General features: G+C 69.6%; 43 protein-coding genes (1 of these 43 running past the window's edge). 10 read left to right on the top strand and 33 right to left on the bottom strand.

Annotation, left to right across the window (positions count from 1 at the left end; all coding sequences use genetic code 11):
* Positions 1–1022 carry the 5' portion of an ATP-binding protein gene (locus ABGB10_RS26705; RefSeq protein WP_347663725.1) on the bottom strand. 493 nt of this gene lie to the left of the window's left edge, so the window shows 1022 of its 1515 coding nt (coding positions 1–1022); its start codon is at positions 1020–1022; its stop codon lies beyond the left edge, outside the window.
* Positions 1023–1065: 43 nt separating this feature from the next.
* Positions 1066–3051, bottom strand: a complete 1986-nt coding sequence (locus ABGB10_RS26700; RefSeq protein WP_347663724.1) for an AIPR family protein — start codon at positions 3049–3051, stop codon at positions 1066–1068.
* A gap of 398 nt (positions 3052–3449) precedes the next feature.
* Here ABGB10_RS26700 and dcm point away from each other — a divergent pair, with 398 nt between their 5' ends.
* On the top strand, positions 3450–5408 hold the full coding sequence (dcm, locus tag ABGB10_RS26695) for a DNA (cytosine-5-)-methyltransferase (protein ID WP_347663723.1): 1959 nt from the start codon (positions 3450–3452) through the stop codon (positions 5406–5408).
* Here the strand turns inward: dcm and ABGB10_RS26690 are convergent.
* Together ABGB10_RS26690 and ABGB10_RS26685 are read right to left on the bottom strand one after the other, a co-directional pair.
* Entirely contained in the window at positions 5398–6714 is a 1317-nt protein-coding gene (locus tag ABGB10_RS26690; protein WP_347663722.1) for an ATP-binding protein, read from the bottom strand. The two genes, dcm and ABGB10_RS26690, sit on opposite strands and share 11 nt — an antisense overlap.
* A 379-nt stretch (positions 6715–7093) precedes the next feature.
* Positions 7094–7627, bottom strand: a complete 534-nt coding sequence (locus ABGB10_RS26685) for a very short patch repair endonuclease (RefSeq protein WP_347663721.1) — start codon at positions 7625–7627, stop codon at positions 7094–7096.
* Between the two features lie 956 nt (positions 7628–8583).
* On the opposite strand from ABGB10_RS26685, the gene ABGB10_RS26680 reads away from it, so the two are divergent.
* From ABGB10_RS26680 to ABGB10_RS26660, 5 genes are all read left to right on the top strand, one after another.
* Positions 8584–10215, top strand: coding sequence for an Hsp70 family protein (locus ABGB10_RS26680; RefSeq protein ID WP_347663719.1), 1632 nt, complete (start codon positions 8584–8586; stop codon positions 10213–10215).
* 1 nt (position 10216) lies between these two features.
* Entirely contained in the window at positions 10217–12316 is a 2100-nt protein-coding gene (locus ABGB10_RS26675; RefSeq protein WP_347663717.1) for a hypothetical protein, read from the top strand.
* A 241-nt stretch (positions 12317–12557) separates the two neighbouring features.
* The gene (locus ABGB10_RS26670) at positions 12558–13193 is read left to right on the top strand and encodes a hypothetical protein (protein WP_347663716.1); all 636 of its coding nucleotides are present in this window, start codon (positions 12558–12560) and stop codon (positions 13191–13193) included.
* Positions 13194–13994: 801 nt separating this feature from the next.
* Positions 13995–17039 carry a BTAD domain-containing putative transcriptional regulator gene (locus tag ABGB10_RS26665; RefSeq protein ID WP_347663715.1) on the top strand — a complete coding sequence of 1015 codons (3045 nt, stop codon included), beginning with the start codon at positions 13995–13997 and terminating at the stop codon, positions 17037–17039.
* Positions 17036–17905: a DUF2637 domain-containing protein gene (locus ABGB10_RS26660; protein ID WP_347663714.1), complete on the top strand. Its 870-nt coding sequence runs from the start codon at positions 17036–17038 to the stop codon at positions 17903–17905. The genes ABGB10_RS26665 and ABGB10_RS26660 overlap by 4 nt, the downstream gene beginning before the upstream one ends.
* A 172-nt stretch (positions 17906–18077) precedes the next feature.
* Here ABGB10_RS26660 and ABGB10_RS26655 read toward each other — a convergent pair whose 3' ends face one another.
* Complete coding sequence (locus ABGB10_RS26655) at positions 18078–18815, bottom strand: hypothetical protein (RefSeq protein WP_347663713.1); 738 nt, start codon at positions 18813–18815, stop codon at positions 18078–18080.
* A gap of 909 nt (positions 18816–19724) precedes the next feature.
* The gene (locus ABGB10_RS26650) at positions 19725–20126 is read right to left on the bottom strand and encodes a DUF4262 domain-containing protein (RefSeq protein WP_347663712.1); all 402 of its coding nucleotides are present in this window, start codon (positions 20124–20126) and stop codon (positions 19725–19727) included.
* A gap of 185 nt (positions 20127–20311) precedes the next feature.
* Here ABGB10_RS26650 and ABGB10_RS26645 point away from each other — a divergent pair, with 185 nt between their 5' ends.
* On the top strand, positions 20312–22375 hold the full coding sequence (locus ABGB10_RS26645) for an ATP-binding protein (RefSeq protein WP_347663711.1): 2064 nt from the start codon (positions 20312–20314) through the stop codon (positions 22373–22375).
* Between the two features lie 261 nt (positions 22376–22636).
* On the opposite strand, the gene ABGB10_RS26640 is transcribed toward ABGB10_RS26645, so the two are convergent.
* The 26 genes from ABGB10_RS26640 to ABGB10_RS26515 form a co-directional block, all read right to left on the bottom strand.
* Entirely contained in the window at positions 22637–24274 is a 1638-nt protein-coding gene (locus tag ABGB10_RS26640) for a VWA domain-containing protein (RefSeq protein WP_347663710.1), read from the bottom strand.
* A gap of 37 nt (positions 24275–24311) precedes the next feature.
* On the bottom strand, positions 24312–25478 hold the full coding sequence (locus ABGB10_RS26635; RefSeq protein WP_347663708.1) for an AAA family ATPase: 1167 nt from the start codon (positions 25476–25478) through the stop codon (positions 24312–24314).
* Between the two features lie 350 nt (positions 25479–25828).
* Positions 25829–26311, bottom strand: a complete 483-nt coding sequence (locus ABGB10_RS26630; protein WP_347663707.1) for a hypothetical protein — start codon at positions 26309–26311, stop codon at positions 25829–25831.
* 63 nt (positions 26312–26374) lie between these two features.
* Positions 26375–27514 carry a DUF4314 domain-containing protein gene (locus tag ABGB10_RS26625; protein ID WP_347663705.1) on the bottom strand — a complete coding sequence of 380 codons (1140 nt, stop codon included), beginning with the start codon at positions 27512–27514 and terminating at the stop codon, positions 26375–26377.
* A 77-nt stretch (positions 27515–27591) separates the two neighbouring features.
* Positions 27592–28263: a hypothetical protein gene (locus ABGB10_RS26620; protein WP_347663704.1), complete on the bottom strand. Its 672-nt coding sequence runs from the start codon at positions 28261–28263 to the stop codon at positions 27592–27594.
* 100 nt (positions 28264–28363) lie between these two features.
* Positions 28364–29446, bottom strand: a complete 1083-nt coding sequence (locus tag ABGB10_RS26615) for a peptidoglycan DD-metalloendopeptidase family protein (RefSeq protein ID WP_347663703.1) — start codon at positions 29444–29446, stop codon at positions 28364–28366.
* Positions 29447–29553: 107 nt separating this feature from the next.
* The gene (locus ABGB10_RS26610) at positions 29554–30591 is read right to left on the bottom strand and encodes a hypothetical protein (RefSeq protein WP_347663702.1); all 1038 of its coding nucleotides are present in this window, start codon (positions 30589–30591) and stop codon (positions 29554–29556) included.
* A gap of 21 nt (positions 30592–30612) precedes the next feature.
* Complete coding sequence (locus tag ABGB10_RS26605) at positions 30613–31050, bottom strand: hypothetical protein (protein WP_347663701.1); 438 nt, start codon at positions 31048–31050, stop codon at positions 30613–30615.
* A gap of 287 nt (positions 31051–31337) precedes the next feature.
* Positions 31338–31985: a hypothetical protein gene (locus ABGB10_RS26600; RefSeq protein WP_139131522.1), complete on the bottom strand. Its 648-nt coding sequence runs from the start codon at positions 31983–31985 to the stop codon at positions 31338–31340.
* Positions 31986–32229: 244 nt separating this feature from the next.
* On the bottom strand, positions 32230–32877 hold the full coding sequence (locus ABGB10_RS26595; protein WP_347663700.1) for a GGDEF domain-containing protein: 648 nt from the start codon (positions 32875–32877) through the stop codon (positions 32230–32232).
* 94 nt (positions 32878–32971) lie between these two features.
* A complete protein-coding gene (locus ABGB10_RS26590) occupies positions 32972–33973 on the bottom strand; it encodes a MarR family transcriptional regulator (protein WP_347663699.1) in 1002 nt (333 codons plus the stop codon).
* A 179-nt stretch (positions 33974–34152) separates the two neighbouring features.
* The gene (locus tag ABGB10_RS26585; RefSeq protein WP_347663698.1) at positions 34153–34503 is read right to left on the bottom strand and encodes an Lsr2 family protein; all 351 of its coding nucleotides are present in this window, start codon (positions 34501–34503) and stop codon (positions 34153–34155) included.
* Positions 34504–34549: 46 nt separating this feature from the next.
* Positions 34550–35686: an FAD-dependent monooxygenase gene (locus ABGB10_RS26580; RefSeq protein ID WP_347663697.1), complete on the bottom strand. Its 1137-nt coding sequence runs from the start codon at positions 35684–35686 to the stop codon at positions 34550–34552.
* A gap of 256 nt (positions 35687–35942) precedes the next feature.
* Positions 35943–36260, bottom strand: coding sequence for a hypothetical protein (locus ABGB10_RS26575; protein ID WP_347663696.1), 318 nt, complete (start codon positions 36258–36260; stop codon positions 35943–35945).
* A complete protein-coding gene (locus tag ABGB10_RS26570; protein WP_347663695.1) occupies positions 36257–37105 on the bottom strand; it encodes a hypothetical protein in 849 nt (282 codons plus the stop codon). The genes ABGB10_RS26575 and ABGB10_RS26570 overlap by 4 nt, the downstream gene beginning before the upstream one ends.
* Before the next feature lie 424 nt (positions 37106–37529).
* Entirely contained in the window at positions 37530–38345 is an 816-nt protein-coding gene (locus ABGB10_RS26565; RefSeq protein ID WP_347663693.1) for a hypothetical protein, read from the bottom strand.
* A 459-nt stretch (positions 38346–38804) separates the two neighbouring features.
* Complete coding sequence (locus tag ABGB10_RS26560) at positions 38805–41243, bottom strand: right-handed parallel beta-helix repeat-containing protein (RefSeq protein WP_347663692.1); 2439 nt, start codon at positions 41241–41243, stop codon at positions 38805–38807.
* Between the two features lie 239 nt (positions 41244–41482).
* Positions 41483–42409, bottom strand: a complete 927-nt coding sequence (locus ABGB10_RS26555) for a CU044_5270 family protein (protein ID WP_347663787.1) — start codon at positions 42407–42409, stop codon at positions 41483–41485.
* Between the two features lie 11 nt (positions 42410–42420).
* A complete protein-coding gene (locus ABGB10_RS26550) occupies positions 42421–43020 on the bottom strand; it encodes an RNA polymerase sigma factor (protein ID WP_347663691.1) in 600 nt (199 codons plus the stop codon).
* Between the two features lie 693 nt (positions 43021–43713).
* Complete coding sequence (locus ABGB10_RS26545) at positions 43714–44610, bottom strand: replication-relaxation family protein (RefSeq protein WP_347663786.1); 897 nt, start codon at positions 44608–44610, stop codon at positions 43714–43716.
* A gap of 312 nt (positions 44611–44922) precedes the next feature.
* The gene (locus ABGB10_RS26540) at positions 44923–47424 is read right to left on the bottom strand and encodes a DUF87 domain-containing protein (RefSeq protein WP_347663690.1); all 2502 of its coding nucleotides are present in this window, start codon (positions 47422–47424) and stop codon (positions 44923–44925) included.
* Positions 47421–49232, bottom strand: a complete 1812-nt coding sequence (locus tag ABGB10_RS26535) for an ATP-binding protein (RefSeq protein ID WP_347663689.1) — start codon at positions 49230–49232, stop codon at positions 47421–47423. The genes ABGB10_RS26540 and ABGB10_RS26535 overlap by 4 nt, the downstream gene beginning before the upstream one ends.
* Positions 49229–50191 (bottom strand): PrgI family protein, encoded by a 963-nt coding sequence (locus ABGB10_RS26530; RefSeq protein ID WP_347663687.1) that lies wholly within the window; start codon positions 50189–50191, stop codon positions 49229–49231. Before ABGB10_RS26530 ends, ABGB10_RS26535 begins: the two co-directional genes overlap by 4 nt.
* Positions 50188–51102 (bottom strand): conjugal transfer protein TrbL family protein, encoded by a 915-nt coding sequence (locus ABGB10_RS26525; RefSeq protein WP_347663686.1) that lies wholly within the window; start codon positions 51100–51102, stop codon positions 50188–50190. Before ABGB10_RS26525 ends, ABGB10_RS26530 begins: the two co-directional genes overlap by 4 nt.
* 2 nt (positions 51103–51104) lie before the next feature.
* Positions 51105–51449 (bottom strand): pilin, encoded by a 345-nt coding sequence (locus tag ABGB10_RS26520; RefSeq protein ID WP_347663785.1) that lies wholly within the window; start codon positions 51447–51449, stop codon positions 51105–51107.
* Positions 51450–52155: 706 nt separating this feature from the next.
* Positions 52156–53040, bottom strand: coding sequence for a hypothetical protein (locus ABGB10_RS26515; protein WP_347663685.1), 885 nt, complete (start codon positions 53038–53040; stop codon positions 52156–52158).
* 842 nt (positions 53041–53882) lie between these two features.
* On the opposite strand from ABGB10_RS26515, the gene ABGB10_RS26510 reads away from it, so the two are divergent.
* From ABGB10_RS26510 to ABGB10_RS26500, 3 genes are all read left to right on the top strand, one after another.
* Positions 53883–54812: a hypothetical protein gene (locus tag ABGB10_RS26510; protein ID WP_347663684.1), complete on the top strand. Its 930-nt coding sequence runs from the start codon at positions 53883–53885 to the stop codon at positions 54810–54812.
* A gap of 64 nt (positions 54813–54876) precedes the next feature.
* A complete protein-coding gene (locus ABGB10_RS26505; RefSeq protein WP_347663784.1) occupies positions 54877–55752 on the top strand; it encodes a DNA methyltransferase in 876 nt (291 codons plus the stop codon).
* A 222-nt stretch (positions 55753–55974) separates the two neighbouring features.
* Positions 55975–56328: a hypothetical protein gene (locus tag ABGB10_RS26500; protein WP_347663683.1), complete on the top strand. Its 354-nt coding sequence runs from the start codon at positions 55975–55977 to the stop codon at positions 56326–56328.
* Between the two features lie 190 nt (positions 56329–56518).
* Here ABGB10_RS26500 and ABGB10_RS26495 read toward each other — a convergent pair whose 3' ends face one another.
* Positions 56519–57472, bottom strand: coding sequence for an HNH endonuclease signature motif containing protein (locus tag ABGB10_RS26495; RefSeq protein WP_347663783.1), 954 nt, complete (start codon positions 57470–57472; stop codon positions 56519–56521).
* Between the last annotated feature and the right edge of the window lie 199 nt (positions 57473–57671).

Here is a 57671-nt window from a genome sequence, read left to right as displayed (position 1 = left end):
CCGGCCGACACGCGAGACTTCTCGGGGTTCATGACGAAGAGTCCGGTGGTGTCCCCGTCGATGTCGATACAGACCCGAGCAAGCTGGAGTCGGGTGTCGGAGGCGTGGATGCCCTCCCAGCCGCCGGCGTGCAGGAGTCGTCCACGACGGTAGAAGTAGAGGCCCTGGCGGGCCTCCGCCCCGCCGGGCAGTCGGTACTCGGGGGAGTTGGAACGGCGCGGCCAGATGTGACAGCGCATGAGCAGGTCGGTTCCGCTGGTCCGTACCCTCAGGTCCTTGGGCCAACCGGGCAGTGTGTCGGGGTAGGCGAAGGGGTCGGTGGGTGCCACCGGGTGACGGACGCCGACGCCGAGCTGGATGTCCTCGACGTCTATGACGATTCGGATGTCGCGTTCGGTGAGGATGCGGTGGAAGGTCAGGCCCAGGTGCCCCTGCAGGTGCGAGATGGTGCGGCTGAGGAACTCGTCGACCTGCTCGGGGTCGTCGGACGAGGGTAGGCCGTGTACGTGGTCCCAGCGGATGATGGTGCCTGACCCGCTGGTGGGGAGTTGCCAGTTGCGGTCGAGCTCCGCGGCGGCGAACGTACCGGCCACGATGTCGCAGGTGTAGTCGCGCTTACCGGAGGTGAGTTTCCAGCGTCTTCCCACGGCTGCGTGTCCGGGTGCGCGGGACAGCACGGTGAGGCTGGCGGCTTGGCTGAACGAGGCTGCTTTGAGTCCGAGGCCGAAGTGCCCGAGGTCCTCGCCGGTGTAGTGGCGGTTACCGCCGACGGTCATCGCCGCGTCGATGTGGTCGGGTTTGATGCCTCGGCCGTTGTCGACGACGTAGAGCCCAACCAGGCGGGTGCCGCGTTGGACGAATCGGACGAGGATGTCGGTGGCGCCGGCGTCGATGGAGTTGTCCACCAGGTCGGCGAGGGCGGTCTCCAGGGAGTGGTTGCGGCCCAGGGCGTCCATTGCCCGCGGGTCCGGCGGTAGCTGCACCGCTCCCTCGGTGGGGACCTCCTGAGACCAGACGGACATTTACGCTCCAGTGGGTGTGGCCGGTGTGTGACGGGCGGAACTGTCAGAAGCCGTTGACGGGACGGAATCCGTGGCGTCGGGCGTGGCGCATGGCCTCCAGCGCGCCGCGCAGGTGCTTGCCCGCGGGGTCCCAACCCTGGTGCAGGGCTTGGGTGACCTCGGTCACCGACCTCCGTTGCTCCGGGCTGAGGTTCCCTGTGGCGGCGCCCCAGGCGGTCAGGTCGCTCCAGTCGGCCCCGGTGGTATCCCGGACCAGCTGCAGGTCGTCGCCGTAGGTGTCGACGTCGGCGAGTTCCGTATCCAGCTGCGGCGGGATGACCCAGGCGAGTTCGCATACCGCCGTCCAGCACTCCGGTCGTTTGGTCCACTCGCCCACGTTGGTACGGCCCTCGGGTGGCGAGGTGATGACCTTCTGCACAAGCGGGCACAGGTCGGTTATTGCGTCCTGCAGCGCGGGGGTGAGGTCCTGGTTGCGCCAGATGCGGTCGAGGTCGACCCTTTGGCTGGTGGCGTGGGCGAGTTTCGCGATGGTGTAGGTGACAATGTTGGCCTTGTACCCGCCGAAGTTCTGTCTGGCGACGAGTTTGTCGACCTTCCTGAACAGGATTGCCTTGGCCACCAGGTGTCGGCAGTACTGCTTGTCGACCACCGGTTGCTGCTCGTCCAGCCGTTGCGAGAACAGAGTGAAGTTCTTCTCCGCCCCGAGGCTGACCAGATGCGGTTCCATACTCCAGGAGTGCTCGAACTTGGCCAGGTCGGACTTGGTGAACTTTTGGGCTGACGGGTTGGCGGCCTTGAACACCTTCTGCCGGGCCGGTGTCCCCTCACGGGTGAGAGCGTTGGCGTACTGGCCGCGGGCCCGTTCGTAGAACCAGTGGGTGTCGTGCGGATGGGCGGGGCTCGGCGGTGCCCACAGGGTCCGCATGATCCGCTCAACGTCGACGTGGAAGGCACTGTTCGCCTTCAGGTCCGAGGCGGTGACGCGGTTCTGGGTGTTGGAGTAGGCGGAGATCTGCGGGACGATGTCGTCGAGCCGGTCCGGTGAGACCACCGTCAGCTTCATCTGCACGTGCGCGGCACCGACGTCGACCTTGTTGCGGTGGGCGTGGTGGATGGTTGCGGTGGTTTGCCCTCCGTTGACGATCTGGAGGTGGTGGATGCGGCGGATCACCCGCTGACCGGACGCCGTGTCACCGAACTCGACTTTCGAGGCGGTGGCTGCGATCCCGTTGTTGTAGGCGAGGAACCGCTCGGGATTGCTCTTCAGGGTGTCCAGGATTCCTCGATTGACCGCGCCGCGGACCTGCAGGAAGGAGCGCACGTTCAGCTCCAGCAACCGAGCCCCGTGGGCGGAGTACAGCTCGGCCAGTCCGCTGGCGGGCACGATGGCCAACAGAACCGAGTAGTCCTCGTCGGTTCGCGGAGTGGCCAGGCAGGGCAGCCCTTCCGGGAACTCCGCGACGATCGGCTCGGCCTTACTTCCGGAGGTCGACCAGTTGGCCAGGCGTCGCAGGTCCCACAACTCCCGGCTGACGTGCCTGCCCTCGAACAGCATCGGCGCGATGCCGTCGCGGACCACGCTGCGAGCGTTGGTGACCAGCACCAGACGCACCGACTCGACCCGACCGAATCTCTCGCTGACGGTGGCACACATACCCGCCACGTCCGAGGAACGGTCACGCCTGGTCAGGGTGCCGCCGACACAGCGGGACAGGAAGTTCTCCAAGCGCCTGAACGCCGCATCGACCTCGGCGCGGCCGATCTTGTGGCCGTCGTCTGCGCGGGGGCTGTAGTGGGTAAGAAACAGGTCCAGCGACCGGTCGTCAGACGCGGCACCGTAGCCGCTGACCTCGACACCGTGGTCCTTGAAGTGCACCGCCACGGCATCCTCGGTGTGTCCGTCGGCGGCCAGCTGGTCGAGCATCAGCTGGGTGAAGGCTTCCTGAAGGTCGCACCCCTCGATCTCAGCCTGGGTCCTGACGTCCTCGATGAGGCCGTGCGCGTAGTCGCTGACGTCCGACTCAGCCACGCGCACCCCTGTGCCGCAGGACACGGTTACGGCACAGCGGGCCGCACATGCCGGGCGGACTTGTGAGGGGCATGCAGTTCTCCGGGGGATCGTTCGGCATGTCGGGTGACGGTACGCGCCGACTCGGTCGCTGATGGCATTAACTCTCCCTGATGAGGACAGGACCGACAAGACCCACCGGGCTGAGTCTTGATCACCGCATCGGTCCTGTTCATCACCGCATCGGTCCTGTTCCGGGTCGGTCGAACCACCTGTGGCGCGATCGGAGCCCGAGGAGTCTCGTGCGCTGCCGTCAGGGGGACGATCCGTCGTGACGACGCGGGGGCGGCCGACGCGTGGCGTCGGACCGCAGAGGTAACCTGCGCAGTGCGTTCTGACTGATCGAGGAGGTGACGCGGGTGGCGGACGATGCCGTCGAACGGCGTCGGGCGGGTTACGGCGTCAAGCTCGTGCGTGGCCCGTTCGTACGCCTGGCGCCACACCCTGAGGCGTCCAAGGACGACGGCGACTTCCTCCGCTTCGCAGCAGCGTGCCGTGAGCGGGGCGAGCGGTTGGCGGCGGACCTGTTCAGTGGTGCCGGCGGCCTGAGCCTGGGCCTCACCCAGGCAGGGTTCCGTGTGATCCTGTCGGCCGACCGCGACGCTGAGTCCGTCGAGACGCACCGACACCACTATCCGGGCCTCACCCTCGACTGCGACCTAGGAGAGTCCGCCAACGTCAGGCGGATCGCCGCCTTGGTCAAGGAGGCGGGAATCGAGCTGCTCGCCGGTGGTCCGCCTTGCCAGCCCTTCTCTCGGGCGGGCCGCTCACTGATCCGTCATCAGGTTCGCCACGGCCTTCGTCCGGCGCACGACGAACGCCGGGACCTCTGGCGTTCGTTCCTGGAGGTCATCCAGCTGGCACGACCTGCCGCCGTGATCATGGAAAATGTCCCCGACATGGCACTCGATCGGGAGATGTTCATTCTCCGCACCATGGTGCACGAGTTGGAGTCAATCGGTTACGCGGTTGAGGAACGAGTGGTCGACACCCTGCGCTACGGCGTGCCTCAGTTCCGCCAGCGGTTGATTTTGGTCGCCTTGCGAGACGGGATAGCCTTCGACTGGCCTGAGGAGGTACCGGACCGGGTGTCGGTGTGGAACGCGATTAGCGACTTACCCGAGGTCGAGGGTGGCTGGAGGCCCGAGGGTGGTGCCGACGGCTGGTCAGACTACGCCGGCCCCGCTTCTGCCTTTCAGAGGCAGATGCGTCGGGGCGTTGCACCGGCGGACACGGGCAAGGTCTTCGACCACATCACCCGACCCGTACGCGAGGACGACCTGCGTGCCTTCGACATGATGGACGCCGGCACCCGGTACTCGGACCTACCGGAGGACGTCAAGCGCTACCGCGACGACATCTTCGACGACAAGTACAAGCGCCTGAGCGAGGACACCTACTCCCGCACGATCACCGCGCACATCGCAAAGGATGGCTACTGGTACATCCATCCCCGACAGGACCGCACACTGACCGTGCGTGAGGCCGCGCGGCTGCAGACCTTCCCCGACTGGTTCCGCTTCGCCGGCCCACCGTCGGCGGCGTTTCGCCAGATCGGTAACGCCGTGCCCCCTGCGCTGGGCACCCAGCTCGGGCGTGCCGTGATGACGGCGCTGGACGCCCCAAGGCCAGTTCCCTACCGCAGCGGCGACATCGCTCAGGCCCTTGCCACCTGGTTTGACGACCTCGGCGAGCCGGCCCTGCCGTGGCTGCGCGCGCGGACACGGTGGCAGGTCATCTCCGCGGAGATGCTCCTCGACCGGGCAGCACCCGAGCAGATCCGAATCCTCTGGTCACTGCTCGAACGATGGGAGCAGCCGCAGGACACCGTCGACGCCGGCGATGAACTCGTCGAGATCGGGCGGTGGATCAACCGTGAACACCGTGCCGAGCGGCTGCTCGAACTGGCGCGCACGCTCATGTCGCAACCGGACCTCCTCGACGACGACAAGATCCACAGCCTCCGCGGGGTCGACGCCTCGGTTGCCGACCTCGCCGTCCTCGCAATCCCGACCCGCGATGAGGACAACGCGGAGGAACCCGTGCTCATCACCAAGGGCACCCACCGCGTCGCCGCCCGCTTCACCGGCGAGCACGTCGAACGCAGCAACAGGATGACCGCGGGACGTCTGGCCGTCGCCCGAATGATCGGCGATGACACCGACGCGCGGCGGGCGCATCTCGGACTGATCGAGCTTGCCACCTCCGTCTGCCGCCCGACCGACCCTGCCTGCCCACGCTGCCCCCTCAAGAAGGCATGCAGCGAGGCAGCCAAACGGGGCGGCCGGACTGAACGGCAGCCGGTGGTCAGTCCCTGAAGCCGAGCGCGGCGGCGACGTCAGGGGCTTCGGCCCGCAACCTCTCCCCGATGCGTTGCAGGGCCGCGTACTCACCCGCACGCATGGCAGCGGCTCGCAGTGCCAAGCCGACAACCGGCATGGGCGGCGTCGCCCCGGACGCCTCGCTGCGCGACAGGGCCGCCAGTTGCTCGGAGGCCACCTTCGAGCCCTCGGATTCACCGCGCGAGTTCTTGCGGTAGGCGTCGTCCGCCCGCATGCACAGCTCGTGCACCGGGCGTTCGAGCAGCTGACGCAACTGCGGCGGCATGGCCACCCTGATCTTCGCCACGTTGATGTTGAACACGATGTCAAGATCCGTGTCGAAATCCAGTGCCGCCCGCGCGAGCTTCGTGTGTTCGTCGATGCCTCGCATGCCGTTCCAGCCGCCCCACTGGACCAACCGCTGGGCACGGTAGACGTACAGGCCCTGCTGACGGTTCCAGTTCAGCGGGCCCGAGAGCCGCTCGAACTCCGCCTGCGACGTGAACTGGTCGCGGGATGGAAGGACGTACCGCTGCAACGACACCACGCCGGTGGCCTCACCGAGGGTCACCTCGAAACGGAGCGGAGGCAGCACCTCCCGTGCTGGCTCGTCCGGTGCGAACGGGTTCCACGGCCCGACCTTCTCGCCGTTGACCGTGATCACGAGGCCACCGCCGGCCTCGCCCTCAAGGAAACGGTGGAAAACCGTACCCAGGTGGTCAGCCGTCCTGCCCGCCAGTGCTTCCAACCGGCGACGCGCCCACCCGCCCTCCGGATTACGTTCGGGCAGAACCCGGTCGAGTCCGCGCCACAGCACCACGGTGCCCCCCGTGTCCGCGACCGTGTCGCGGGCCTTGATGACCTGCTCGTCGTTCGCCGGCTCGGCGACGACCCAGTCATCCACCTCGGCGATGAGATCGAGATCGATCATTCGTGAGACGGTGCGGGCCGTGGCGGCCCTCCTGCGACTGACCACCGTCAGGGACCGGCACTGCGACAGAGATGCGGTCTTCAACCCCAGCCCGTATCGGCCGAGGTCGCCGCGACCGTAGTCGCGCCGGCTGCCGTAGCGCAGCGCCTCCAACAGTCCGTTGGCGCTCATACCCTCGCCGTCGTCGGCGATCATCACCCACGAGTCGGACCCGTCGAACACGATGTCGATCTCGACGCGGCTCGCGCCCGCGGCGACGCTGTTGTCCACCACGTCGGCCACGGCGGTCGGGAAGTCGTAACCGATGTCGCGCAGGGAGTCGGTCAACCGCGCAGCAGACGGCGCCACGCTGTACAGGTTCCGAGCGCTCACGACGCCTCCTCCGGTCGAAAACGATGACGGGGACCAGGATGTCATACTCCCCCGCCAGCCACACCGTCGGACGCACACCAGTTCGACGGCAACCAACCCGTGACCGGGTAGCCGCACGTGCGGCCGGCAGCCATCCGGGCTCGGTCCAGGCTCCGGGACCATGGAGTGGCCACAGCCCATTCGACGCGCAACGGCGGGTCCAACCGGGCCAGAGGCAGAAGCGGCCCGTAGGGGGATTGGGCACACCGCAGACCCTAGGACTGGTAGGACCGGCGCGATGAGTCGAACGGCCAAAGTCTGATGTACCTCGCGGCTCTAACCGGCTCGCCGCCCTGCAGGTAAAGGGACACTTCCCGGTTGACGGGCGGCGGCAGGGAGGTTAGTCCGGGGCGGAACGCCGGCCGGATAGAAGGTGGGCGACCGAACCTTGAGGAAGGGTGTCCGCGCATGACGAGTCACACACCACATCGGCAACCCGGCGTGCCGCCTCACCTACCTCTCGACGTACCTCGCATTCCCACACCCTGACTACTCGCCAGCCGGCTCCGACCAACTCATTGTCTACCCGCTGGTCACGCTGCCTGTTAGTCTCGATCTTCGCCGCCCACCTGTCCGCGTTGGGACCCCGAAAGCGGGTCGGCCCGTGCTGGGGACAACCGTGCCAGAAGCATCCGTCGACGAACACCGCGACGCGAGGGCCCGGAAACGTGAGGTCCGGCCGGCACCGGTTGAACAGGGTTCGCCCCAAGCGATATCGAAGGCCGAGAGCGTGCACGGCGCGGCGCAGCGCGACCTCGGGTGCGGTGTCCCGTGTGCGGCGGCCCCGCAGGTGGCTTCCCTCGGTCGTAGCCACCCAGGGTCTTCCCGAAGCGCCACCCGGCGGCGGGGAGCCGCCATCGTCGTGGATCGTCATCACACCCCCAGCCTGACCATATCCGCACGAGCGCCGGCCGCTCTTCACCTCGCCGCGTCACCCCCCGGACCTTCGTCAGAGATCGTCCCCGTCGCCCTACGGTGGGGAAACGGCGGTGGCGAAAGTCTCGTGCCGCCATCAGCCATCGATAATCTCGAACCTCGCACGCGTCGTATGCACATCGCCGCCGTCGCTCTCGCCGGGCTCGGCGTGGCTATCACTATCTCGCCAGCGTCCACGACGGCTGCCGGGATCCCGTCGAAGGCGACAGCGTAATCGCAGCTCAGCGTCGCAGCATCACCGCGCGGGGCCCAACGAGCGGCTACTACACGCTTCGCTCCACCCGACGGCCAGCGGTGAACGCTTCAGCCGCGAGCGAGCGGTTCGCTAGGCGCGATGATGCCGTGGCCAGGGCGAGTGAGATCGGCCCAGACAGCTGGCCGCGCGATCGCTGCTGCGGTGGCGTGGCACCACCTCAGGAGTGCGAGCGGTTCGCTGGGCATCTGCGGAAGCGGTACTGCGGCGACCGGTATCCAAGCACGCAGGCGTATTAGGCGGCCCATCCCGAGGGTTTCCTCGACGAGATGCCTTGGCGGTTCGGTGGACGGTAACGCTGGTGCGGTTCCAGATAACCTCTGCTGGCCATGAGTGATTGACAGGTGACGTGAATGTGATCCTCATGTTTGACTATAGATATGGGGGCGGGGGAAGCGCGGTTGTCGATCGATTGTGGCAGCGCTGGAACCCGAGCCGTCCTGGCATATGCCGACGGCAGCACGCACGTGTTGTTGTTCGACGGGGCCCCGTACGTGCCCAGCGCGTCGTTCGTGCCCGCTAACGGCCAGGCGGCGCCGGCGGGGCAGCCCGCACGAGATCAGCATGGAGCATTCATTCCGGGGCCGCGCATTCCGGTTGAGGATGCGACGGCGGGGGACGCTGGCGGCGACGCGCTGGAGGTGGCGGCGCCGCCGCTGCGCCGGGTCGCCGCCGAAGCCGAGCGGGTCGTCGGTCAGCCGGTGCGGGATGTGCGGGTGGTGGTCCCGGCGGGGTGGGGGCCTCGGCGGCGGACCTGGATGCGGCAGGTCGCGCACCGGGCGGGGTTGCCGCAACCGCGTCTGGTGGAGGCCCCGGTGGCGGTCGCCGAGTATCTGCTCACCACTGGTGTGCGGGTGCCGGTCGGAGCGTTCCTTGTCGTCTGTGATGTCGGCGCGGGTGCGGAGGTGACGGTGCTGCGCCGCGGGCCGGCCGGGTTCGAGGTCCTCGCGACCCTCGCCGACGCGGCGGCTGGCGGCACGGCAGTCGATCACGCGCTCGCCGACGCCCTCATCGGCGCGTCCGCGGGAGAGGGCCAGGGCGCGTCGCGCGCGTCGGTGACGGACAGCGTTCGTGTGGCCAAGGAAGCGTTGGTGAGCCATCCGGCTGTCACGGTTCCGCTCCCGGACCGGCCGCCGGTGATAGCGAACAGTGCGATGCTCGACGAGGCCGCCTGGCCGGTGGCGTGGCGCGTGGCGCAGTTGACGCAGGAGACCGTCGCCGCCGCTGAACTCACGGTCGGTGACCTCGCCGGTATCTACTGTGTGGGCGGCAGCGCCCAGTTACCGCACTTGGCGGCGGCGATCGCCGAGCACACAGGCGCCGCACCCGTCATCGTGCCCGAGCCGGGGCTGGTCGCGGCTCGGGGCGCCGCTGACGTCGGCGCCGTCGATACCGGGGCGGTCGAGCGGGTGGAGGTGCCTGTGCCGCCCGTGCGGCGGGCGGCGGCGATCGCGGTGCCGGGCTTCGCGTCGCTGGCCCTGATCTGGCAGTGCCTCCTGACCGCCGAGGAGCACGGGGTGCTCGGTGTGTACTACTCGGTGAGTGTGAACTGGGGCGAGTTCACGATGGCGGCCGTGATGGCCCTGCTGGCGTGCCTGGCCGCGGGCACGGTCCTCGGCTCGCTGATCGCCGCCCGTAGTCCGACCCCCGGCACCCGAACCGAAGGGGGACGGGTCAGCGTCGGGATCCTCGCCGCGGTGTCCCTCGGCGCGGCGATCGCCGGTCTGTATGCGGTGGTCACCAGCCAATACTTCGGTGTGCCCGTCGGCCCGTACCTGAAGTGGGCGCTGTGGCCGATCGCGCCGGTGTTGGTGATGGCCGTGGCGATGGCGGTCGTCGCCGCCCGGCAGTGGCGGACCCCGCACGGCGGCTGGTCGGCGTTGCTGGCCGCGCCGGCTGGATCCATCGTCGCCGCGACGCTCGGGATGGGGTTGATTCAGTATTCGTTGACCGCCGACCGGTGGCCGGATCGGATCCTGTGGATCGACATCGCCGGCCGCGTCGGCGGTCTCCTCCTCGGCGTGGCCGTGGTCATGGCGGTGGTGACGCCCTTGATGTTCCGTCTCATCCTCGCCGCTCCGCTGGCGGTGATCTGCGCGGCGATCGTCAGTAGACGGGCCGCGGGGATGCTCGGCGTCATTTACGCCATCGCCGTCGCGACCTGGTGGGCTACTCGGCTCTGGAGCCGTGTCCTGCGCCCCGCACTGCCCACTCCCACCGCACCGCCCACCAGCTCGGTTCGGGCGGACATGTTACCGGGTGGAGGCGGGTGACATGCGGTTGTCGCGGCAACTGATATCGCTGCTGTCCGTCCTCACCCTTCTGGCCGGCCCTCCAATAGTGCTGCTGTCCCTGGTCGGAGCACCCATACAAGGGTGGCCGACCGCCGGGCAGGCACGGGAGTGGGTGCAGAACCCGCTGACCGAACAGACCCTCACCGCCGCGCTGACCATCGCGGCGTGGCTGTTGTGGCTCCTGCTCGCCTACACGGTCACGATCCGGGTGCTGACCCGCCTGAGCGCGACCGTGTCGTGGCTGCGGCGCATGCCGCTGCCGACACGCTGGCAGGCCACCGCCGGTGGCATCGCCGGCGCGGCCGTCTTCGGTGTCAGCTCCCACGCGATCACCGCACCGCCACCGCCGCCCACGCAGCCGGCAGCGGCAGGAACCCTGGATGAAGCCGGCAACCCCACGCCACCAGACCGCGACGTCCTGGCCGACGCGGGGATCAGCATCGCCGGTGGCTGGCTGCCGCGCGACGTGGCGGAGCAGGTCAGCGCCGCGGCGGCGCTGGTCTGGCTCCGTCGCCGCCGCTCCTACCGACCCCACCCGCCCGGGCCACCGAGCCGCGAGGACACGGACCTGGCGCCGCTGCCCCCCACAGTGGCGGCCGTGCAAGCCGCCCTCGCCGACTCGACACCACCACCTGGCGAGCCTGGCTCCGCCTCGGCGGGCTCGTCGCTGCTCGACCGGCCAACCGTCGGCGATGCTTTCCCCCGAGCTGGGGTCGGTCTCACCGGGCTTGGGGCGCAGGACGCGGCGCGGGGCCTGCTCGTCACCAACCTGCTGGCTGGGCGTCATCATCCGGCAGTGTCCGTGGTCGCCACCCGATCCGTCCTGGTCGGATTGCTCGGCCCCACCGCCGAAACGCTGGCCCGGCGCCTGCCGGGGCTGGCCGTCATGGACAACCTCGGCCAGGCAGCGGCGTTTTTTTCCGACGCCCCCTCTGGTCGTGGCCTGGGCGGGCGAGGCCAGGCACAACGAGACACGCAGGAGGGCACCGGCACACCCGGACCAACCCTCATCGTCGACGAGGCGTCCGCGACGGACAACACCGAGACCCTGGCGAGTCTGGCCACCGCCTGCGCCGTGGTGGCCGTGCTGGGGCGGTGGCCGGCCGGCCAGACATGGCAGGTCGACCCGTCGGGGCGCACCCACCACCTGGACGGCAGCGGGTCTGCCGGACCACGGATGTGCGTTCTTGCCCGGGTCACGGCCACCGACCTGCTCACCGTCATCGCCCACCCCGACCCGGCACCGCCAGAGCCTGGCACCTCCGGCCCGTCGCGCCACCCCGCCCTGGCAGGCCGGTCCCCGCAGGGGGTGGTCACCGCCCAGGACCACCCCGTCCGCTCCGGCGACGACAAGCGACACCTTTACTTGCGCTTGCTGGGCGAACCAACCCTGCTGCTGGACGGCCACCCTGTGGAGATCCGGCGTACCGCCGCTCTCCAAGTCCTCGTGTTCCTCGCCGCCCACCCCGACGGAGCCGACACCCGGCAGCTGACCGACGCCATCTGGCCGGGCCTGCCACGCCACTCTCTCACCGGCCGCCTCTACACCACCCTCAGCGACCTGCGCGCCACCATCCGTTCCACGGCCGGGGTGGCCCTCATCGAGCACAGCGACGACCGGTACCGCCTCGACCCCACCGGCGTCACCGTCGACCTGTGGCACTTCCACGACGCGGTCCGCGACGCCACCACCGCCGTCGCCACCGACGCGGCGATCTGGAAGGCCGTCATCGACGCCTACCCTGGTGACTTCGCCGCCCGACGGACTTGGCCCTGGCTCGACCCGATCCGCGAGGCCACCCGCCGGCACGTCATCGACGCACACGCGGCTCTCGCCAGCGCCAGCCCTGACGCCCGTGAGGCCCTGGCATGGCTGCAGGCGGGCATCCGCATCGACCCGTACAACGCCGACCTGCACACCCGCGCGGTCACCGCACTCGTCACCCTCGGCGACCACGACGCGGCCGACGTCCTGCGGAAGGGCTACACCCGGCGCCTCGCCGCAGCGGGCATTACCCCCACCGACTCCGACCTCACGACAGCCACCCTGATGGATCAGCCCGCCGTCCCCACCCGGTGACTCCCGCTACCTTCTTGCTGGCCCCAGCTGTCGGGGTACGGCCAGGAGTGCAAAGTCAGGTACACGTTGGCATACAGAGATTCACGTGCCGACTGATGGACGTTGGTCGCCTTGAGTGCTGACATCAGCGTCAGGACGGCCGCTTGAACCGACTACTTTCGGTTGCCGCGTAGCGGAGGCGCGTGAGCGGATCGCGGATCCGTGCGCCGAGCCCGTCCTCGACAATGCGAGCATCTTCGGCATGAGCGACGAGCAAGAAGCTACGACGACAGACACCCACAAGGATCGGCGCAAGGTCATCAATCTCGATGACATCAAGCATGCGCCCACCGGGGACCCGCTCGTCGACCGCGGCATGCAACTGACCCTCGATGAGCTCGAGGAAGCTCAAGCTGATCCGGACCACCCCGCCCATGAGGCGGCGAAGGCTGCCATGCTCCACATCAACAAGAGCCTGGGCAGCTTCGTCGACACGGTGTACGGGGATCAGTTCCGCCGTATCAGTGAGAATCTCGCGGCAGCGCTCAAGCCTAACCTTGGCAACCTGTTTTCTGCGCCGAAGGCCAAGTTAATTCCTACCGCTGTGGCACCGGTGAGTCCCCCTGTTCCGCCTGTGCTGGAGATGCCCGAAGCCGAAGAGTGGGAGATCGACGAGACGCCACAGGAGACCCTTCAGGCATTGCTGGAGGTTTCTGAGCGCATGTCGGAGATGGTGCGAGTTTCTGCCGAACACCGCGACGTCGCGGTCCAGCAAATGTCGCACTTCAAAGGGGAAGCCGACGCCTCGCGTAAGTCCGAGCGGCGGATGTTGCGGCTTACATTGATGGCGCTCATAGGCACCTGGGTCGCAGTGGTTGTCGCCCTCGTGGCGCTGTAGGGGATGGCTGCGGAGAGGACCCGACCGAACGTCGGTGTCTGCTGAGTCCTTTTGACGCGCTGTCGGTGGCTCGGGGATGTCGCGCCGCCGGGCTGTGCGCCGCGTTGAACGCTGGCTCCTTCGTAACGTTACTGACCCGGGTCTGGTCACTTTCACAGCCGTCAGGCGGCCCAGTCACCGGGACGCCGGCTGCCCTTGTTGCAGCTCTGTACGTCGAGCCGTACCTGTCTCTGCATTTGAGCGAGTACACCGACACCAGCAGGGAAGTCCTCGGTCGCCCAGTCGGATCGCGCAGCCCGGTCAGGGCCTCCGTCGCCAACTGTCGGACCACGGCGGTCGCCAGGAACATCGCCGCCTCCCGGTGGCGCGCAGTCGATCCAGCACGGTCACGCCTGGTACGACCTACCGCCCTGACGCACGCAAGCACGAGCCTCGGGGCACGCCCAGAACTTGGACCAGCAGGCCGTCGTCTTTCGCCTCCCCCGTGACCCGAGCGGCTCCTGCCGGGCGGTGGCTGATCGCCCAGTGGCCCATCCCGGCACTGTCCGGCCCCGGGTCGCAAGCCCTTTCCATGGAGTAGCCCTCGACCACCTCGTGGGCTGACCGTCCTACGGCCCACAGCGCTGACCTGCGCGTGTGAGGTCGTGTGAGGTGTTGTTAGGTGCTGTCAGCCACCAGCGACTCCCACCGGCGCCCCGGCGGCCATAGCGTCGCCGTCAACCGCCTCACCCGTCGCCAGGCCACGCTGCCGTCGGGTGAACACCCGCAGGACAGAGCGTCCGCCGTAGGGAGGAGGGGCCAGTGTCAACCCGATCGACGAGCACCGCCGCGATCACCATATCCATCCTGAGTACGGCGACCGTGCCCGTCGTCCTTGCTGGCACCGGCGTATGGACGCCGACGCTGCCGTCACCGGCCGCCTTCCGGCAGTGGGTCGCCCAACCGATGACCAGCGGCTTCCTCCTGGCACTCACCGTCGCCGCAGCAGCGGCCCTGTGGCTGCTGCTATGCACCACCATCCTCCTGCGCGCCTACAGCGCGGTGGCCCGTCGTCTCAGCGCCGTGCCGGCGCTGCACGTCCCTGGTCCCGTGCAGGGCATCACCGCCGCACTGCTGGGCGCCACCGCCGTCACCACCGCGGCAGGCGCCGCGCACGCAGCCCCGCCCAGCACCACCGCCGGCGACATCAACGACGACCAGTCGGCGCGGCCGAGCGGCACACCTGTCCCGCATCCGACCGCCCAAGACGCCGGGTCGCCGGACGGCGTCTATACCGTGCGACGCGGCGACACCCTGTCCGCCATCGCCCACCGGTGCCTCGGCGACGCTAACCGCTGGCCGGAGATCTTCACCCTTAACCGCGGCACCCACTTCCCGCAGGTCGGCGGCACCCTGCACGACCCGGACCTCATCCACCCCGGCTGGGCCCTGCGACTACCCGCCGACACCACCAGCACGCCCGCATCGCCGACGTCACCCACCGAACCGCCGGTCAGGGGCACCTCGCCACCACCAGTCGGCCCCACCGCACCACCGTCGACGCCCGCCCCACCACCGCCTGCCCAGCCGACGACACCGGCGCCACACCACCGAGACGACGGCACCGCACCAGGCGCACGCGAAACCACAGGCACCACCACGCCCGGCGACCAGGCATCCACCTCACACGCCTCGACCACGCCCACCCACCACGACGCGAGCGACGAGCCGCACACGCCAACGCCGCGACCTGACCGCGGGGTCACACTCGACACCGGCAGCTGGCTCGACGCAGGGCTCGTCACCGCCATCCTCGCCGCCGTCGCCCTCATCTGGGCACACCGCCGACACCGCTACACGCGCCGCCCTGTCTCGACCGACCCGCGCCTCGACGACCCCGACCTGGCACCCATGCCGGCCGTGATCAACCAGATCCGCCGCCGCACCATCACCGCCCGTCGCCATGGCAAGCAGCCCGCGACCAACGACCTGACCGACGACAGCGTGAAGCACTCCGAACGGCATGACCACGACAGCCCTGGCCCGGCCGAAGCCGACGACGAGGACGAGTCCGGCACACCCCCATCCGTCGCGAAATGCGCGCCCCGCCCGCTGGTGCCGTCGTTGGCGCACCCGCTCACCGCGGTCTGGCCGCCCGCCGGCTTCGGACTCACCGGTCCCGGCGCGGAGGCTGCAGCCCGCGGGTTCATGGCCGCCGCCCTAGCCGCCGGGGGCCTCGACGCACCGGACGACCGCACATGGCTGGTCATGCCATCAGCGACCACGGCGGCGCTACTGGGCGCCGGTGCCGTCGCGCTGCCCCGCACGCCGCGGCTGACCGTCACCGCTGGCCTGGACGAAGCCCTCGACCTGCTCGAGGCGCAGACCCTGCACCGCAGCCGCATCGTCGACGCCCACGAGGTCGACACCGTCGCCGAGGCCCGCGCGGCGGACCCGACCGAGGAGCCGATGCCGCCGGTTTTGCTACTGGCCGACGCTGACACCTGCCACCAGCGCACCCGCATCGCCGCCCTCCTCGCCCAAGGCCAGCGCCTGGACATCCACGGCCTGCTGCTGGGCGCATGGCCCGACGGCGACACCGTCGTCGTCGCCGCCGACGGCACCACCAGCCGCGCCGACGGTGACGGCTCCCGCCACGGCGGTCACCCGGCCGACATCGGCCGGCTGACCGTCCTCACCCCATCCGAGACCAACGACCTGCTCGTCACCCTCGCCGAGTCCCACACCGGCCAGCCGCAGGCACCCGCCCCAACCGAACCCGCCCGAGCCACCACAGCCGCACCCGACACGCAACCCCCTCCCGGCACCGAGTCAGCGCCACCCGACGCCCCCTTCCGCGACGACGAACACCTGCCGGCATCCAACCCGAAACCTGTGACCGCCGCCCAGGCAACAACACCGGACAGCGCCGACAGTGAGAACACTCCCGCCGCCCAGGCAGCCTCGCCCACCGACGCCCATGCCCTCGGTACGGGCATTCCCGACGACAGTGAGACCACGCACGCTGTGGACGAACCGGATACAGGCGGCACGGCCGATAGCAGCGAGGAGACCAGCCACGGTCGGGTCCAGGTCGCCGTGCTCGGCGCCGCCGCCATCATCGACGTGCCGCCCGGGCCGACACTACGCAAGAAATCCCTCGAACTGCTCGTCTACCTGGCCGTCCACGACGGGGCCGCTACCGCCGAGGCGATCCTCGACGACCTGCTCCCCGACGCCCCCGCCAACAAAGCGCCCGGCCGGCTCTACACCTACGTGTCCGACCTGCGAACCATCATGCGCCGCATTGCAGGACGCGGCACCTACCTCACCCACCCCCACCAGCGGTACGTGCTCAACCACGACGCCGTCGACGTGGACCTGTGGCGCATGCGCTCCGCGATCCGCGACGCCAACCAGGCCACCGACCCGGCCGAGCGCCTCGCCGCGCTGCGCCGCGCGGTCGACACCTACCAAGGGCACCTGGCCGACGGCGCCGACTACGAATGGATCGAGCCCTACCGCGAAGCCGTCCGGCAGCAGGCACTCGACGCCTACCTCGCCCTGGTCGACGCCCTCGCCGGTGACCCCGCCGAGCAACTCACCGTCCTGGACGCCGCGATCGGCCACAACCCGTACGCCGAAGAGCTGTACCAGCAGGCAATGCGCGCCCGCGCCGCGCTCGGGCACCTCGACGCGATCCGCAGCCTGCGCCGTTCTCTGACCCGCGCCCTCGGCGAGATCGACGCCGAACCCAGCGACGACACCATCACCCTGGCCGACCAGATGGTCGCTCAGATCCAGCGCCCCACTCGCCGACCAGACCTGCGGCCGGCGCCCCGGCCCGGCGACGGAGCCGCCGCATGACCGCCACCCCAATACCCCAGCACACCTCCGCCCGTACCCCGCGAATAGCCGAGGTTGACGCCCGGCACTTGACCCGTCTGCGGTGGGCCGTGCGGGCAGTTCTCGCCCTCGGCGTCGCCGCGTCCATCGCGGCGAACGTCCTGCACGCCCGGCCGAACCTGATCAGCCAGGTCATCGCCGCATGGCCGCCGCTGGCGCTGCTGCTGACCGTCGAACTCATCTCCCGCGTCCCCGCGGACCGCCGCGGCTTAGCCGCCGCGCGGCTGATCGCCGCCGCTGGGATCGCCGGCATCGCCGCCTGGGTGAGCTACTGGCACATGGTCGGCGTCGCCGCCCGCTACGGCGAAACCGACGCCGCCGCCTCCTACCTCCTGCCCATCTCCGTCGACGGACTCGTCGTCGTGGCCAGCATCAGCCTGGTCGAGATCGCGGGCCAGATCCGCACCTGCTCCGTCAGCCCGGCCCACGCGCCGACCGATGCGTACGACGCCGAGGAAGTTGCACCTGCGCCCCCGCGGAACGCCGCACGCGACCGGGGCACGGATCCCTGTCACCACGACATAGACCGACCAGGGAGCAACAGGTCCCGCACCACCGGCTCTTCAGCCGCGCCGGTCGAGAACTCCGACGAGCGGGACAAAGACACTCCGGGCGCTACCCAACGAATTGAACCGGACCCCTTCGGGGATCAGAGACATGGGCCCCAACTGGCTGGCCGCGAAAGCAGCGCAGAGGTGCCGTCCGACACCGCTGGAGCCGTTGCCTACTGGTACCGCCAGGACCCGGCCCTGCACCCTGCCGACATCGCCACAAGAATCGGCCGGTCCGAGCGCACCGTCCGCCGGTACCGGCCACCCGCGCCGTGAACCACGAACCGACACGACACCAGCCGTGCCGCCGAGCAGATTCACGCCTCGTGACCGCCCGCTGTGCCGTGGGACTGTGCCAGGCAACCCGGGGATCCGCGACCGCGAGCACCCGACAGGGTGCGGCTCGAAGTACAGGATGGTGCCAGATATCCGAGAGTCATTCTGTGGTTCAATCCTCGCCGTCGGTCAGGCGAAGCGCGTCCTTGATCCTGTCGTTGCGCAGGGGCAGGTATTCGCCCTCGACGAAACGGCCGCCTTCGAAGATCCTCATGAGCGCGGTTGTGGTCTCTTCGCTGAGCAGGGAGGAATTCGCCTCCAGCATCCGGTTGAGGGTGTCCGTGAGGTCTAGGGACGAGAGTCTCTCCAGCGCGGTCTTCAGTTCCTGCGGAGCGTCAGCGTCGTCGACGCGAGCACGAGACAGGGCTCGCATCTGATCGGCGATGAACGCCGCAGCGATCATGATCATCGCCAGTCGCCGTTGCGCTTCAACGCAGCTCATATCGGTCCGGAGGTCGTCCAGCGCGGCCGCTACCTGTTGCGAGAAGTTCGTCGCAGCGGCGCCGTCCAAGGCGGGTTGCCTCTCGCCCTCGCTCATCTCGGAGTTCCCACTCGACTTCGACGTCAGATCGTTGAACCAGCCCTTGATATATGGCGCAGACTTGACTGCTGCGATGATCCCACCGGTGGTGACTGCGATGATCCCGCCAGTGGCGACAACCCCAATGATCACGCCTTTCAGCTTGCTCCGCGCAAGCAGCTTCGCTATTTCGGCATCCGCCGACAGTAAGTCGACGCGTCCGAGACTGCGAGCAGCATCGAAAGTATTCGAGCTCAACGCGCCGAGGTTCCTGGTTGACGCCGCAATTTCGTGGCCGGCATCGACGATGGCTTTGTAGTAGTCGGACACGTCTCACATCCACTTGTGGCATTGTTGGGATCGGTCTTGCGGCTCGGCGACCCCTCGCAGCCGCGCAGAACCGTGCTGGCGTTGATTACCGTTTCGGCGGCTCGATGCCAGCTTGCTGGAGCCGCCAGCGTGCGGCTGCTCGGTGCTGCTCGCTGAACAACTGATCCCACCTCGGATTGAGGATCTCCCATTCGATAGTCAGCTCAGGCCGACCAGCCTGAACAAGCCGACCGAAGCCGGTCTGGATATCCCCGCTTACGACCAGCCGTCTCGCGGCCTCCGCTGCACCCAGGGTGGAGATCATCCCTTTCCATGCCGCTGGCCGGTAGGGCGGAGAGAGGCGAAGGCATGCCTTGATAGCGATCTTGCACACCGCCCGAAATTCGGACTCAAGAGTCGCAAACGCCTGGAGATCGTCGTCCTGGTGATTAGACACGGTAGGGCTCCGAGGATGCCAGGTTCCGCCGCGCTCTGCGGTCGAACCGCAGTATCGCCGTGACCGGAGAATGAAGCAAGAGGGGTCATGCAACGACGAACTGACATGTTGCGGATCGAGCGTGCGGGCGTGCAGAGCCTCGTCGCTATGGGTGGTCGGTTCTTGCCCAAGCTGGGGAGGATCCGGGGCAACTGTGGGATGACTACGGCAGCGAGTCGGCCGAGACCACGCGGACTATCCCGAAACGCACGGCACTGGGACGACGGAAAGCCCCGCCTTCTCACTCCATGGCGCCCAAGCAACGGGAAGGCCGGTCATTCGCTAACGCTGAGTAACTGTCTAATGGTGTTGTTTACCCCATTGTGGGCGTTGACATCGGTCGCGACGCAGCGAGCAGCGCGGCCGGTCCCGGCCGGAACCCGAGCGCCCGTGGGAGCGCCCGGATTCCGGCGGACCTGAGTCGGCCTGCTCTGTTACATCTGGGGGATCAGTGGTTGTGCCTGCGGGGCGAAGCTGTACCCGTTGTTCCAAGGGAAACGGCCGTGCTGGTCGGGCCACACCAGCTGCTGGAGGCGAATCTGATCACGGCCGTAGCGGTTGATCGCCATCGCGGGCAGCAGCTCTTCGGTGGGTGGCCCTTCAACGATGCTCGCGTCGTAGCCGGCGATCAAGTCGCTGATGCGCTTGCCGTGGGCGAACCGTTCGGCCTTGTCGTAGACCAGGCGAGCCAGGTCGTTGAGGAGGCTGTGGGCGACCTCGGGTGGCAGTCCGGCGGTGATCAGTTCGGGGTAGTCGTGAGCTTTGCCGACCTTGTCGATGTGGGTATCGAGCCTGGCCTGGGGACGTACCTCCCGAGCGTGTCCGTGATGTGGCACTTGGCATCCCAGTGCTCGGCGGAGGCGCGGGTGGCCAGCACCAACATGACGTGGGCTGAGCAAAGAGATGAACCTTGCTCCACGCTGCTTCTTCCGAGCGCCTCAGACACCGCCCGTCTGAGCTGTGGCGGAGCGTTGACAAGCAATACACTGACTGTCAGTTCATCGGCTGATGGGAGCGGCTAGTGATCAATACCTCGCTATCTGGGCGGCTAAGAAATACGCCTCTGAGCAAGGCGCATGGCCTGTTTCCTCTCTTCGAAGCTGTGGTTAATTCCATTCAGTCGATCGACAGTACCTACGGTGATGGCGTTGACAAGGGGGCAATCAGAGTCGAGATCATTCGTCAGCCGCAAGGCATCCTGGAGATGCCGTCGCTTGGTAGAGCGCCACAGGAACCGATTTCGGAGTTCCTCATACGAGATAACGGCGCAGGATTCCATTCGGCGAACATGGAATCTTTCGAGACATTGGATAGCGAGTACAAGATTCGCCAGGGATGCCGCGGCGTAGGAAGGCTTCTGTGGCTGAAGGCTTTTCGTAAGGTTGACGTCGAGAGCGCGTTCCGCGACGACGGCGGGCTTCGGTTACGGAAGTTCAGCTTTACCGCCCAGGACGGTGTGGTTACTAAAGAAGTAACCGACATCGATTCCGGTGAAACATACGCCCAAGTGCACCTCGTAGGATTTAGTAAATTATATCAGCAGAGTTCACGCAAGAAAGGCTCAACCATTGCGAGAGATCTGCTCGAGCATTGCCTTTGGTACTACGTTCGGGAGGGTGGGGCGCCAAGTGTCATTCTTGTCGACAACGGCGAAGTGATTGATCTTCAGGAATTGTTCGAAGACTACATGAGGTCTTCTTCGAAGATCGATCATATCGCCGTCGGAAACAAGAAGTTTGACCTAATTCATCTGAAGGTCAAGACAAGTGCAAAATCAACGCCGACATTAAACTGGTGTGCGGCGAATCGTGTTGTTATAGAAGAAGTTATCGCCGGCAAGATTAACGGCCTGCACGGTTCACTATCCGACACTGAGGGCGAATTTACTTATTCGGGTTATCTGACGTCTTCATTCCTAGATGAACGCGTTCGGCCCGAGAGGACCGACTTTGAAATCGAGGAGATTTCGGCGCGACTGCCCGATGAAGGGGTGCCCGTTCAGCAGCGACTCCTTGAGGATGAGCCGTCTAGGGCTGACATCAGACATGCGGTATTTAAAAGTGTAGAGGCGCATCTGCATGACAGCTTGGTGGAAGCCCGCGAGAAGGGGCGTAGTCGAGTCGACATCTTCGTCAGCGAAAAAGCCCCCCGCTACAGGCCGATTCTGCGGCACCTAGAGGAGGAAGGCAAGAGTGTCGATCCGAACATCAGCGACAAGGAGCTTGAGCTTGATCTTCATAAACGACTGACCGATTTCGAGGCGCAAGTACTCCGAGAGGGTCAAGAGGTTCTTGGGGAGGCGGTATTCGACCTAGGCAGCGATGAATATGAGACGAAGCTCAGCGAGTATCTGAGTAAAGTCGAGGACATCAAGAAGTCCGACTTGGCGGCGTATGTTTCTCGACGGAAGCTGATTCTCGATTTGCTTGCTCAAGCCATCGAGCGAGACTCAGACGGCAAGTACTGCCGAGAGGACCATATACACAACCTCCTAATGCCAATGCGCACCACTTCTGATGACGGCTCTCATCGAGCGAGCAACCTGTGGATAATTGACGAACGCTTGGCATTCCACAACTACCTGGCCTCCGATAAGCCCCTAAGTTCGATGCCTATCACTGGATCAACGTCTACCAAGGAACCAGATCTTCTGGCCTTGCAGATCTGCGACTCGCCTATCCTTGTCGGTGAGGGAGCAAGCCCGACGTGGGCATCCCTTTCTATCGTGGAAATCAAGCGCCCAATGCGCAATGACGCCGCCACTGGCGAGGACAAGGATCCAATCGAACAGTGCCTCAGCTACCTAGAGAGGGTCCGAGCAGGTGGCGTGACGACGTCGAGAGGTAGACCCATTCCCGCAGAGACAATTCCGGGCTTCTGTTACGTGATCGCCGACCTTACACCGTCGCTCAAGACTCGGTGCAAGATGCATCAACTGACCCCAACCGATGACAACTTGGGGTACTTCGGCTATCATAAACCCTTCAATGCGTACATTGAGGTGATGTCGTTCGACAGGCTAATTCGAGTCGCAAAGCAGCGAAATAGAGCTTTCTTTGATGTGATCGGGCTCCCCGTCGGTTAGCGTAAGTCGAAAATTCTGACTCCGAATCTTTCAATCGCGCTGACGTTTGCGTCGGAGCGCGCCCTGGGCCGAACGATACTGCCGGACCGCCATAGAATCGTGTACTCATTCTTGTCCCCAATGAGCGCGATCGTAGTGTCGCGGTCACCCCTGGTATGTCGTGGATCCCGGCGCACGGTGCTGCGCGGGCCGCAGCCGGTGCAGCGCCGCGGCCCGGAGTGGGACTGGTTGGCTGAGGATCGAGGCCCGCTCTGTCGGGATTCAGGCCTGGGCGAGTGCGGTGACGGCGGAGTCGGCGATCGCCGCGATGGCCTCGGTCGGGTCGGTGACGGTCAGGGTGGTGGCGTGGGTGAAGGTGTGCCCCCAGATCTGGTCCGGGTCGGACGGTTCGCCGTCGGTGGGCGGGTCGGCGGGGTGTAGCCACAGCACGGCGCAGCCGGCGCGGTGCAGGGTGGTGACGAGTTGTTGGCCGGCGGGGATGTCGTCGAGGTAGCCGTCGGAGACGACGGCGAGCATCCGCAGGGTGCGGCCGTGGCGCAGGTCGAGGAGTTGGTCGGCGACCTTGACCGCTTCCGGGAAGGTGGCGGTGGCGAGGCCGGTGCGCATGTGCAGCACCTGCCTGGGGTAGGTGCGTGGGGGCACTAGGACGGTGGTGCGGTCGCCGAACCCGATGGTGGTGGTCGTCGCTTGGGCGCGGCGTGCCGCGTTGGCGAAGATCCACGCGGCGGTGGACATCGCCTCGGTGTAGCGGCTCATCGATCCGGACAGGTCGACCAGGATCGCCAGGTGCAGGCGGGGTTTCTCGGGCGGCAGTTGGGCGCGTTGCTGCCACGGGGCGGCGGTCGGCATTTGCCCAGCGGCGGTCTGTGCTTCGGCGGTGATGGCCTGCCGGGTCTGCAGCCGGCCGGGTGGGATCGTCGAGGGGCGCCGGCCGGGTTCGGGGTGGCTGGTGCGGGCCTGCCGCAGCCGGTTGGCGAGGTTGCGGGCGGCGCGGTGTTCCTGCTCGGTCGGGTCGGTGCGGTCCCAGTCTGCTGGTGGGCTGTGCCGGTGGGCCAGCATCGATGCGGCGTACTCGGCCGGGGTGACGCCAGCGGCGACGGCGAGGTAGTCGACGAGGGCCGCGGCGAGGCGGCCGGGGAACAGGCCGACGTCCGGAACGGGGGTGTTGTACTGCTGGTCGGGGTCGATGCCGAGGACCTGACACCACCGGCGGGCCAGGCAGATCATGGTGTCAGCGTCGGTGTCGTCGCAGCCGTGGGCCTCCCGCCAGATGTCCCGCAGTTGCCGCAGGCGTTTGCGTCCGAGGACGCCGGTGACGGCGGCGCGGACGGGGCGGACGTCCTTGCTGGTGACGATGCGGGCGTCGACGCGGGCCAGCAGCAGGGCGGCGAGTTGCCCGGCGTGCCATGGGTCGTCGACGGCCGCGTCGTCGGGGTCGAGGAGGGTTGTCACGACGTGGCGCAGCCAGCGGCGGTCGCCCCGGCGGCGGGTGCGTTGGCGTCCTTCGGCCCGGGATTCCTCGAGCATGTTGGCGACGTCGGCGAGGATCGGCGGGGTGCCGGGCGGGGTGGTCCAGTGGCTGTGCGCGGCGTGCGCGGCACCGTGCACGAGCAGCCCGTAGCCGGTGGGCACGAGGCGCTTGTGCCGGGCCTTGGTCGGGTCGGTGATGTCGGGGCGCTCGGCGATGTAGGTGGCGTCGACCTCGATGCGGTTGAGGTCGGGGTAGAAGCATTCGGGCGCGTCTCCGGCGGCGCCGGGGGCGACGAGGACGGTGAGGTCGCTACGGCCGGTCAGCAGCGGGACGTGCTGGGTCCACGCCGCGGACCAGTCATGCCAGTCGCTGGCGCCGACCGGCGTCGGCGGTGCGCCCTGCTGTAGGTGGGTGCTGGGGCGTGACACGGCTTGGCTCCTTCCAGAAATCTGAGGTGGACGGCGATTAGCGCTTGCCGAGGGCGAGCGCGGTGATGGGCGTGCCGGTGTGTCGGGACAGGGCGGCGGTGACGTCGTCGCGGGCGTCCTCGGGGGCGATGCCGGCCAGGTTGGCCAGGGCGGCGGTCATGCCCAGGTGGTCGCGGACTGTGACGAAGCCGAGCAGTTCGCGCAGCTGCGGCGCCCACACGGTCTTGCCGGCGGCGAGGTCGGCGTTGAGGTCGATCGCCGCGGCTACGACTTGCTTGGGGACGCCGAGTTGGCGGGCGAGGTCCCAGTCGGTGGTGACGTGCAGGTGGACGGTGAACCGGGAGGCCAGGGCCTCGGTGAGGACCGCGCCGTGCACGCCCGGGTTGTGGCCGGCGACGATGTAGAACCCGTCGACGGCCTGCACGGTCTCGTTGCCGTTGGCGGGGATGGTGATGACCCCGCGGCCGTCCATGGCCGGGTACAGCACGGCCAGGACGCGGGGCGGGATGAGAGTGGCGTCGTCGACCAGCAGCACCCGCCCGTCACGCATGGCGGTGACCAGCGGTCCGTGGACGAATTCGTAGCCGCCGCCGGGGATCGGGTTGTAGGAGCCGAGGAAGTCGTCGACGACGGTGTCGCCGGTGCCGGCGACGGTGAGCAGGTCGGGGAACGCGGCCTCGACCATGGCGGTCTTGCCGGTGCCGGGCGGCCCGTACAGCAGCACGGGCACCTGCTGGGTGCGTAGCCGTCGTAGTTCCTCGACGTCCCAGCCCTTGCCGAGCCGCCGCGGGTGGTACAGCGTCCCGTTCGGGCGCGGCACCGGCGCGGGCCGCGCCTGCCGACCACCACCAGCACTGCCGCCCGAGCGGGTGCGGGGTGCGGCGGGTGGGAGGGTGCCGGCGGCGTCGATGCCGGCCTGGGTGATCTGGAAGCGGTGGTGCGGGTCGCGGTGGTGGGTGGCGTGCCCAGCGGCCGCCATCTTCTTCAGCGCCTCGAACACCGCCCCGGAGGACGGTGCGCCGATCGCCCGGGTGATCTCGCCGACCTTGAGGATGGTGTCGGGGTGGTCGGCCAGGTGCAGGGCGACCTTGCGGTAGAGGTAGCCGGACCGGCCGGAACCCGCCTCGGTGGCGGGAGTGCCGGCGCCGCTGGCCGGGGCCGGGTCGTTCTGCGGTGAACCGGCCGGCGGGTGTGGTGTGGTCATGGGGTTTCCTCGATTCCAAGGGTCGGGCCCGCGCACCCGTCTCCGGGTGCACGGGGCGGTGGGTACCGCACAGCGGAGACGGGTGGGGCCAGCCCTTGCCGGCCCGTTTCGGGCCGGGCAGGTGGGCGACCACACCCCGGTGGTGCTGAAGGGTTACGGCGACGCGCAGGGTCGCCGCTGGTGCGTGCTGGTCGGTGTCGAGGCCGCGGGCGGTGTCGGCGCCGACGATGGAACGCCCTCCGGATCAATCGATCAAGTCGAATTGGTGCGCGGGTTCGGGATTGCTGGAGTGCCGGCTGACTACGCAGGCACGTCGAGGGTCGGGAGCGATGCCGGTGGCCCGGTTGTGGTCAGTCGGCGCAGCCCCGTTCGCAGCCCTGCGGGTCGCACTGCTGTCCCTCGGCCATCCGGGCCAGGGCCAGCCTGTCGTCGCCGTCGAGGTCGTCGAGGAACGGCCAGCCGAACCCGTCGGCGAACGCCTTGACCTTGGACGCCCCGTACATCGGGTAACCGGCGTGGTCCATCGCCGCCACGATGTCGTCGCGGCTGAGGAGCCAGGCGAGTTCGCTGAGCTTGTCCACCGACCGGCTCGCGGAGTTGCCGCGGTGGTGGATGATCTTCCCGATAGCGAATCGCAGGTAGTCCCGGGCGTAGGTCTCGTGGTCGACCCGCTGGGTCCACTCGCCTGGGTGTCGGGGGGCGATGACCTGGCGGGCGTGGTCGAGGTCGAGTGCCTCCACGAGCACCTCCTCGCGGAAGCCGAAGATGTCCCCGCGGTCGGCCCGCAGAGCCCAGACCCGGATGACGATCTCCTCTTGGGTACGAATGGTCACTTGTTTCCTTCCTGGTGGTCTTGCCTGTCGTGGGGCGTGTCGGATGCCGCCGCCGAATTCGGCTCAGCCTCGACAGGCGCGGCGGGGTCTGGTTGGGGGTCCGGCCAATGCCTGGTCGGGGTCGGGCAGGTCGCCGACGATCCGGTCGCAGTCGTACGGGTCGACGGCCTCCCAGCACCAGCTGCGGCCCATCACCACGTACCGGCCGTCGGCGTCGGGGGTGATGCGTTCGATGGCTTCCGGGTCGTCGGACAGGGCGCGCTGGTCGGCGACGATGACGTCGCCGTCGAAGTGCAGGTCGGCCAGTTCCGCGTCGACCCGCCGGTCCAGGTCGTCGGCTGGTACTCCCTGCTGACGCAGGCGGTGGCGGTACTGGTCGCGGTGGCTCTGCTGGTCGGCGACGATCGCCTCGGCCACCGGGCGGGTGCAGGAGAACACCGCCCACCCGTTCCAGTGGTCGATCAGGGCGCCGACGAACCCGACCTCGATCCGGTCGTCGCCGTCGGGGCCGGTGGTGCGCGCCCAGTCGCCGGAGAACACACCGACGTCGCCGATACGGACCCGGTCGGGGTGCAGGTGGGACACGTCGCGGCCGGTGGGGCTGGCCGCGAGGTGACACAGTTCAGCGACGCGGTCGGTGACGGCGGTGTCGTAGGCGTCGCGGTAGACGGCCATCGCCTCGTCGCGCTGCTGGAGGCGCAGCCCGAACCAGCCCGTGGTGTCGCCGGTGGCGTCGGCGAACAGCTCCCACCCGGCGATGTCGACCGACTCTCCAGCCGAGGAGAAGTGGGGCAGGGCGTCGAGGACGGCGGGATCGCCGTCCTCGACGCCGGCCAGGATCCGGCGCGCGGCCAGGCGGGTGTCGCCGCCGACGCGGGCGCCAATGATGTCCTGCGCCCACCACTCGGCGGCGGTGCGTCCAGCCTCGGTGCCGGCGGCGCGCATCCGCTGCAGCGCGGCGGCCCATCCGGTGGCCTCGCCGACCAGGCCGCCAGTGCGAGGCGGGGTGGCGGTGACCGGTGCGATGCGGTCGCCGGCGTCGAGGCACATCGACAGTGTCGAGCCGCTGTCCCAGGTGACCTCGACGATGTTGTGCCGCTGGTCGTGGCGGCGGACGGTGCCGGTGTCTCCGGGGCGCAGCAGGGTGTGCGGGTCGCTGGTGTGGACCAGGGCGATGCGCTGGCCGGTCTCGTAGCTGGTCATGGTGGTCTCCGATCGGTCGTCGGGGTCGGTGGAAGGGCGGCCGTCATCGGCGGCCGGCACGGGCATGTGGTCGGTGTTCACCTGGCGCTGCCCGTCCCGTCACCGGTGGCGGGCTGCTGCGACGGCCAGGGCTTGCGGGTGACGTGATCGCCGAACATCGGGTCGGTGGCGACCGAGGAGCCGCAGCGGGTGCAGCTGGTGGCGGTGTCGTAGCCGTAGCCGGCCATGGACGGCACCTCGACGTGGTCGATCTCGTCGACCGCGCCGCAGACGGTGCACACCGTCATCTCCGGGCCACCCCCGTCGAGGGCGGGTGCGGTGACGAACAGGTCCTCGACCGGGTCGAGGTGGTGCGCGCTGTGCCGCAGCCAGCGGTCGTGGACCGTCGCCTCGTACACCACCAGCCGCCGCTGGTCGAGGTGCAGCAGATACAGCCACTCGACGAACCCGTCGAGGTTCTCCCGCAGCGAGCCCTGCCGGATCGTGTCGTCCTCGGTGACGACCGGGTAGCCCAGCCCGGGCACGGGCGGCTGCCGGTCCCAGCGCCGGGGCTTGGGGTTGATGGCAAGGGACCACCAGTTGCGGGCCAGCAGCGCGGCGGCCATGGCGTCGGTGTCACGGCCGAACGTTTCGGTCCAGATCCGGCGCAGCAGCGGCACCAGAACCTCCGGACCCTCGCCGAACTGGATCAGGCGGGCGGTGTACCTGCCGCGGAACGCGGCAACGCCGATCAGCGTGGGTGTGCTCACGTGCCTTTCCTCCTCAGGGATGTGTGGATGGGGGTTGCGGCGGTCGTCCCGGGCGGGACGGCAGCCGAGCTTGGGTGCCATGGATCCGCCGGCATCGCCTCTAGGGCCTTGTGCCGAGCGGGGCGTTCTGAGCGGCCATGAAGGGCACCGGGTCGATCGCGCCGTTCGGGCTGGCATTGCCGTTGTGGTGCACCTCGTAGTGCAGGTGCGGGCCGGAGCTGTGGCCGGTGGAGCCGACGACGCCGATGGGCTGGCCGGCGGCGACCGGCTGCCCGACCGTCACAATCGGGGGTTGGTCCATGTGGCAGTAGCGGGTGAGCAGCCCACCGGCGTGGTCCATGTCGACGTACCAGCCGCAGCCGCGCGTTAGCTCGGGGTCGCCGTCGCGGTCGCAGCCCCATTCAGCGCCGGTGTCGGCGTGGACGGCGTTGCAGCGGACGGTGCGGACGGTCCCGGCGGACGCCGCGCGGATGACGGTGCCGCGCGGGGCGCTGAGGTCGACGCCGTCGTGGCCGGGCCGCTCCGAGCTTCGGAACCCCGACCCGACAGGGGCGAGGAGCGGCTGCGTCCACGGGCCGCTGGCCCCGCACTCGGCCAGCCCGTCGGTGGGCAGGCCGGTGGTGTCGGCGATCGCGGTGACCAGCTGGGTGGCCGGTCCTTCCCATTTCGCGTAGGCGTCGGGGAAGGCGCTGACCTGCACGGCTTGGGCGGCCTCGGTCAGCGGCATCGCCTGCCAGCCGTCGATGGCCTGCAGCCTCTGGTAGAACTTCGTCGCCGCGTACTGGGGATCGTGCAACTGTTCGGGGGTGCCCCAGCCTTGGGAGGGTCGCTGTTGGAAAAGGCCGACCGAGTCGCGGTCCCCACCCGGGGTGTTGATCAGGGAGGATTCCTGCATCGCGGTGGCCACGGCGATGACCCAGCCGCGGGGCGGGACGCCGAGGCGCATACCGACGGCGGTGATGGTGGCGGCGTTGCCCACCTGCTCGGCGTTCCAGTCACCGATCGGAGCGATCCCGTCCGGAGCGGGGCTGAGCGCTGCCGACGACGTGGTGGCCGTGACGCTGGCGGTCATGCCGCAGGCACCGGCGCCGCCGCTGAAGATCAGGGTGGTGGCCAGTCCGGAGCACAGCAACAGGACGCCGGCGACCGCGATGGCGATCCAGGACAGCACGCGGATGGTCATGACTGGTCACTCCTTCAAGGCAGGGAGGCGGGCGGGTGTGGCGCGGGGAGGGCGAAGGCCGCGCGGGCCTGGAGAGGCGTCGCGCGGCCTTCGGGCGGGTACGGGAGTCAGCGGGCGAGGACGGCGACTTTCTCGCCGTGCAGCAGGGGCGCCCCGTCGGGGCCTTTGATGTGTGCGTTGATCCAGATGCGGTACGGGTGGCCGTCGTGGTCGATGAGGCGTCGCCAGTGGCCGTGGACGACGAACCGCACCCGGTAGTGCCACTTGGGTTCGCCGTCGGTCGGTTCGGCGAGGGGGCTGGTGCGGCGCAGCATGACCACGCGGGTGTCGTGGCGGATGCTGGCGCGCACGGCGCGGCGGCGGGCGGCGCGGTCCAGGGGGGCGGCGGCGACGGTGGCGAGGGGTTGGGCCTGGATACGCCAGAAGGCGTAGGCGACGGCGGCGCAGGCCCGCATCGGGGTGTTGGTCTCGTCGATGCAGAACCGGCCGTCGGGTGCCGGTTCCCAGCCGCGGTCGTCCCCGTCGAGGACCGGCAGGTCGGGGCGGGGGTCGACGGGCTGACCGATGGGGATCTCGGTGAAGTCGGTCAGCACGTAGGGGCCGAACTGGCGGGCGAGGTCGGGCCGGAAAGCGAGCTGCTGTCGGCGGCGGACGGCCGCCGGGTCGTGCGGGTCGCGGTGGTCGGCCCAGCCAGCGATGGCCCAGAAGGACCGGCCGCTGCTGGTGTTGGTGGTGCGGGCCCAGGTGATCGCCCCGATGGAGGACACCTTGCCGCTGAGGCTGCGGTGGTAGATCGGTTCGGGGAGGAACAGCACCCCGCCGTCGTCGGGGGCGATGTCGGCGGGGAGCACCTCGCTGGTCAGGTCGAGGGCCGTCGCGGCGGCGGCGATGATCGCGGTCATCGCGGGGGCGATGACGTACGGCTCGCCGAATCGCCACGGGTTGGCGGTGATGGCGCGGACCGCGTCGAGGACCTTTGCCATGCCCGCTGGGCTGGGGCTGGGGTGGTTGGCGAGGCGGCTGCCGAAGAACGCCTGCAGGTACTGCGCCGCGAGCGGGCTGCGGTGGTAGTCGACCATGCGGGTGCGCAGGTCGACGGCGGTGCGGGCGTAGCCGGCGAGTGTGTCGTTCGGTAGGAAGTTCACTGTTTGCCTCCAGGTGCATGCTCAGGCGGCCAGTGCCGCCACGGGTGGACGCCGGTGGAGCCGGGATTCCGGCGGCACCGCGCCCGGTGCGTGCGCGGGCCGCATCAGGGGTGCCGGCGGGTGGGTGGGGGTGAACCAGCCGGTGAAGCGGCGCGGCGCGGCGGGAACGGGGGCACGTCCGCGTGCGCCTCCGACCGGGCGCGGCGACGGCGGCGGGGCGAGGGTGGTGGTGGCGCTTCGGGCGTGTTGTTGGGCGCGCTGGGCGGTGCGCAGCGCCCAGCAGGGGCTGTGCTGCCCGCGGCACTGCAGGTTCGTGCAGGCGCCGTCGGATCCGGGCTGGTGGGCGGCGGCGACGTAGACCGCGAGCGCCCACAGAAGCCTGTCGGTGACGTCGTCCGGTACTGCGGTGCGGTCGCTGGGACGCCGGCTGCGGTCCTCGGGGTGTGCGGGGTGTGCCATGGCGGGTGGCCCTTCGGTCGGCGGATCGCGGGCATGCGCGGTCGCCGCCCAACTCGCGTCGGGGCCCTTGGGGATGCTGATGTCCGGACGACGGACGACGACCAGCCCTGATCGACGCTCATCTTTCAAAGAAGGTCAAGTCCTGTTGGGCGGGCAGGACGGGACCGCCCAACACAGCGGCTCTGCCCGTCAGAGGAAGCTGGCTTTAATGCCGGATTGTGTCTTGCATGCCCGGGTGAGGCCGCGCCGAGACTTGGCGGGGTTGTGGATGCCTGGTGCCCGGCAGATCAGAATTGGTGGTCGGAGTCGGCCCATAGGGAGGCGATCAGCGGTGTAAGTCCGCGGACACCTCGGTCATGCGCTGTTCGTAGACCGACACCTAGTTCGGAGTAGCCAACCGTGCGCCAGCGGTGGTTGTGTCGGCCGTTCGGGAACAGCGTGCTGACTGGTCTGGAGAACGGATCCAGCAGCACGAAGTCGTGGACTTGGCCAGCCTGGATTCCCCACAGCCAGCCGGGCGGATCGGGTTCATTAGCATCCTCAACGGCAACGTCCGTTTGAGGCAGCCACTCACCTCGCGCCGACAGGCACCAGTTAGATGGCGAGTAGAACCGCTTCGCCTCGATCACTATTGCCGCGCGTTCGAGTCCGCCGAAGCCGAGTACGAGATCCATGACGGGCTTCGGGGCACTGTGCAGCGTGAGCGGTCCCCGATCTCTCAATGTTTTCGAGGGTGTTTCTGCGAGTAGTAGGTCCGTGATGACGTCGCAGGTGTCCGGGTCGAGGAGTGCGGCGAGCAGAATAGCTGTGAAGGACTCCTCATGGAGCCAGCCCTCCATCTCCCGGATGCCGCGATCGGCCAGCCATACGCGATGGAGACTCCGGGCAGTGATCGCCACGCCCGTCTGCTGTGGTGTCCGGGGTGAACGTGCCATGGGCTATCACCTTTCTGGTACCTCGCACGGCAGACCTCTGCTCGGGCCAGGGGTGGCCAGCGGATCCTCAGAGTCAGCGTCTGTCGAACCGGCTCCGGCCGACGCATTGGTCAACTATTACTGGTAGTTGCTGTGGTGTGGGCTTGCTGGTCAGGTGGTCTGCGCGGGGTCGCGACGTAGGCGGGTGGGGTGGGCCTCGCGCGCGTCGACGGGCGCGAGGCCCACTTGGTGTGTCCGTGAGCGGTCAGCGGCGGCGCAGGTCCCGCAGGCGGGTACCCGGCGGCGGTCCGGTGTGGCCGGTGGTGGCGGTGGCTCCATGGACCCCGGCCCCGGTTTGTTTGGCCTGGTACATGGCGATGTCGGCCTGGTGCAGCAGGGTGCGCGGGCCGACGCCGAGGGCTGCGCTGGTGTGCCCGACGCTGGCGCGCACGGCCACCGCGTGCGTGCCGAGGTCGACGGGGTGACGGCCGACCGCCCGCCAGGCGGCGCGGGCGGTGGCGGCGACGTCGTCGGGGCCGCCGGCGACCAGCAGGGCGAACTCGTCGCCCGACAACCGCGCGGCGAGCCGCACCGGCCCACGTATGGTGGCCAGCCGCCGACCGACCTCGGTGAGGACGTCGTTGCCGACCTCGTGGCCGAAGGTGTCGTTGACGGCTTTGAAGCCGTCGAGGTCGAGCAGGACGAGCCCGAACGGGGCATCTGCGCGTGTGGCGCTGGTGAGGGCAGCGAGCAGGGCCCGCCGGTTGGGCAGGCCGGTGGTGTCGTCGTGGTCGGCGGCGTAGCGGGCGCGGGTCAGCGCCTGCTGCTGGCGCCACAGCAGCGCTGCGGCGAGGGCGAGACCGGCGAGGATTCCCCCGACGGCGGTGACGATCGAGGTCACGATGGGAGACACTTCGAGAGCTCCTTGTGAGTGAAGGAGCACCGGGGGCGGGCGTGGTTCCGGGAAGTTCGACGCCCGCCCCCGGGCTACCGGCTGGCGGGGTCGTTCAGGCGGTGGCGTCGGCGAGGGCGAAGGTGGCGGGCTTCTCGGCGGCCAGGACCGCCCGCCCGGTCTCGACGAGCTTCACGGCGGCGTTGTGGACCGCGCCCGCGCTGGCCTTCTTCGCGCCGGATCCCTCGTTGGCCCGGTCGACCAGCTTGCACAGCTCGCTGACCTTGTACTGCTGGCCGGGGTTGGCCTCGAGGATGTCGAGGATCGCGCCGCGCAGGGTGCCCGACGCCCGCCGGGTAGGGGCCTGTGCCGCCTCGCCCGCAGCCTCCGTGGCCGGCGGTGCAGCGGGTGCTTCCGCAGCGGGTTCGCCCGTGGTGCTGTCGGTGGTCGTGCCGGCAGGGGGACTGTCCGGTGTGGCCGGTTTGGCGTCCGCTTCGTTCGCTGCGGGCGTCGGTCCGGTGGCCGGGTCGGTGTCGTCGGTCGTGACCGGCACCTCGGGTTCGGCAGTCGAGCGGCCGCTGTCGTCGCCGTCGTGGGTTTCGGTGTCCTCGGCTTCAGCGGCCGCATCGGGTACCGCCTCGGCATCACCATGAGCCGGCGATGCCGACTCCTGGACGGCGTCCGGCTGTCCATCGGTGGGAACCTCGGCGGCTGGCCGCTGGTCGCGGTCCTGCCCGGCAGCCTCTCCGGCTTCCTTCGCGTCGTCGCCGCGCGGTCCGTGTTCTGCGGCGGTGCCGGGTGTGTCGGTGTCGCGGGTGGCGGGCTCCGGTGCGGGCTGGCCGTGACCGCCGCCCTGTTCGGCGTGGGTGCGGCCGGTGTCGGTCAGCCGCCACAGGCTGCGTCCGGTGTCGCTTCGGGTGGGCTCGGCCAGTCCCGCGGTTTCCAGGGTGCGCAGTTTCGGGGTGGTGGTCGAGTAGCCGAGGCCGGCTTCGGTGGCGATGGTGGCGGCGGTGGCCTCGCCGAGGCGGTGCAGCGCGGCGAGGACCTTCGCGACGCTGGGTGCCAGTGGCGCTGGTGCGGCCGTATCGGTGGTCGTGTTGGTTGGGGTGCTGGTCATGGGCGCGTGGCCCCCTTTCTCCTGCCGTCGGCAGGGGTTGGTGAGTGAGGCGTGTGCACTGATGCACGCTTCGGTTCGGGTATTGATCAAGTCGTCTGCCCGGAGTGCGGGACTGCGGCGACGCGCACGGGTGCGCCGCCCGGTGATCGCTCGCTGGGCGGCAGGTTGGTGACAGGGGGTCAGTGCGCGGCGTGGTAGGCGTCGCGCACCGCGGCGGGGATGACGCCCCCGGTTCGTGGCCGGGGCAGGTTCAGCTCCTGCCAGTTCGCGGTCCACCACCAGGTGCGGATCTCCTGGCTCTGGGTGCGGCCAGTCGCGGTGCCGCGCTGCCGCCGTGGTGCCCGGGGCTGTTTCGGCAGGCGCCGTCCGGCCGAGATGAACGGGCCGAACGCCGCGGCCATCCGGTCGAAGTTGCCGGCGGACAGGTCGATCTCGTAGGTGACGCCGTTGAAGGCGAACTGGTAGGTGGCGACGTCGTCGGTGGAGCCGTCGAGGTCGTCGACGAGGATCGCGGTGGTCTTGGTGGCCACGAGGGGGCCACCTCCTTTCCTCAGGGGTGGGTTACTGGGCGGGTTGTTAGGTGCCGAGGCCGAGCTGGTGGCCGATGACGGGCCCGCGGTGCACGGCGGCGACGGCGGCGGGCAGGTGTCGGCGTTGCCAGCCGTGCAGGGCGGCGGTGAGGTCGGCGGCGTACTTGCGGTGCTGGGTGAGGGCGGCGGTGAGGCCGGCGGCTTGTTCGATGCCGTTGTTGGCGCCGCGGGCGGTGTGGGGGCGGACGGGGGCGAGGGCGTCGCCGAGCAGGACGGCGCCGGCGCCGACGGGCCAGACCATGCGGTCCGGTGGGGTGATGTCGAGGACCGGTACCGCCATGCGGGTGGTGGTGGTGTGGACGACGGCGGCGTGGTCGGCCGGGAGGAGCAGGTCGGCGTGGGTGTCGACGTGGGTGCGGGCGGCGGGGCTGACGTGCCGGGGCAGGGCGAAGACCCGGCGGGTGGGGTCGGCGCCGAACCGCTGCGCGTACTCGGTGCTGGTGCAGTTGAGGTAGAAGGTCCAGTCGCAGCCGCCGGGTACCGGGGCGAGGTTGAACTGCACGCCGGGGCAGGGCTGCAGCCGCAGGAAGTCCCGCAGGCCGGGCTGGGGGGTGATGTCGGCGATGCCGCGGTGGGCGACGTAGCCGGCGTAGCGCAGCCTCCGGTCGGGATCCAGCAGCCGGCGGCCGGTGGAGGACCGGCCGTCGGCGAACACGACCAGGTCGGCGGGTGTGGTGTGGTCGTCGCGGAACCGCAGCACCGGTTGGCCGGCCTGCTCGGTCAGGGCGGCGACCTTCATGCCGGTGTGCAGGACGCCGGCGGGTAGGCGGCGGGTCAGCGCCTGGTGCAGCAGCGTCCAGGTGGTGTTCCGCCCAGGGTAGGTGCGTCGGATGGTCTCGGCCGGCTGGCGGTCGCGGACGGTCATCTGGACGATGGCCTCGGAGCCGTGGGCGACGATCTCGTGCTGCGGGATGTCGAGGCGGTCGAGCACGTCGAGGGCGGGGTGTTCCAGGCCGATGAGGCCGCCGCCCAGGGGCGCGGACGCCGGCGCTGCCTCAAAGACGGTGACGTCGTCGAATCCGGCGTGCAGCAATAGCAGCGCGGTGACGGGGCCGGTGATACTGCCGCCGATGACGGCGATGGTGGGCTGCCGGCCGGAGACCGGCCTGGTGCTGGATGTCATGAGTGGGGTTCCCTTCTGGAGGGGTGGGAACCCGGGCACGGCCGTGCCCGGGTGTGCGCGAGTGCGCGGGTGGCCGGGCATCGGCCAGGTGGTGCCAGTGAGAAGGCGGGTCAGCGGCGGTGGGCCGCGGACGCGCTGATCAGCCGCCGTGGTGCGGCGGGCGGATGGAGGAAGGCGCGGCGCCGGACTGCGTCCGCTGGTGCGCGAGGTGCGACCGGGCGGGCAGGGCGGCGCGGGAAGGTGTGGCCTTGGCGGGTTACCGGCCGGGCGTGGTGAACGGCGGCGGCACGGGAAGGATCCGCCGCGCCCGCTGCAGCACTTCGTCGGCGACCGGGATCAGCGGCGCCGCGTCCGGTGAAGCGGTCGGGGTCGTGCGGTGCCGCCCGCCACCGGGGCTGCTCGCGATGATCGTCCAGGTGAACAGCGGGGTGAGAACCTCGGCGACCGCCGTGCTCTGCTTGGCGTAGCTGTCGCGGTAGACCCGCACCCGCAGGACGTACCCGTCGGTGTGGTGCACCCGGGTCAGCTCGTAGGTGCCGTGGCCGCCCTGGTGGAACACCTCGTCGACGATCACCGCGACCGGTCCGTCCGCTCGGTGGCGCGGGTGGTCGCCTCGGAGGCGACGAGGGTCCAGGGCCAGTGGTAGGCGCCGATGGCGTAGCAGCGGTTGGCGTCCGGGACGACCCGGTCGTCCTCGACCCAGCGGCTGCCCAGGCCGTCGTCGTCCTCCCACTCGACGGCGACCTCGTCGCCGTCGAACCGCAGTCGGGGGTGCTCGCCGGGCATGTCGGCGGGGTAGAGGGCGTCGAGGTGGGCGGCCATGCGCTGCACCGCGAACAAGGGGAAGCGGCACAGCACCCCGGCGCGGGAGAGGGTGGTGTAGCCGGTGGCGACCATGGCGCGGTAGGTGCCGCCGGCGACCACGTCGCAGGTCACGGTCGCCGGGGTCCAGGTGGCAAGCGGCGGGGTGATGTCGCCGCGGTGGCGGGAGATGCGGTAGCGGTCGTTGGTGGCCTCGCTCGCCGGGTCCGGGTGCAGCCCGAACCAGTGCATCCCGTGGCGGCGGGCGTAGCGGAGCAGGTCGAGCAGGTCCCGCCGGCCGTCGAGGTGGCCGGTGTGCAGGGGCAGGAATCCGTGCCTGTCGTCGGCGTGGAGGACCGGGTTGCCGGTGGCGCCGGTGGCGGTGTGGGTCCAGGTTTCGGCGAGGACGCGGTGGTCGGCGCCGTCGGCGTCGTACCAGCGGGGGACGCCGTTGGAGGACAACCAGTCACCGTCGGTGTCGTGGGACCAGATGAGCGCGGCCTGGTCCGGGACGCCGGCCCGGTACTGCTGCCGAGTCCTGAGGTGCGCGCTGGTGGCGGCGGCGTGTTCGGCGAGGGGCAGGACGTCGTCGATGCGGAACCACAGTCGGTCGGACATAGCGGGGAAACCTCCTGATCATGGAAGAGGGAAAGGTCGGCCGCTTTGCTGGCCGGGCTTGCTGGGTGCCCCAGCCCGGGGCGCCAGGCGGTGCCGCACGGGGCCGGCAGCGGGTCCACGCCAGCGCTGCTCTGGCCCGGGGGTACGGCGCGTGACCCGCAGAAGCGGGTCGGATGTACTCCCGGGCGGGCGGGCGTGGTTCAGGTGGCGGTGGACGTGGCGTGGCGGCAGTGGCCGCACTCGTCGCGGCCGGGTCTGCGTCGCAGGGCCAGGGGAAGCTCAGGGGCGTGGCTGCAGAGCTCGCGTCTGCTGCCGGGGGCCGGCACTGTGGGGGTGGATTTGGGTGGAGCCGGTCGGGCCGCCGCCGATCCCCGGGGAAGAAGGGGATGGGTGGCGGTGCCCGACCGGTTCCGGTGCGGTAGTGCTACAGGGCGACGGCGAGCAGCCGCTGGTCGGTCTCGACGGTGTCGAGGTACCGCATCGCCTGCTCGAGGTAGGTCACCCGGTGGGTGAGGGCGTCGCTCGCGGGTGCGAGTTTGTGCCCGTCCGGCGTGAGCAGGGCGTCGCCGCACACGGCGGTGGTGGCGCTGTAGTGCTGGTAGGCCATCGGGCCTGCCTGGAACATCTCCAGCTCCCCCACGGCGAGGTGGGCGGCGCCGTAGCTGGCCGCGTTGTGCATCCGCATCGCGTTGACGCGGGGTTGGTGGTGGAAGTCCGCCTCGGCCCGCTCGCGCGGGTAGCGGGCGGGGTCCGCCAGGTGGCGGGCCAGCAGGGTCGGCCACGGGGTGGCCGGCCGGGTGCCGTGCACGACCTGCTGCCACAGTTGATGGCGGATGCCGGCGCCGACGCCGGCGGCGTGGCGCATGGCGGCGAGGTCGAGCAGCTTGACCGGTCCGCCGGCGCAGTACACCGGGCGTCCCTTGCGGGGCGCGACGAGGTGGCCGCGCTGCCACAGCCACATGTCCGGGGTGGCCCAGAAGCGGGGCTGCAGGGTGCCGGACACGCCGAAGTGCCGGTCGAGCTGGGTGGCGGTGAGGGCTTGCGACGGCAGGCCGTCGGGCAGGCAGACGATCATGGTGTTGATCGTCGCGGTCGCCGTGACCACCGGGGTGGTGGCGGCCGTGGTGCTGGCGGTGGTGGTTGCCGCGGGGGCGGTCGTGCGGCCCTTGCGGGGCGTCACCGTCGGCACGCGGGTGCCGTAGCGGCTCAGGGGAGTCGCGGCACCGTTGGTTGCGGTCATCTGGGATTCCTCCTTCGGCTGGCCGCGCTGTGGGCGCGCGGAAGTGGCCGGCCCACCGGGTGCATGGGTCGGCTCACGGGGCGAACAGTGGGTGGAGCGGGGTGGTGCTGGTGGTGCGGTGCGACCTGGGGGTCGCCGCGTGGCGCGGGCGCCGACCGGCCGAAGAGGCGGGTGGGCGGAGCGCACCGTGGGGTGCGGCGGTGGTTCCCGAGGTGGGACCGGACCGGGTGGAGCGATATGTGGGTGAAGGTGGTGCCGATGAAGGTAGCGGGCGGATCTGTCAGCGCCGGCAACCGTCATGATCGTCAGCAGTGCGGTTGACCTGCACTGTCAGACGCTTGCCCGATTCTGCGACCGGTTGGCGGCGAGATTGTGAGACTTCGCCGGCCTTACAACCGCTCTGCATGCGTGGTCAGCCGAAGCTGCACGTTTCACGACTCTCGTCGGGGTGCTGAGCTCTCAGCTGCCCGCAGGCGGGATGTCTCCTGGCAACAGCAGCCGGAGTTGCTCGGATGTCGGTGCCGGTATGTCGGCGAGCCGCTCAGCTTGCCGTTCGATCATGGCGCCGAACAGCTTCCGTGCGCCTCGCCCATTGCCGAAGTCCGGTTCGTGGACGGCCTCGGTGAGCCGCTCCAGCAGGGCTGCGCTGGTCGCCTTCGTCAGGTCGTACCCGTGCTGGCCGGCCAGCACGGAGACGATGGCGAGCAGTTCGTCGGGGGTGTAGTCGACGAACTCGATGGTCTTGGTGAATCGTGAAGCAAGGCCGGGGTTGGTGGCCAGGAACCCTTCCATCTCGGCGGGGTACCCGGCGACGATCACCACTACCTGGTCCCGGTAGTCCTCGATCAGCTTGACCAGGGTGTCGATTGCCTCCAAGCCGAGATCTGAGCTGGTGCCGAACTGGCGGGCGAGCGTGTAGGCCTCGTCCACGAAGAGCACGCCGCCAAGCGCCCGCTCGAACACCGCGGAGGTTTTCAGGGCGGTGCTGCCCAGGTATTCACCCACCAGGTCGACCCGGGCCACCTCGACGACCTGCCCTTTCGACAGTATGCCGAGCTGGGCGAGCAGCCGCCCGTAGATGCGCGCGACAGTCGTCTTGCCGGTCCCCGGCGGACCGGTGAAGACGAGATGCCGACTGAGTGGCGGTACCGGCAGGTTGGCACGCCGCCGCTGCTCATTCACCCGGATCAGGTGGACCAGAGTTCGTACCTCGCGTTTGACCGCTGCCAGTCCGATCATGGCGTCCAGTTCCGCCAGCGCTACATTGACGCTGGTAGCGGCATCGGCAAAGCGACCGCCGTCGGCGTGATCCGGATCATCGTCACGGTCGGTGCCGGCCGCCGAACCAGTCGGCTCGTGCGGGTTCTCGTGCGGATGGGGAGCGCGTACCGACACGAGCGGTTGGTCAGCACCCCGCACCGGTTCGCCGGCGATGTTGACGAACTCGCACCCGTCGACCAGCACCGGAGCGTCGGAATCCACCTGGATGCCGTCCCCGCCGCAGTCGCGCACCACTCCTGCCCGCATGTCCAGCCGGGACTGATCCCGCAGCACCACTCCTGAACCAGTCGTGCCGGCGACCATGCAGCGGTCGAGGCGCACGCTGGCCTGACCCGTCCCGACCACACCGACAACGCCGCCGGAGACCGTCGCGTCAGTGAGGCTGATCGAGATCTTCTCGGCTCCGACCACGCCCGCTGGCGCATCCTCTACCCGCACCGTCGTGCCGGTGAGCCGGCCGGAGCCCTCAGCGGCTATCCCGCTTTGTGACGCGCCCCGAACAGTGGCGCCCTCGATGCGGACGTCCGCGTCAACGGCGCCATCGAGCACGATCCCACCCTCGCCGCCGGTGACCGTTAGGTCGGTGAAGGTCGGGCCACCGCCCTGCACCCGCACGCCGTACCGGGCCGGGTTCTCGATCTGGACGTTTGCGTACCGGCCGGCCGCGGCCTGGATCAGCAGTGCGTCGTCCCGTGCACCCCGCAGCACTCCACCGTTCATCTCTGGTGTTGCTCCGTTGACCGCGGCGACAGCGGGTAGTCGGCTGGCGGTCACGCTGCAATCGGAGAACGTGCCCTGCGCGCCGTTGACGTAGATCCCATTGCGGCCAACCCGTTCAATTAGACAACGGCGGACGTCTGGCTCGGCGCCGCCGGAGACCTCGACGCCGCAACCCTCCAGGTCCGTCAGCTCGCAGTCCTCGACCACTCCACCGGCCGATCCGCTGAACTGCAGCCCGCTGCCCCGGCCGCCCGAGATCCGGCACCGGCGTACCGTCGGGCGGGAGCGGCCACTCGCCACCACGGCTGTTTGCCGTACGCCGATGAACTGACTGTCTTCTACCGTGCCGCGCCCGCCCTCGAACGCCTCGAAACCCTGACCGACACTCTGCACATGGCAGTGCCGCATGACCGGTTGGCTATCGCGTTTGGACAGCACGGCGTACTCGTCGAAGTCCCACAACCGGCAGTGTTCGACGACTCCGCCGGAGTCGATGAAGGCCACGCCACGGCGCATCCCATGGAAATGGCAGTTGCGCAGGTGGGCGGCACCCCGCTCGCTGATGACGGCGTTGGCCGCCTGCCCGGTGACGGTGCATGATTCCAGGGTCAGAGCTCCCCCGACCACCGAGGCGGTCGCTGGCGCATCGGAATTCCACGTCCGCAAAACGAGACCCTGCAGCGTGGCTTCCGCACCCTCGCAGTAGAACGCAGGTGCGGCGTCGCGGTTCTCCACTGTGACTCCGCCGGGCGCAGCCGCACGGATAGTGACGTCCTTCCCGCGCACTGCGATCTGCCCGTCGTAACGGCCCGGCTCCACCACGATCAGTGCGCCGTGAGGGGCAGCCGCTACCGCCAGGGCGATTCCGCGGTACGTGTTCGGCCGGGTCAGCGACACGACAAGTGTCGGTACCCCCATCGACCCCGCCTTCCCTGCGATCAATCCACCGCCAGGTAAGGCGATAGACACGCCGGAAGCATAGATCTGTTACGCCACCGGCCAGTCGCGCCGGGCGGCGTCCACGCCCTTCACCGGGCGGTATCAGCCCGAATCCGTACTTCCGGTGATCGTCTGACGTGAGCAGGGGGCGGCCCATTACCCCGCCCCCTTCACGCTGTCAGCGTCTCGTCTGGGTGTTACGACATTTGTCCGGCGCGGTCGACAATGGTGACACTTAAGACCACTGCGGATCGGGCCGGCCCAGCGGCGTTGTCCGCCTTGGGTACGACCTGCCAGCCGAGGAACCGGTAGGTCTGTGGTTCGAAGATGAGGTCGTACCGGTCGATATCCCCGATGAGCGACACTGCGGTGCCGGAGCGGCCTGCCGCGTCGGTCATGCTGGGGGAGGCGACCACCCCGGAGATCTTCGTCGCCGCCTCGTAGAGGGCGGCCCGTGACTGTGCGGGCAGGTATCCGCGGATCAGCTCTTCCAGGTTGGCGAAGGTCCGTTCGTCGCTCGATGCGGTGCCGCCACTTGTTTGCCGCAGGTATTTGAGCATGGTGGTGGCGTCGGTCGGGAGGTTGTTCGGGTAGGCCGGGGTTGGCGTGCATGCCCGGGTGGACTTCAGCAGGCTGCCGTCCGGTGCCCATTCCGCGGCGCGTCCGTTGCGGCAACCGGGAATCACCGTCGACTGCCTGCCGCCGGGCGGTGGGTCGCTGACCCAGATGAGGCTGTCGCGGGTGCCATCGACGGACGTCCAGGAGCGGGTGAGGGTGGCCGCGAGCTGCTTCTGTCCGACGACAGGGCCGTAGTTCATCGTGGTGGTCAGAATGAACTGGTCGGCGCGAGGAGCCGGAGTCTGGTCGGCCCGAGCGGCGTCAGCGGCACGATGAAGGATTTCCGCTGCCTGAGCGCTGGCGGCAGGTGGCTCCCCATTGATGCTGATCGCCGAGCCGATAAGAAGCGCGAGCACCCCGGTGGTGGCCGCAGCACCGACGGTGGCGAGTCTCCAGGACTGCCTTGATACTGATCGCGTTGATCCAGCGATCATGCGATCAACCCGCCCCCGCAAGTGAGGCGGCGGCTCCGCTGGTGCGAGCAGGCCTCGGACTTGGTTGATCATCTGTTGGTCGTTCACGTCGTCTCCTCTACTGCCCGCGTCGGGTCGTCACCGCCGAGCGCGCTGCTGACTTTGCGTCGGGCACGGTTGAGCCGTGACCTGACCGTTCCCACGGGGACGCCGAGCGCGAGGGCGGTCTCGTCGTAGGTGAGCCCGCCCCACGCGATGAGCAGCAGGACGTCGCGATCTCTGGCCGGTAGGTCGGACAGAGCCCGGGCCAGTGGTGCCCGCAGCGCGTGGGCCGCCGCGCCGGCTACCGCCCGTTCCGCCAGATCGGGTACGACCTCGACCGGGTCGTATCGAGCCATAGCGCGGTAGTGCGCTCTCTCACGGCGCCGATAGTGGGAGATCTCCTTGGTTAGGATCCCGAACAGCCACGGCCGGGCATCTACCCGAGAGGTGTCGTAGCGCTGACGGCGTCGGAAAGCGATCAAGAACGTCTCGGACACCACGTCGTCGACTGCATCGGGCCCCACCCGGCCATGCGCGTAGCGGTACAGGGCCTTCGCATGCCGGTCGTAGAGGACCGTGAACAGGCGATGATCCGCCAGAGAGGCCCTCACATACCAGGCATCCGGCTCCTGGCCGGCGACAAGCCGCTGCTCAACTAGCATGTACCGCAACCTGATCGGCTCGTCTCATCCCAGCCCGCCTCCAGACGTTTGCCTTCTCACACTTGTATCGCCACCTAGGCCCCGTCGAGTTCACGCGCCGAGGTCACTAACGTCATCAAGCTCTGGATCGCGCGTTCACCTCGTACGCCGTCGGCTTAGAGCAGCAACGGACCCAGCCTCATGCGCGCGTCGCCAGCACGCCCACCAGCGGCTGGGTCCTTCGTGCGCAACGCGCCTTTGCCCGAGCCGTACTGGACGGCGGCGTCGCCGTGGCTGATATCCGCCTGTGCATCGTCGGCGGTCTGCTGGTCATCGTCACGGTGGTTCCTGCCGCCTGGCCGCAGCCAACCCGACTCGCCAGCGACGGCGACGGCGACGGCGACTTCGAGGTGGCAGCGAGCACGGTCGAGGCGTCGATCGCAAGCCCGGGTCGACCGCGACGCCACCCGGGTCCTGACCATCAACCCAGATTGGACATCCGGAGCGCTCGACCGGATGCGCGGCCGGCTGATCAATGCCGGCGGGCCCGCAGACATTCTCACGACCAGCCAGCCGTCTGGTCGCGATGACAAAGCTGACTTCGCACAGGTTCGGCGGCAGCAGCCGGTATAGACCGGGCGAAGGGTCGACGGTCGGCTTGGCGGCTGGCGTACCCCGGGCTTTGAAGCCGTCCGTCCCGGCGCCGAATGTCGCTTACGGCTGTAAGTCGAGGCCGTTGGGGTCATCTCCGTTGGTGGGGAAGCGGTGCGGGTTGGTGGCCGGGTTGTCCGGGCCGTGGTCGGAGGGAAGTTCGTGTAGCCAGCGGCGCTGGCCGGGGTCGGTGGTGAGGGTCCAGGCGGGTCCGGCGGGGTGTTCACCGTGGAGGCCGGTGGCGATGGGCATGGCGGTGGGCACTCCGGCGAGGGCGTCGAGGAGGTGTTGTTCGCGGCGGCGGCCGGGGACGCGCAGCAGCACCGGGTAGCGCGGCCCGTAGGTGGCGAGCTGCTCGTAGCCGCGTAGCTTGCGCAGCACGGTGCCGAGGGGTTCGGTGGCGTTGTCGTGTTCGAGGAAGAACCCGACGGTGCGCCCGTCGGCGTGCCAGATGCCGTGCCCGTCGGGCTGGACACCGGTTCCGCTGCCGGCGGCGTAGGAAGCGGCGGCGAAGGCGGCCGTGGTGTGCTGTTCCGACCACCAGCGCGCCAGCCGGGCGTGCTCGTGGGTGCGGGCGTAGCCGATGAGATCGATGAACAGCTGGTTTGTGCCGAGCAGGTGGGCCAGGCGGCGACTGCCGATGATGCGTTCGGTGCGGTCGATGCTGGTCCGCGGGGCGCGGGCGCCGGCCTGGTTCGGGTCGTTGAACTGGGTGGGGTGGACCACGGCGCCGAGCGGGCCGAGGGTGTAGAGGTACTGGCCGCTGCCGGTGGTGACGTCGACGAACCGGCTGACCGCCTCCACCTGGTGCAACTGGGCGAGGCGCAGCCGGGCTGCGCGAAGCGAGGTGAACAGGGCCGCCGCGACCTGGTCGGTGGACAGCACGTAATGCTCGGCGAGCCACCGCAGCAGCTGATGGTCGCGGACGGTCAGACGACGAAGCCGGTCAAGACGAGCCAGACGAGACGAGGAACGGGAGGCCGAAGAAGAAGCGGAGGACGAGCGAGAAGGGGAGTTGTTGGCGGGCACGGTGGATGCTCCAGGCGGAAGAGGAGTCCCTCCGAGGGGAGGGTGTCTGAGTTCGGTGAGGTGGTCACCGAGAGCTGGTGACGGCCGGTGAGCGGCACTGACAGACCCGTACGGCCGGATCTGTCAGTGCCGCGTGGTGATCGGTGGTGAAGGGCTGGTGAAGCCCTCACGGAAGGGGTGACCGGGACGCGGGCGACTCCGGTCGACGGGTCTGTCGATCTCGCTTCAGCCGCCCTTCGGCGTTCAGGCGTTCGCCTTGGGGCCGCTCTTGCCCCGGGGACGGCGGTTGTCGTCGGGTCGGGCCGAGAACCGGTCGACGAGGTCGTCGATCGCGCTGGTGTCCTGCGCCGGCACCGCCTGCGCCGCGGCCTGCCGGATCACCGTCGCCTCGCCCACGACCGGCTTCGGCGGCCGGGTCTTGAGGGTGAACGCCGGCGTCTGCCGCCCACCGACGACGAGGCGCCCGACGGCGGTGTAGGCGTCGAGGTGGGTCAGGTCGTGCTCGTCGAGTTCGGGCAGAGTGTGTCGGGCGAGGACGCGGGCGTCCTCAGGGGCGACGGAGAAGTACAGCTTGTTGCGGGCGTTCGCCGACGCCGCCGCCAGGAGGTCTTTCGGGAACTGGGCGAGATCTTGGTGCGCGAGGACCATCGACAGCCGGTACTTGCGCGCCTCCGCCAACATCGAGTCCAGGCTGTTGGCGAGGGTCAGGAAGTTCTGACACTCGTCGATGATCAACGTGGCGTCGCGGCGTTTGTCCGCCGGCACGGCGGCGCGGGCGGTCGCGGCCTGCCACACCTGTGCCAGGACGAGGGAGCCGAGCAGCTTGCTGGTGTCCTCGCCCAGCTGGCCCTTCGGGATGCGTACCAGCAGCGCCCCACCGTCGAGGACTTTGCCCATGTCGAAGCTGGAGCGGGGGTAGCGCATGGTGCGCTTGACGAAGTCGCGCAGTAGGAACGCCCGCAGCCGGGCCAGGACGGGGCCGATGACCTGGGAGCGTAAGGCCGGGTTGAGCTGGTCGTACCACTGCCAGAACCCGGACAGGCCGGCCGGGTCGTCTAGGCCGACGGTCATCGCCGATCGGAACTGGGCGGAGTTGAGCAGGGGCGGGATGTGTTGGAGGGTGACGTTGGCGTGCCGCAGCAGGGTCAGGCAGGCCACCCGCATGACGTCGTCCATTCGGGGCCCCCACGCCTTGGCGAAGATGTTCCCGAAGATCGACACGAGGTTGTCGACGACCAGGTCGGGGTCGGTGCCGGACAGCGGGTTGAGGGTGGGCGGGTTGGGCTGGTCGGGGTCGAACAGCACCACCCGCCCGGCGACGCTGGCGGGGAGCCGGTCGAGGATGTCGAGGACCATGTCGCCGTGCGGGTCGATGACCACGGTGCCCCGGCCGGCTTTGATGTCCTCGACGGCCATGTTGACCAGCAGGGTGGTCTTTCCGGAGCCCGTCGATCCGACCACATGCATGTGATACCTCGCATCCGGCACGGACAGGGCCACCGCGTGGCCACCGACTTCGGCGTCGCCGAGGACCTTCATCCCTCGGCCGCCGATCGGCACCGCCACCGGGGCGGGCATGGATTTCGCCCGCGCCCGGTCCAGCCCCGGAACGGCCAGATCCCGCGGCAGGGCGGCGAGGACGGCCAGTTCGGGGGTGGAGGCCAGGAACCCTGCTCCGAGCCGCCGTGTGACCAGCACGGTCACCGGCTGCGCCATCCGCGCCCGGTGTGCGAGCCGGTTGCGGCCGGCGTACACGGCGAACGACGAGGCGACCGCGTCCGCGATGCCCCGTAGCCTCGGGTAGGGGTCGCTGCCGGCGCGGTGCGTGTTCTTGGCGACCGAGTAGCGGATGCCGGTCGTCCACAGCGGGTGGGCGGTCTTGTCGAGGATCGCCCGCACGTCGCGCTCCACGCCGGGGTCCCGGCGGCCGGCCGGCTGGCCGCCGCTCCGGGTGGTGGTGCGGCCGGGAAGGAACGCCTCGATCAGCCACAGCAGCGGCGCGGCGGGATTGATGGCCGGTATGGCGGTCTTGCCGTCGCGCAGCCTGCCCGCCGCGCGGCGGGCTCGTGCGGCGCGGCGTGGGGTGGCGGGGCGGGTGAGGACCTGTACACAGGCGTACTCGTCCGGCTTGAGCTGCGACCCGGCGGACATCAGCGCCCGTAGCGGGTCGTTGTCGTGGTCGGTGTTGATCGGCAGCCACTCGGCCGCGGTCGGCAGAAGGTGCCCGCCGACGGCGGCCGGCACGTCGAGTGGGATCGGTGGCGGCGCCGGGTCGGTGGTGCAGGCGGCGCCGGGCCAGGCGGCCCTCACGGCGGCCTCGACCGCGCCGTGCGGCACCGTGCCGGGCACCCAGATGCTGATGAGCAGTTGCCGGCCGGTCCAGGTGTACTGCCACACCACGTGCGGGCTGCCGTACCGCAGCCGGTGTCGGCGCGACGGGGTGAGCGTGCCGTGCAGGTTCGCCCACAGCGCGGCGGCGCTGTGCGGGTCGACCTCCGGCGGTGGGGCGACCGTGACGAGGCGGGCGCCGTCGGCGTGGCGGCGGTGCCGCCACCCGTCGAGCAGGTTGCGCCCGGCGACGTAGACGACGAGCAGGGCGGCGGCGACGCCGAGCAGCCACGGCCGGTCTACCGCCCACTGCGCGGCGTGCAGAACCCAGCGCGTGGACGCGCTCGGCGGGGGAATGACACCGGCGCCCGGCCCGGAAGGGCCGGGCGCCGGGGACCCGACAAGGGGTGGTGTCACAGATCCTCCTCTGCGTCGTCGGGGTCGAGGTCGGCGAGGTCGGACGGCTTCGTGGTCGCGAGAAGGTGTTCGGCCTGCGAGGAGATCGACTCGAACGCGGTCCGGTTCGTGCCGGAGATCAGCAGGCCGTGTCCGACCCGGGCCGCGAGCAGCATCCGCCGTTCCCCGGCGGTCAGGCCGAACGCGTCGGCGACCTGGTCGATGGCCTGCGGGGCCTGCTTGAGCAGCACCTGCGTGGCCGCATTCGAGACGACGGCGTGGCCGAGGTCGGTGCCGAGCACGTCGGCGACGTCCTGGGTGATGACCGACAGGCCAGCGTTGCGCTTCCGGCCGGCCTTGGACATCTTGAACAGGAACCGGGCGCCTTCACCGTCGCGCATCAGCAGCCACGCCTCGTCCACCACGACGAGGCGGCGGGTGGTCAGATGGGCCCGACCGGGTGCGTCTACTGACCGCCAGATCGAGTCGAGTGCGAGCAGCGTGCCAACGGTGCGCAGTTCGTCCGGCAGGTGCCGCAGGCTCCAGACGACCAGATGCCCGTCCGGGCGGGTCGTGGTCGGTGAGTCGAACAGGTCCGAGAACGAGCCAGCCACCCACGGCGCCAGCCGGGCAGCCAACTCGTGGGCGGCGGCGTTGTCGTCGGCCCGCAGTGTCGCGGCCAGATCCTTCAGCAGCGGCGCGGGCCGGTGGTGGGTGGCCGGGTCGGCGGTGATGCCCGCCTGCCGGTAGACGGCGAGGATCGCCCGGTCCAGGGCGGCGCGTTCGGCGGGCGGCGGCAGCTGCCCCAGCAGCACCGCGATGAGGGTGTGCAGGAACAGGCCGCGGCGGGTGAGCACGTCCGGGCGGGGGTCCCCGGCCGGCAGATCCAGGGGGTTGATCTTCACGCCGGGTGCACCGAGCCGCACGATGGTGCCGCCGACCGCGTCGGCCAACCGGAGGTATTCGTCCTCGGGGTCGACGACGGCGACCTGGACCCCCTGGTACAGGTTGCGGAGCACGTCGAGCTTCACGAAGTAGGACTTGCCGGCGCCGGAGCGGGCGAGGACGACGCTGTTGTGGTTCTCCTGCGCCCACCGGTCCCACCAGACGATGCCCTGGGAGTCCGGGTTGACCCCGTACAGCACCCCACCGGTGGTGGCCGGGTCGCCGGGCAGCGGCGCGGGCAGGTCCGCCGACGCGAGAGGGAACGCGGCGGCGAGGGCCTGGGTGTCCATGGTGCGGCGCATCTGCAGGCTGTCGGTGGCTAGCGGCAGGGTGGTGGTCCAGCCGGGCAGGTGTCGCCACGTCGCTGGCTGTACCTCGATCAGGGTGGACGCGGCGGCGGCCTTCACCTGCGCACACGCCTCGAGGAGTTCCGCCTCGGTGCGGGCGTGCACGGTCAGGTACAAGCCGACGCGGAACAGCTTCGCCGCACCCCGGGCGAGGCGTTCGGCGAGGTCGGCGGCGTCGTCGGCGGCGGCCTCCACGTACGGGTCGGCCAGCTTCCCCTTCTGCTCGTCCGCCCGGCGGGACGACTCGAACCGGGCCCGCTGGTTCCGCAGCCGCGACGCCGCCACCGGCGCAGGGATCGGGTCGATGTGCAACGCGAGGTCCAGCCGGCCCGGCCACGACAGCAACGGCTCCAGCCACGCCGGCCCGACCTCGGCCGGGTAGCCGGTGACCACCAGGGTGGCGGCGTAGCCGTCTCCGACTCGCAGGAACCGCGGCGTCACCTCCACCGAGGCCGGAGCTACCGTCGCCGCGAGTCCTACGGACGGCGGGCTGGTGCTGTCGTCGTTCGGGGTGCGTCGGCGCTTGACAGTGATCATGATGTCCTCCTGGTGCGTGGCCTCCTCGCCGGAGGCGCGGTGATGGTGGTGTCGGGTGCGGCGAGGCCGCCGGGGCGGGGCGGCCGGTAGGGGTCGGCCGCGGCGGCCAGGGCGGCGGTCGTCGCGTGGCCGTCCAGGGCGCGGGTGGTGACGCCCAGCCCGGACAGCGACCGGACCGTCTGGTCGGCGCGGCGCCGGGCGGCGTGCTCGCTCCGTTCACCGCTGATGGTGCGGGTGACGATGAGGACCTGCCGGCGCAGAGGGTCCCGCCGCTCGGCGAGGTCGTCGAGGAACCGGGCGTGGTCGGCCGCCGCGTCCGCGAGAGCCGGGTGCGGCATCTCGTCCGCCGCGTGGGCGAGGGTGCGGGCGGCGGAGTGCAGGTCGACCGGCTGCGCCGACACCACGATCTGCGTCGGCGTGGACAGGCTGTTGAGCCACCGGCCGAAGGTGTCGACCAGAGCGGCCTGCTCGTCGGCGGTGCGCAAAGCGAGGTTGACGCTGGTCGCCGCGACCATCGCCGCCTTCACACCGCCGAGGCTGATCTCCCCGTGGTCATCGATGGCGTCGGCAGGCAACTTCAACGGCGCCGGCAGCATCACCTTCGAGGCCGGGACCTCCACCCATTCGGGTGTCCTCGCGGTCGTGTCGGTAGTGGACAGAGCACGTGGTGCCCGGCAGTGACGGACCGCGGAGGCCAGCCATACGTCCATAGGCAGTCCGTCGCGGCGGCCGACCGCGAGGCCGAACACCAGGCCGCCGAGGACGACCGCGGCGCCGAGCAGCAACGGGGCGGGCACGATCGCGTGGAGGGCGCGCCAAGCGCCGTAAAGGATGACGGCGGCGACGGCGAGGATCGCGAGTTGCCGGAACGTCAGCCCGTAGAGCACCTTGTCCGGCGCGTCCACGTCGGCGGGCATGCGGGCGGTGACGGCCTGTTCGTCACGGCGGTCGCGGCTCATCGTCGCACCGCCCCCAGGCCGGGGATGCGTAGCCCGCGGGTGAGCTGCTGCACCACGACGACCCGCACGACCGCGCCGATCGGGTTGCCGCCACGCCCGCCTCCGCCGCTGGTGGCGTAGCGGCGCATCAGCCCCGGCACCTTGAGCGTGGTCCACAGCAGGACCATCACGACGAACAGGTTGAGCACCCCACCCGGTTCGACCGGCAGGCCCAGCAGCGGCAGCATGGTGCTGGTGTCCAGCAGCATCCACTGGCCGGCGAACAGCACGAACGCCTGCACCACCGGGGTCGCCAGCATGGCGACGTACGACCGCCACCACATGCGGGCCACACCGTCGGTCTGCGGCAGGGCGTGACACGCCAGCGCGATCGGCGCGACCGCGGTGAGCACCAGCGCGACCGCGAAGCGGACGATCACACTGCAGGCGGTGGCGGCGAGCAGGAACACGATGATCGCCAGGCAGACGACGAACAGCAGACCGGCGGTCTGGTCACGCGCGGCTATCAGGTGGGTCTTGACGGCGTCGAGGGCCCCGTCGCCGTTGAAGTCCTGCGCGGTCAGGGCGGTGGTGAACGCGTTGGCGAACTCGATGAGCTTGCCGGCGATCAGTTGGGAGAAGTGGGCGGTGACGAACCCGACGACGCACCGCGGCAGGAGATCCTTGGCGGTGTAGCGGGCACGTTCGTCGCCGCCGGCGACCATGGTGAGGACGCCAGCGGCGACGAACGCCAGGACGAAGACGGTGTCGACGACCCAGATCGACCGTCCGGTGAGGGCCTGCACCTGCGGCAGGCTGGTGACGTCCGGGGTGATCAGCAGCGCGTGGGTGATCGCGGTGATGAGCCCGTTCAGGCAGTCCAGCAGCAGGCCGGCGAACCAGTCGAGGATCTGGTTGAGCGCCCAGGCCATCGTCAGCCTCCGACGATTCCCTGGACGACCTCCAGCAGGACGGGCGCGAGCACGGCCAGGCCATAGCCGATCAGGGCGTTCTTCAGTGCGCCCTTGGCCTTGTCGACCTGGGCCGGGTCGCCGCCGGCGGTGGCCCAGTACACCCCGGCTAGGACCAGGAACAGGGTGGCGACGGCGGCCAGGATGCCCATCACCCAGGTCTGCAGGTTGGCGATGACGGTGGGCAGGTCGTTGGCGGCCAGGACGACCGGGCCGCCGGGGTCGGCGTAAGCGGCGGCGGGCACGGCCAGCATCCCGAGGACAGCCGCGGCGACCCGGGCGACGAGGCGAAGCGCGCGGGTCGTCATCGGTGCGTGGGAGAGGGCGGTGGTCAGGGCACGGGAACGTGCCAACAGCGGGCGGAACATGATGGCTGCACCTCCCGCCCCGGCTCGCGCCGGGGCGATTCGTCGAAACGGTGGGCGGATAGCCGCCGCCGGGCTCGGGAGACACACGTCGGCCGGGAACCGTGGTGAACCTCGGGAGGAGCTCGTCCTCCCGTTCGGGTTGGCGATGATCGATGAGGTGTCAGCGCATCAACGTGGCGCGGCACCCGAGGCACCCGGTCCCGTGCCGACCCGGCCTCCCGGCCCGGCGGCGGGCGGAATCAACCCCTTGCGTGACGCCGTGGTGGCGTCGGAGGAGTTCCGCACCCTCAAACCGGCGTTTGTGAGCTGTGGCGAACACCTGCCGATCCCACAGCGCTCCGACACGACCTCACAGACCTCTGACAGCCCTGGTCAGCGGCCTGTCCGACGATCATGCCGCTGGTGGCGGACCTCGCCGTCGGCGTCGGCGCCGGAATCTCACAGCTGCCGAATCAACACCCCGTCGGCGCCGCTGTCAGATCCCTGGGAGATCCGTTAGGCCCGCTTGGCAGCGGCCACGGCGGGTCTCCCCGTACCGGGGTTGGGCCGGTCGCAGCGGTGAGAAGTGGCAGGTTCGTCACACGCGCTCGCGGGCCCGACCAGATGGTCGGGCCCGCGACCGGAGAGCCTGCGGGATGGTCGGCGGTCAGGCGGCCGCCAGCGTCACCTGCGCCACAGGATGCCGTGCGCTGCCGCCGCGGGCGGCCCGGATGTGCTGCCGTCGCTCGGCCGCCGCGGCGAGGTCCTCCCGCACCCGCGGTGAGGTCACCTCGGTGAGCATCCCGGCGGCCAGCGCGTCGGCGATGCGGATGTCGATGCGCTCAACACGTCGCCGCAGCGTGTCGACCTCCAGGCCGAGGCGGGCGGCGATGGGTTCGATGGCCCGGTGGCCCAGCCGCACGTCGATGTAGGGCTGCTCATCGCACTCGTCGACGATGCCCAACTCGACCGCCCGGCGTACGAGGAGGTCCGGATGCCCGTAGGGCCGCTTCGGGGTGCGGGGGCCGGTGACGTGTTCGAGGTTGTCCACCGGCACGGCCTCGGCGCCGTCACGTTGCCGCAGCTCGTGGCCGGCCCGCCACGCCGCCATGCACAGCGCCGCGTACGGCGCCGGTTTGGCCAGGTCGACCCGGTCGCGTAGGGCGGCCAGGAAGCCGGTGAGGATCTCGGCGTCCAGGTCGTGGGCGTCGCCGGCCCAGCCGGTGTGCAGCCGGCCGGCGTAGCGGCGCAGCGCGGGCATCGCCAGGGCGACCGCGGCAATGACCCAGGCGGGCCCGTCGAGGCGGGCGCGGCGGATTAGCTCCCGCCACACCACGTCACGCACCGTGTAGGCGCGGGGATGTTCCAGCAGCCACTGCCGCAACGCCGGCAGCGCGATGACACCGCCGGGTAGACCGGTGTCATCGCCGACCTGGCCGGCCAGCGGATCGAGGTCCAGTGACAACGGGTCGGGGTCGCAGGTCAGGTCGGCGAACGCGGTGTCCACGGCGTCCAGAGGCGAGTCGGGCCAGTCGGTGGCGGAGGCGGTCATGTCACGAACTCCCATGTCAGAGACGAATGTCGATGACGGGCCGGAGCTGTAGAGCCGGCGCGCCTGACCGCCATTGCGCCACCCGGGTCTCACAGACCCCTGACGGCGCAGGCTGCGCAGGCATGGACACCGGGTCGACGGCCTCAGCCGCCCCGCGGCCACCGCTCACTGATGATCAACGTCGGCGTGCGTCATCGTTCTGACAAAGCCACGTTGACCTGCCCGTTGACACGAACGGAGACAGCGGAGGCGGCGGCGTCCGGCCGGTGAGGACGCGGCATCGCCGCGCGAGCCTGACGACGCCTCCCGGCTGGTCTCACAGCGCCTGACAGTGCCTCACGGCGCAACGTGTCAGACCGTGACCGGCTGGACGGCCCGCCAGTTGTCGGCGTCCACCGGGCACCGCCCCGTCGGGGTGCCGGCTGACAGCGTCTGTCCGGCAGGCCACGACGGCCTAACAGGCCGCCGTCCGAATGACAGACCCGGAGCCGGTGCGCTCGGTGACACCGCTGCCGTCGGGGAAAGCCGGACAGCGGTCTGACAATGCCGGCCAGCGCCCTGTGTCATCGGCGTGCGTCGTTGTCATGGTCGGGGTGGTCGTGACCCTGGGTGTCTGACAGAGCTGGGTTGATTGTGGGCTCTGACAGTCTCCTGACGCTGATTCGGTCCTGTGGGGCCGGCGTCTGCGAGGGCGTCCCGAGCGGCCGGGTCAGCCATGCGGACGGGAACCTGCTGTCAGACATTCGTGAGATCACCGTGAGATCGGCAGGTGTTGGCCACAGCTCACAAACACCGGTTTGAGGGTGTCAGCGCACCACGGCGCGGCGCGGAGCCGACACCACATGAGCGAGCACACGCCGCATCATCACAACCCGCATCCCGATCCCACCGTCGACACCGGCCCTTGGGCCGAGGTCGACCCGACACCGACCGACCTGGTCGCCGGCGACCCGCCGGTACCGCTCACTGTCTGGCGCACCGCCCGCACCCCGGGAGACGCTGGACGCAGCATCGGCACCCGACTGGCCGGCCGCCTCATCAGCGCCTACAGCCGCCCCGGCGAGGCGGTCGTCGACCTCACCACCGACCACGCCCTCATCCAGGCCTGCGCGGCCGGGGCGCGCCGCCACCATCCGGCGTGGTTCACCGACGCGTCCAGCCTGATCATCGGCCCGGCCACTGCGGTCCCGCCCGCCGGCACCACCGGCGGCGCGGAACCGGGCGAGGAGGATGGCCTGCCCGAGATGGGCGCCTGGTTCGGTGACGATCTCACCGACCCGCAGCTGCACTCACCGGCCGACACGGTAGCCGACCTGCCACCCGGCGGCTCCCTGCAGGCAGCGACCAGTCTCGTGGTCGCCTGCTGGCCCCTGCACGGCAGCGCCGCCGCCAACCGGGTGCGGCTGGCGTGGCTGCTTGCCGCCTGCGCCGCGTTGCTGCAACCGGGCGGCTGCCTGATCCTCGTCGTCACCGTCCCGGCCGGCACCACCGCCGGCCCGGAGGACTTCTCCGGCGTGGTCCAGGCCGCCGCCGGCGTCGGACTGGGCTACCTGCAGCACCTCGTCGCCGTCACCGCCGACACCGACGGGGACGCGTTCGTCTACCACGTCACCGACGAGGAACTGCTCACCCTCACCACCGCCGTCGACCAGCGGTGGCAGGTGGCGCACCTGCGTGTCCACGCGGACCTGATGGTGTTCAGCCAGGTCCAGAGCCAGCGCCACGCCCCGTCTCGACGGGGCGGGCGCGAGGGAGGTGGTCGCCGTGGCTAAGCACCGCGCAGACGCCGCAACGGCCGAGCCCGACGAGCAGAGGACAGCGACTGCCGCCACGAGCATCGACCCGGTCGGACGCCATCGGGCTGCTCCCGGCCCGGAGGGCCTGTCGGTGTGGGCGACCGCGCAGGCCACCGGACCGGTCCAGCGCCGAGGCCGGTACGTACGCGAGTCCGTGCAGCACCCGGCGCGGATGCTCCCGGCGATCGCCGCGCACGCCGTCACCGCCTACACCACACCCGGGGATCTGGTGCTCGACCCGATGTGTGGGATCGGCACCACCCTGGTCGAGGCGATCCACGCCGGCCGGGACGCGATCGGGGTGGAGTACGAGTCACGGTGGTCCGACATCGCCGACGCCAACATCAAGCACGCCCACACCCAGGGCGCGACCGGCCGGGCAGGCGTCATCCGCGGCGACGCCACCAGCCTCCTGTCGCTGGTGCCGGCGGCCCTGACCGGCCAGGTCGCCCTCGTCGTGACCTCGCCGCCGTACGGGCCGACCGTGCACGGCTTGGTCCGGCCCGGCGCCGACGGCGTGGCCAAGTTCGACAACGCCTACAACGACGGCACCGACCGCGGGAACCTCGCCTACCGCGACCTCACCGGACTCGCCGACGGGTTCGCCCAGATCCTCGTCGGCTGCCACACCCTCCTCCGCCCCGGTGGAGTCGTCGTGGTCACCGCCCGGCCGTGGCGGAAGCACGGCGAACTGGTCGATCTCCCGTCGGCCGTCATCGGCGCGGGCATCCGGGCCGGCCTCACCCCCGTCGACCGGTGCGTGGCGCTGCTCGCCGCCGTTCGCGACGGCGGGCTCGTCGCCCGGCCGTCGTTCTTTCAACTCCAAGCCGTACGCAAGGCACGGGCGGCCGGCACCCCCATGCACCTGATCGCGCACGAAGACGTCCTCGTGTTCATTAAGGGCCAGAAGTCCTGAAGTCCAGGCGGACCTAAGTGTTCGCGCGGCGAATCCGGGTAGCCGGTGGGCTCATCATGTCATCGGCGCACCCGGGCGCGCACCCACCTGAGAGGTCGGTGAAGTGCGTTGAGCTCGGAGGTGCACAGTGGATGGGCGAACTCCTTTGATCGGACGGGCTACGCTCACGCTCACTCGAAATCGATGGGGGCGCTCGTGGCCAAGTGGGCCGACTATCAAGTCATGACGACCATCGCCAAGAAGATCGGCGGACCGCGCGCGCTTATCCTCGCGGTTGCCGCCGGAGGTGCTCTCGCCTACAAGGGTGGCGAGGTTGGCGTAAAGGCCGTCGTCAGGACAAGTAGGTCCATAAGGCGAACGCTCGACGCGCGCGCCGAAGCCGCAGCCAAGTCGCGGGTTTACCGCGTCGTCGAGGCCGCCGACGCCGGCGGGGGCCTGACGCTCCGGACCGGCGACGAGTTCCGTGTGCTTGCTCGCGACGACGACGCGATCCTCATCGAGGTCGTGAGCAGTACGCAGAATCCGTGGTACGTGTCGGACGCGCTGCTCGCCGCCATCTCGGACTTCACGCTCTAAGGCGAGCAAGCCCTAGTTGGGAAAGAGCTCGTCGCGTGGGCAGTGGCACGAGATTGTCGAGCGGGCGACTGTTACCGGCGATGGTGATCCGTCGCTTGGCGAGATCGGCGTAGTCGAGGTGCAGTGTGCGGATCTGGCCCGGTCCCGCGGCGTGGAAGGCCGCTAGGACCAGGCAGAGCCTGGCCACTGCTTACCGGGCATCAGGGCGGTGCTGCCCCCAGTGCTTCTCGATCCAGGCCACTTGTCCGCGGTCCAGCTTTGTCGCAAGCGGCCGGCCATGCAGAGGTGCGTAGCCCGGATACGTGAGCAGTTCCTCCCGCAGGCTGATAGTCAGGGTGTGCGGGTCCACGGCAATATCGCCTTGATCAAAGAGCCGGTGGACATCCCGTCTCAGCAGCAGACCGCCGTCGTCGTGGTGCTGGCCAACCGCTGCATAGCTGTACAGATGCGCCGCTTCGAGTGCTGCGACGGGACCGGGCCCGGTGAAGGCACATACGGGCCCCTGCGTCGCGAGCAGGCGTTCCCTGAACCCGCCCTGCCCGACGCGAACGCGCACCCTTGCCTGGCGGTGCCCACCCGGACGCGATTGCACCCATGGGGTCGCCTCGTCGAGGAATGCCACGCCCCGCGCCTTGCCAACGGTGCGCAGTTCGTCAGTAAATGCGTCCCAACGCAGCGGCCGCATGCTGAGCTGCGACTTGGGGGAAACACATAGGCTGCGCAGGGTTTGCCCGTCGAGGCAGCGTCCGAGATCAACCCAGTTGGCGTCATGACGCGACCTGAAGGTTTCAACACGTTCAACGCGCGTCGAAGCGACGTCGAAGGTGTCAGAGCACGGGAAACACCTGAACCGGGGCGATTCACGTTTGCGTCTCTTGATGTTCGCCCCGTTGCAGTAAGGGCACCGGTAGAGGATCTTCTCTGCCCAGCCCGTCTCGATCTCCTCGATTACGGAGGCGCCAATGACCGCTTCCTTGTCCCAGAGGACGATCCGATCGCCGATAGCTACGGTCCGGGCGTTCGGAACGGTGTCGTCCCAGCTGTAGTGAACGTCGGGGTCGTCGTCGTAGCCGTCATTGCCCCCATGCTGTCGATCCGTACCGACAGCCAGCATCAGCCACGCCTTCGGCGGACCATCAGCCATGGTCACGGTTCGCCTCCCCTTCGCGTCCACCGGGAAGCAACGTAGCGGGTGAGTGCGACACCATGAAGAGCGCTAGGCAGTGTCTTCAAAGGATCATGGTGTCGGATGATGTAGGGCGTGGGTCGTCGCTATGAGTTGTCTGACGTTGAGTGGGATGCGTTGTCGCGGTATCTGCCGTCGGTGGTGACTGGTGGTCGGC

It is taken from the genome of Micromonospora sp. B9E7 (assembly GCF_039871815.1).
In the GTDB taxonomy this organism is placed as follows: Bacteria; Actinomycetota; Actinomycetes; order Mycobacteriales; family Micromonosporaceae; genus Micromonospora.
Note: the sequence above shows the minus strand (reverse complement) of the source record. Positions and strands in the feature narration are given on the sequence as shown.

What these genes read in the sequence shown, in the direction of transcription:
- ABGB10_RS26590 (WP_347663699.1), bottom strand. Translation starts at nt 33,973, where the DNA reads ATGACCAGCACCCCAACCAACACGACCACCGATACGGCCGCACCAGCG.
- ABGB10_RS26520 (WP_347663785.1), bottom strand. Translation starts at nt 51,449, where the DNA reads ATGACGACCCGCGCGCTTCGCCTCGTCGCCCGGGTCGCCGCGGCTGTC.
- ABGB10_RS26565 (WP_347663693.1), bottom strand. Translation starts at nt 38,345, where the DNA reads ATGACCGCAACCAACGGTGCCGCGACTCCCCTGAGCCGCTACGGCACC.
- ABGB10_RS26670 (WP_347663716.1), top strand. Translation starts at nt 12,558, where the DNA reads ATGAGCGACGAGCAAGAAGCTACGACGACAGACACCCACAAGGATCGG.
- ABGB10_RS26685 (WP_347663721.1), bottom strand. Translation starts at nt 7,627, where the DNA reads ATGACGATCCACGACGATGGCGGCTCCCCGCCGCCGGGTGGCGCTTCG.
- ABGB10_RS26535 (WP_347663689.1), bottom strand. Translation starts at nt 49,232, where the DNA reads ATGATCACTGTCAAGCGCCGACGCACCCCGAACGACGACAGCACCAGC.
- ABGB10_RS26625 (WP_347663705.1), bottom strand. Translation starts at nt 27,514, where the DNA reads ATGACCAGCTACGAGACCGGCCAGCGCATCGCCCTGGTCCACACCAGC.
- ABGB10_RS26605 (WP_347663701.1), bottom strand. Translation starts at nt 31,050, where the DNA reads ATGGCACACCCCGCACACCCCGAGGACCGCAGCCGGCGTCCCAGCGAC.
- ABGB10_RS26530 (WP_347663687.1), bottom strand. Translation starts at nt 50,191, where the DNA reads ATGAGCCGCGACCGCCGTGACGAACAGGCCGTCACCGCCCGCATGCCC.
- ABGB10_RS26660 (WP_347663714.1), top strand. Translation starts at nt 17,036, where the DNA reads ATGACCGCCACCCCAATACCCCAGCACACCTCCGCCCGTACCCCGCGA.
- ABGB10_RS26500 (WP_347663683.1), top strand. Translation starts at nt 55,975, where the DNA reads ATGACGACCATCGCCAAGAAGATCGGCGGACCGCGCGCGCTTATCCTC.
- ABGB10_RS26635 (WP_347663708.1), bottom strand. Translation starts at nt 25,478, where the DNA reads ATGACCACACCACACCCGCCGGCCGGTTCACCGCAGAACGACCCGGCC.
- ABGB10_RS26570 (WP_347663695.1), bottom strand. Translation starts at nt 37,105, where the DNA reads ATGTCCGACCGACTGTGGTTCCGCATCGACGACGTCCTGCCCCTCGCC.
- ABGB10_RS26515 (WP_347663685.1), bottom strand. Translation starts at nt 53,040, where the DNA reads ATGACCGCCTCCGCCACCGACTGGCCCGACTCGCCTCTGGACGCCGTG.
- ABGB10_RS26555 (WP_347663787.1), bottom strand. Translation starts at nt 42,409, where the DNA reads ATGATCAACCAAGTCCGAGGCCTGCTCGCACCAGCGGAGCCGCCGCCT.
- ABGB10_RS26525 (WP_347663686.1), bottom strand. Translation starts at nt 51,102, where the DNA reads ATGGCCTGGGCGCTCAACCAGATCCTCGACTGGTTCGCCGGCCTGCTG.
- ABGB10_RS26615 (WP_347663703.1), bottom strand. Translation starts at nt 29,446, where the DNA reads ATGACCATCCGCGTGCTGTCCTGGATCGCCATCGCGGTCGCCGGCGTC.
- ABGB10_RS26580 (WP_347663697.1), bottom strand. Translation starts at nt 35,686, where the DNA reads ATGACATCCAGCACCAGGCCGGTCTCCGGCCGGCAGCCCACCATCGCC.
- ABGB10_RS26600 (WP_139131522.1), bottom strand. Translation starts at nt 31,985, where the DNA reads ATGGCACGTTCACCCCGGACACCACAGCAGACGGGCGTGGCGATCACT.
- ABGB10_RS26495 (WP_347663783.1), bottom strand. Translation starts at nt 57,472, where the DNA reads ATGGCTGATGGTCCGCCGAAGGCGTGGCTGATGCTGGCTGTCGGTACG.
- ABGB10_RS26675 (WP_347663717.1), top strand. Translation starts at nt 10,217, where the DNA reads ATGCGGTTGTCGCGGCAACTGATATCGCTGCTGTCCGTCCTCACCCTT.
- ABGB10_RS26550 (WP_347663691.1), bottom strand. Translation starts at nt 43,020, where the DNA reads ATGCTAGTTGAGCAGCGGCTTGTCGCCGGCCAGGAGCCGGATGCCTGG.
- ABGB10_RS26510 (WP_347663684.1), top strand. Translation starts at nt 53,883, where the DNA reads ATGAGCGAGCACACGCCGCATCATCACAACCCGCATCCCGATCCCACC.